The sequence below is a fragment of the Bacillus sp. SH7-1 genome (genome assembly GCF_008042405.1).
Lineage (GTDB): Bacteria > Bacillota > Bacilli > Bacillales > Bacillaceae_G > Bacillus_A > Bacillus_A thuringiensis_N.
On sequence record NZ_QNUD01000042.1, the window covers coordinates 1 to 57,671 of the forward strand.

The window sequence follows — 57,671 nt, forward strand, 5'->3', positions numbered from 1 at the left end:
CGTGTATAAAAAAGTAAAACGAAAGAACTCACTTTAGTAGACACCAAAATAATGAAAACATTATAAGCGGTCGTAACCCTAAAAATTATCCAGGGTTACGACCGCTTAATTTTTTGTTCAATGGCTTAACTATCCTCATCTGGAAACAACGTATTATTAAATCATTTTCTATTTTTAAAACTTTATCCATTCTAATATGTAATTCTTTTCTACCCCCTTATCATTTTCAACATAAAAAATTCATTCGTCTCGATTTTCTTTCCCAATATTGCAGCTTATACAACAATCATGTAGCATTATCGTATCGAAGTAATGGTCCATCATCTTAAACCTTTCGACTAATTAGCAGGAGGTAAAGTGATTGAAATGAATAAACAAGAACAATTAAATGTTATAAAAAGAGATTTTATTGATTCACAAAAAGTGTTATTGGCAATTGGTGATGAAACACGGCAAGCTATTTTGCTTGTTCTCATGGAAACGGAATGTCAAACCGGATTACGTGTAGGAGAAATTACGAAACAAACACATCTTTCTCGTCCAGCAGTATCACATCACCTTAGAATTTTACGAGAAGCCGGTATTATTTTAATGCGAAAAGAAGGGACAAAAAACTTTTATTATATTGATATACGTACAAAATTAAGTATATTAAAAAATCTTGTATTAGATATTGAAAAGCTATTGCACAACTTTTATTGAAATTTGGAGGTATAAGAAATGAAAGCTATGATAATTGATAAGTACGGAAAAGTCCCAATGCGTATGGCCGAGGTACCTACTCCTGAAATAAATGAGTATGAAGTGCTCGCAGAAATTCATGCAGCTAGTATTAACCCAATTGATTTTAAAATACGTGATGGAAAAGTTAAAATGTTACTGAAATATGAAATGCCTCTAATCCTTGGGAATGACTTTTCCGGTGTCATCACGAAGGTTGGATCAAAAGTAACTCGTTTTAAAGTCGGTGATGAAATATATGCTCGTCCAAGAAAAAATAAGATTGGTACTTTCGCGGAGTATATAGCCATTCATGAAGATGATATAGCTTTAAAACCGAAAAATTTAAGTTTTGAGGAAGCGGCGTCGATTCCACTCGTTGGCTTAACATCCTATCAAGCTTTACATGACATCATGCAATTACAAAAAGGTCAAAAGATTTTAATTCACGCTGGATCTGGTGGTGTTGGTACTTTCGCTATTCAGTTAGCAAAAATAATGGGTGCCACTGTTACAACGACTGCAAGTGAAGCTGGTGCAAATTTAGTAAAATCTCTTGGTGCAGATGAAATTATTAATTACAAAACAGAAAAATTCGAAGAAATACTAAAAGATTATGATGCAGTATTTGATACAATCGGCGGTACAACACTTGAAAAATCATTCAACATTATAAAAAGCGGTGGCAACATTGTTTCTGTTTCAGGTATGCCGAATGCTCGATTCGGTAAAGAATTCGGTTCAGGATTTTTCAAAACACTCTTATTTTCATTCGCAAGCAAAAAACTTACTGAACTTGAAAAAAAGCATAATGCGCAATATTCATTTTTATTTATGAAGCCAAGCGGGGATCAACTACGCATCATTGCAAACTATATTGAAGCCGGAAAAATCAAACCGGTAATCGATCGCGTTTTCCCTTTTGAAGATGCTCAAAAAGCAATGGAATATTCAGAGGCTGGAAGAGCAAAAGGGAAAATAATTGTAAAAATCAAATAATAATAAAACCTCCATTTTCTTAAAATGGAGGTTTTAAATTTGCTGTTAAATAGACATAGTGCAGTGAAGTCCTTACAATAGATTGCAAGGGGAAATAATAAATTATACTTTTAGTTAACTTTACAAAGAATACATACGTACAAATACATAATAAAAAATAAGCAAGGAGGAGATAAAATGACTAAAAATAATGAAGTAGGTTGGAATTTAGACAATAGTTATGCTACTTTACCACATTCATTTTATACAGAAATCCCCCCTACTCCCGTAAGTTCACCGGAGTTAGTTAAATTAAACCATTCATTAGCAATATCTCTTGGCTTTAATCCGGAAGAACTGAAGAAAGAAACCGAAATTGCGATTTTCGCTGGTAATGCACTCCCAGAAGGAGCTCATCCATTAGCTCAAGCATATGCTGGTCATCAATTCGGACATTTTAATATGTTAGGCGACGGTCGTGCTCTTTTAATTGGCGAACAAATTACACCTTCAGGAAAACTTTTTGACATTCAACTAAAAGGTTCTGGCCCTACTCCGTATTCACGCCGCGGTGATGGTCGTGCTGCACTCGGTCCGATGCTACGCGAATATATTATTAGCGAAGCAATGTATGCACTTGATATTCCGACTACTCGCAGTTTAGCAGTTGTCACAACTGGTGAACCAACCTATCGTGAAACAAAGTTACCTGGAGCAATTTTAACTAGAGTCGCTAGCAGTCATATACGTGTTGGCACATTTCAATATGCTGCAGCTCGCGGTTCTATCGAGGATCTTCAATCACTAGCTGACTATACAATAAAAAGGCATTATCCAGAAATTGAAGCTCATGAAAATCGATATACTGCATTGCTACAAGAAGTCATAAAGAAACAAGCGAGCCTCATCGCTAAATGGCAACTTGTTGGATTTATCCACGGTGTAATGAACACTGACAATATAACAATTAGTGGAGAAACGATTGATTACGGCCCTTGTGCATTTATGGACAATTACGACCAAGGAACCGTATTTAGCTCCATTGATACACAAGGTCGCTACGCATATGGAAATCAGCCATATATGGCCGCATGGGATCTCGCGCGACTAGCTGAATCTTTAATACCAATTCTGCATGAAGATGAAGAAGAAGCATTAAAGATTGCTCAAGATGAAATTTCAAAATTTAGCGTACAGTATGAAAACCAGTGGTTCCTTGGAATGAAAAAGAAATTAGGACTATTTAGCAACGAAGAACAAGATCATTTACTTATTGAGCAACTTTTAAAAATGATGGAGAAATATAAAGCAGATTACACAAATACATTCCGTTCATTAACTCTTAATACCCTCGAAAATACAGCTCTATTTAAAAGTCCTGAATTTAAAGAATGGTATAAACTGTGGCAATCTCGATTAGAAAAACAAGAAGAATCGAAAAAAAATGCCTACGAAATGATGAAAAATAATAACCCATCAATCATCCCTAGGAACCACCGTGTAGAAGAAGCATTAGAAGCAGCTGTTACAAATGGAGATTATAGCGTAATGGAGAAGCTTCTTGAGGCTTTATCAAACCCTTATGCATATTCCGCAGATCAAGAAGATTACTGTGCTCCGCCCGCGCCTACGAACCGTCCTTATCGTACTTTTTGTGGGACTTGATTATGTAATACTTTTAGAAAGGTGTATTCTTATAATTAAGTGCACCTTTCAGAATAACCCTATTACTGTTTCCGGCACTAACTTACATGCTAAAACTAAAGAAATAGTAAATCTCCTAGATTAAATATACGTGTCTCATGGAATTACACAAAATAAAAATAGTTTGCCACATCCTAATTTACGGTGTAGCAAACTGTTTTTATTTTTTATATTATATGCTTATTTTTCAACCACCAGTATGTCCTTCAGAGTACTTAATAACATCTACAGGCTTTACATTCTCTTTTGAAACCACAAAACCACCGAACGTGAAGGTTACAGCTGTTATGATTCCTAATAAACTAATAGTTACCTTTTTCATTTTAGTCCCTCCCTCTCTATAGCTTTTTTTCTTGATTGAGAACTTGAATAGAAATATTCACTTGCTTTAAGTGTATTTCCTTCTTCATAGTATTTTAAGGCTAAAGATTCTTCATATTTTTCTATATTCTCATATAGTTCTTCTCGATTGAAGTATTCAATTCCTTTTAAAACAATATTTTCAAACTCATTCGCAGCTAAATTGTCATTCATAGACTTTAAGATCATTAGGCGATGATAAAATTCTTCATTTTTCAACCCACCACAAATTGTTAATGCTTTTTCAATAAGTGTATTTGCAGTTTCTTTATTTTTCAATTTAAAATGTTCTCTTGCTTCAATGAATAGAGCTTTATAATTATTTGGAGATTTTTCATTTACTTCACTAATATATCGAATAGCTAGTTCAGATAAATTTTGACTGCCGTATAAAAATGCTAAATTGTGACGGCTATAGAGGCTAGCGTGTTCTTCCCCTAGTCTTTTAAATACATCTAATGCCGAGATTAAGTATTCTTCCGCTAACTCATACTCTTTTAAGTGGATACACGTTAATCCATAAAGATTGTCACAATACCCTATATTTAATTCAAAATCACGATGTTTAGCATAGATTTCTTTAGCCATCGAAACTTGTTTTAATGCCAAGACATATTGCTGTTTATGACAACTGAAAGTAGACAGTTTGAAATAGAATTCTGCGTGTTCTAATTCATCTGGAAGTTGAAGCAATTTCTTTTCCGCTTCTTCATATAGTTCTTTAGCCGAAATATAGTTTCCAGTTATAGTGGAATGCATCGCTTTAAAAAAATAATAATAATATGATAATAAACTATCAGATGGTTTACCTAGTGCTTCTATTTTATTAAAACTATCTTTACTAATACTTAAGCTATCTATTAGATACTGGTATCTAAACTCTAATAGAGCGTAATATAACTGTACATTTGGATCATTATCAATACCTTGGATTTGCTTATCAATTTCTTTTTTCAAATTTCTTGATTCTGTTATATTTCTTTTGCGAATTTCATGATATAAATCGCTTAACATGTGTATAATTCTTTCATTTCCTTTTATTTGAACGTTCATACCATAGCCCCCTTTGTTTACTTAGTTTCATTCTCATATTACCATAATTAACTTTCTTTTCTGACTTTATAATATTGAGAAACTTTCAAAGGAACACATACCAATAAGATTATTATTAAATGGGGAACTCTATCTTTGAACTCAAGTTATGATACCAAAAGGAGAAAAGTAAGTTTTTACCACCACTTATATTTTACTTTTATCCTTTTATCTCCTTAACTTCACTGACTTTATGAACGCTAATAAGCACTTTGTAGAATAAATCCTTTCATTCGTTCATCTTCACATTAATTATTATAAAACGCATCTCTCATCAACTCCACAATCCCCCTACTCCCCTCACTACCAACTTTCTCAAGTTTCTCCACAACTAATTTTCTTCTTTCCACAGAATGATTTTGACTTAACTTCGCTTTTCCTTCTATTTTATTTATCTTTATTTTGAATCCAACTATTCCCTTACTTAATCCTCCCATATAATTCGGATCTACATCATTAAGTGAGTAAGTGCTCTCTGGATCTTCATATTTATTTACTAAATCTTGAAGAGAATCTACTAATGTCTTCTCATCTTCAACAATTTCTAATTCACCATATACATGCACTGCAACGTAATTCCATGTTGGTACTGCATTGTTTGTTTCATACCATGACGGAGAGATGTAACTATGTTGTCCTTGAAAGATAGCTAGTACTTGTTGAGTCCCAATATCTTTCCACTGTTCATTCGGCCGTGCGAAGTGACCATGTAAAGTAAGGGTCTCCCTATTTAATAACAACGGTAAATGCGTCGCATATGGTTCCCCGTTATGTTGAGAAAATAACGTTGCAAAGCCATTTTGTTCAATTATTTCGTACTTCATCTCTTCATCTTGTATTGCAAAGTATTTTGGTATGTACATAAGCTCCCTCTTTTCCGATCTTTTATTTCTCATTATATTTAAGTATCGTAGCATTCAACAGGGCCAGTTTGTATTTCTTTTACAATGGCAGCTTTCTATCCAAAAAGAACAGGCGGCATATACTCCATGCCGCCTTAGTTCATTTTCCACAATATATTTGTAATAAATGCCGTCTTACCTTCACTATAGCTCGTTCTACTTTTTGTCTCTCTGGCTAACTCTTCCTTTAAATGTCCATATTCAACAGCAACATCTTCATGTTCACGAAGATAATCCCGAAACGCTATATGTCTTCTTAGCTCTTCACTTTCTTTATCACACACATACAAATAATGTTCCATCCAATCTGTACTTTCTCCATCCCACGGAACGAAAGCGTCCTTTCTGCCAAACGCCTCTCTCCCTTTGTAACTCCATTCTGCCTGATGATAGTATCCTATCGCTTCAAGCTTTGTTACTACTTCAGGAAAAATTCCGTAATCTTCTATTACTATATCAATATCTAATACTGGTTTTGCTGCAAGTCCTTTAATAGATGTACTGCCAACATGTTCAATGGATAAAATACTGTCTTCCATTACATCGTTAATGAGAGTTTGTAGTTTATTAAATTCACTTTCCCATTTGGTGTTATATTCTTCGATAGTAATTCTCTGTTTCAATATATCCCTCTTCCCAATACAATTTACAACCTTTGAATATGAGTATCCTTAAAATCCGTCTCATATTTCAATCCATATCCAAACATTCGATCCATTCCGATATGTGCCGTCCATATTAGGCCTATCATAATAACGGTATCCATCTTAAAATAAACACCTACTATATCCATTTTAGCACCAAGATGATTATTTATCCCATAAGCTAACATTGATAAATCCGGTGCTAATAGGAATATCCAAAATATAATCCAACTAAATTCATATAATGAATACATATAAATCGCGGCTAAGAATACAACTAAGCCTTCAAAATGTACAATACGTTTTTGCATTCTTTATCATTCCTATTTTTCTATATTTACCGATACATTTTCATCCCTGAAAGTATTCTTTGCATTTTTTGACCAGATGGTTGCTAAAATCGGCCCTGCAATATTATGCCATATTGCTGCTAATACACTTGGAAGTGCCGCAGCTGGTCCAAAATGTGCGGTTGCTAGTGCAACACCTAAACCTGAATTTTGCATTCCTACTTCTATTGAAATAGCTCTTCTTGTCCCTTCATCTAGTCCAAGTACGAACGCTGTTATATATCCGAGTAAAAAACCGAACGCATTATGGAGCATAACCGCAATAAAGATAAGAAGGCCTGAAGAAGTAATGCTACTTACATTTGCGGAAACAACCGCTGAAACTATAATAATAATTGCTAATACTGATATTAAAGGAATAACAGTCATTCCCTTCGTAACAGTTTTAGGGAAAAACTTCTTCACCACTAATCCTAAAATAATAGGTAGGATAATGACTTGTACGATAGAAAGAAACATAGACATAGCATTCACTGGCATCCATTGTCCTGCAAGTAATAATAAAATAAGAGGTGTAGCAATGGGTGCTAGTAACGTTGATAATGACGTCATTGCAATAGACAACGCTAAGTTCCCTTTTGCTAAATAAACCATAACATTTGATGCAGTGCCACCCGGTACTGAACCGAGTAACACTAGTCCAGCTGCTAATTCAGCTGGCAGATTCATAACGTAGGCTAGTACGTATGCGACAAGTGGCATAATAATAAACTGAGCACATACACCAATAATAACTGGCAATGGTTTTGTAGCAATGATTTTGAAATCAACAGCCTTTAATGTTAATCCCATCCCAAACATGACAACCCCAAGTAAAATCGTTATGTAACTAGTTAATCCGAGAAATGGAGCAGGAATAAAATATGCAATAGCTGCAATACAAATAACCCAAAATGCAAAATACTTTCCAGCTATATTACTTATCGCTTCTAGTACTTTCACCCGATCAGCTCCTATCCTTTAATTGAAACACTTTATTCGGATTCAAAATATTTTGCGGATCAAGAGCTTTCTTTATTTTTTCCATTACGATTAATGCTGCCCCGTGTTCTTCTTCTTGATACTTCCTTTTTCCAATTCCGACGCCATGTTCTCCCGTACACGTTCCACCTCGTTTAAGAGCATATAAAACGATACTTTCATTTATTTCATCCGCCTTTTTTACTTCTTCTTTATCGTTTGGATTAACCATTAAGAGCACATGGAAATTTCCGTCTCCTACATGACCAAGAATGCCACCAACAAGACCATTCTTTTCTAATGTCTCTTTCGCATGTTGGATTGCACCAGCTAATTCTGAAATTGGTACACATACATCTGTACTCATAAGCTTTTTACCAGGATAGCTATGAACGTAAGAATATGCTAGATTATGCCGTGCATCCCATAATTTATTTCTCGCCGCAGTTTCCGTTTCAAAAGCAACTTCTTTACATTTATGATCAAAAACAATTTCCTTCGTAAATTCAATATCTTGCTTTAGCCCAGCTTCATTACCGTGAAACTCTAAAAACAGTGTAGGCTCTTCTCTGTAACTTGTTTCATTATAATGGTTTACTTGTTTCATAGATAATTCATCTACAAGTTCAATTCTCGCAATTGGAATACCCGCTTGTAGTATGTTAATAACAGCTTCTACTGCATCATTTATAGTTGGAAACGACGCTCTTGCAGCCATAACATGCTCTGGTATGCCGTATACTTTTAATGTTAACTCTGTAAAGCATCCAAGCGTACCTTCTGATCCTACGAAAACACCATTTAAATGATAACCTGATGATGACTTCGCTGCTAAATTCCCAGTATGTATCACTTCTCCATCAGCAAGAACGACTTCTAAATCACGAACTTGATCACGCATAACACCATACTTCACGGCTGTCGTTCCACTCGCATTTGTAGCAGCCATTCCACCTAACGTTGCATCTGCACCTGGGTCTACACTAAAAAACAATCCATACTTTTTCAATTCTTTATTAAGCTGAGAGCGAGTCACTCCCGGCTGTACTCTCACAAGGAAATCTTTCTCTCTTATTTCCAGTATTTTATTCATAAGCGAAAAGTCCATTGTAATTCCTTTTTCATATGGAATTACATGTCCCTCTAAACTAGAACCTACCCCAAAAGGAACGACAGGTTTTCCATGCTCACTCGCTACTTTCATTATCCTACTAACCTCTTCGGTCGTTTTCGGAAAAACAACTACATCAGGTAAACTACTAGCATGATAAGATTCATCTTTACTATGTAACTCTCTTACTGTCGTATTCACGGCTACTCGATCGCTGGGAAGTACACCCTTTAATTCATTTACTAAACGCTCTACTGTTATCTCCATCGTACATTCTCCTACTTTCTATAAATTAGAATTACAAAATATGTTAAGTGTTTTATACATAATAATCCGAAAAATTAAATAATTCAAGTTTTACATATATGAAATTCGTTTCCTACTATCCAATAAACAAAAAGAACTTGCAACAATTATTGCAAGTTCTTTTCTATAAAACTATATTTTAAACGACTTCTTTATTAACAACATAAACCAAATTAAAGTAACTGCCATCAACGAATGAGAAAAACCAACAATATAAGTTAACTCTTTAAAATCCGCTCCATTTAACTGAAGAAGCCCTCTTGCTGCCAATGAACCTAACATTAATATTAATGCGATATTATGTACAACAAACCACTTATTAAAACTTTTCGCTTCATGAAACGCGAATACTTTTGCTAATCCTAAAGCAATTAAAAAGAAGAAAAAGCCAAGTACAAGTGTATGGGTATGCAAAAGATTTAACAAAGTAGATCCTACAATCCCCTTATACTTTCCATATTCCCTAGCGAAAATCCCTGATAATAAACCGATAATCAAATACGTAAACGATGCATTATATAATTTCTTCATTATGTACCTCCTTGAGTAGAATGTGTAGTGTGTCATATTTAGTAATAATGATAGTTATATAGTAAAAACTCCTAGTCACCTAGGAGTCATTGTATAAGCATCTCACTCTTTACAATCAATTTTAATTATAGAATATCCCTTTATACAAAACAAACGAACTTTATGTGAACAATCCGGACTATTTTAAAATATGTTGCGATTTTGTATTACACAATCCATACTAATTATTATAAATGTTAAAGGTGGTGCAATAGCTTGATAGTTCTTGAAACTGAACGCCTCGTTCTTCGCTGGTTTGATATAAAAGATGCTCCATTTATTCTTAAATTAGTAAACGATCCTGCATGGATTCAGTATATCGGTGATAAAAGGATTAAAAACTTAGAAGATGCAAAAAAATACATCTTAAACGGACCCATCGATATGTATAATAAAATGGGCTTTGGCCTTTACTTAGTAGAACGAAAAGAAGATTTCACTTCACTTGGTATGTGCGGTCTTATTAAAAGAGATTCATTAGAAGATGTTGATATTGGCTTTGCCTTTTTAGAAGAATTTCGTTCAAAAGGATATGGCTACGAGTCAGCCTCTGCTGTAATCGAATACGGAGTACAAAAACTAGGACTGAAACGAATTGTAGCAATTACTACTATTGATAACATCAATTCAGGAAAGCTTTTAGAAAAAGTAGGATTACAGTTCGAAAAGATCATTTCGGACTCAGGAGAAGATTTAAAATTATTTGGGTATAACGCATATTAAATTGACAGCGTTCTCTTTTAACCTAATCAAAAAATATTTCTTCAATATATGATTAAAATACTCATCTGTTTTTAACGATATAACAACGCTAACATTTAAATCACAACCCTAATTTTCAGTACTGTATTTATTCTTAAAAACCCTCTATCTTGTTCTTAAATTTGTCAAAACTCTTATGTAGTTACACGAAAAGTTTATGCTAATATGTTACTAAGAAACTATGCATTCCCTTAACCCTGTATCCGGCTCTGTATTTATTACAGGGCCTTTGTTTATTTAATTGACTTATCACGTGCTTATACACATTAATAGTCATTTCAAATGTAATAAACAATAAATAATAAAATAATTTTAAAATGAAATGTCCAAAAAAGCCTAATCTTTCTACAATACATTGAGAAATTAGGCTTTTTAATAGGAAAATTAAAATTCATAAACAATGAATAATTTACATGTTAGGCTTATCTGTTAAAGCAGAAATAATCCTGTTCACTAAGTCTTCTGGCATCCATTCATGATTTGTATCATTCGTTTCAGTTGGTCCTAAAGAATCAATGAACTTTTTAAACTTTGGAAATAAAACAATAGAAGTGATCCAATGTATCGTATGATTTATGGAGAAAAAATGAAAAACTCCTTGTTTTTCACCCTCCTGTAATATTGCTTTTAACTGTTCAAAACTACCTATAAAATACGGTTTAATCTTTTCTAATCTTGCACTTTCCTTAATAATCTCCTCATATGCCAATGTACCAATTTCAGGATTTTCTTTTATATGTGTAGTAAAAACTGTTAAATATTCTCTTAGAGCATTAATAGGATTAAATTGATTCTTCTCAAGAAAATTAGGTAACTCATTTGCAAGCCCATATTTCTTAAACACTTCATAATATAGGTTTTCTTTCCCATTAAAATAGTAAGAAGCCATAGCAACATTGACTTTCGCTTCTTTTGCAATTTCTTGTATGCTCGTATCTTCGTAGCCACGCTCTCCAAATTTTTTCTTAGCAGCCTTCAAAATATTTTCCATCGTCTGCTCTCGAGACTTCCCCATTTTACACACCTCAAATAATATATATTTCACTTCAAAAATCCAATACGGACTTTGAATAGAGTATCTTTTTAATGAAATTTAATTATATATTTAAAGTGGTAACTTAACAACCGATGAAGTCTTGATTACTTTAAACTATTCGCGACACAACGTACATCTCCTAAATCTCTCCTGTCCTATGTCATCATACAAAGAATTCATTTAAAAATGAAATAAAAATAAACACCATACTTAAAACAATATCCCGTTGTGTAGCATGAATAGCTTTTAAATACTTCACACTCTTTTCTAATTGAGTATAAGAATGAACAAACAATAATAAGGACCTGAGTTTATCTGTTTTTACAGATAAACTCTAGCCCTTTCATTACATTATAAAGATTTAACATAAACCTTTATACTCATATCTTGATGAAATAATTATCCATCAATTGTATTTCGTTTGCTGATTAGATTTGTTTAATCTCAATATAAGGTCCTTTGATGTTTAATTTGTTAATGTCATTTGAGATATTACCTACAGTTGTTTTTTCATTAAACGTGTAGACCTTTTCACCATTTACAAAGATACCCCAATTTTTATCTTCGTAACTGATACCATAACCAGCATTGCTAGATGTCGCTGTGAGTTGATTTCCATTCATTGAAAAAGATAATTTCCCTTTTCCTTTGTTAAGTTGGTTATTCACATTTTTGATACTACTTATTTGTTCTTCAAGGGCTTTTTGGTTATCAAGAGTAACTTGATGGTTTTTCCAGTCTAATTTATAGTTGTTTGTAAAGAACTCATTATATGTGTCTTTATTATTTGTTCCCCACCATTTCGAACTTACCCATTCGATATTGTACTGATCTGATATTCTACGATTTGTTATTTTTAAATCAGATGTAGATTCTGTTTTATCTGCAGTAATAACTGCTACTACATTAGGAGAAAAACCATATCCTGTTAAAGCTGGTACTGTATCTTTTGAAACAAAATTATTCGTTCCTTCATTATAGCTACGTGATTTCATAAATAGTTGATTACCATAGAAAGTATTAAATGAATCACGATTATAAATTCCCCACTCCGGATAATTAAATGATTGGAATCCTACTTTCCAATTTAATTTTTTATCTGTGTGAGTCTCTAATACCGTTTTATAGTCTACTTGATCGTAAGATACACTTTCTTTCCAAGCAAAGCTACCTGTAATACTCGCATCGGCATTTGGCCCTTTATCATTTACCCCAACTTTCACACTTCCGCCAAGTGTATACCCTACTTCAGAAGTAACCTTTGCTGAAGTCATTGTATTCACTGGGGCAGCTTTATGAAATTGAGCGCTATCACCACTTGTTATTTCTGCTTCCGTATGATACGCCGATGGCCATTTTAAACCTGCGTTATAGTATCCGCCATTAATTGTATATTTCGCATCTATATTACTACCATCAGTGGTAACAATTGCAATCTTTTTATCTGCGTAAGGATCCTCAATAAAAGAAACCTTTATTGAATTTTTAATATTCTGCTTCATGTCATAAGTAGTTTTAAAACTATTATAGACTTTTCCACCATTTTGAAGATTTTCTACAGTTCCTTTAGAATCTGCAAATGCAGATGTTGCTTGTAAACCAAGTGATCCAGACATAATAACCGACGCTACCGCAACACTTTTAGCTATTCCATTTGCTTTTTTCATACAGACAGCCACTCCTTTTTAAACATGTAAAAGATATAAACGTATTATTTTTAGCTCTCAATACCAGAGATATATTCATAACGTTACAATGTAGGAATGTATTAATCTTTATGACAATAACTATCAACACTTGTTTTGCTAATTTCTATCTCTTTTTACTGATAACTATTATCAATATTATTAAAACACAGAATAACGATTTAAACAATAATTTTAAATACATATTTAAAATTCTTGTTTAAAAAAAGTGCAAAAAAATTATAGAATTCTTTATTTCGAGAATTACTATATATTCATTTACCTATTGCAACCTATATTCAGATACATTATTCCCTTTCCATTCATAATAATCTAAAATCCCCTCATAAATGGCTTCTGCTGCAATCTGTCTTCCGTTTTCTGTAGATAACTTACTGTAATCAATACCATTATCTATAAAAGCAAGTTCCGTTAACACAGCTGGCATGTCATTTTCTCTTATAACATGAAGATCTCCATGTTTAACACCTCTATCACGTGTTTGAAGTGCGTCTACTAATCGTTCTTGAATTTTTTCAGCTAAAACACGACTTTCTTCCACATGAGGATTTGTTTTTTCAAATTTAGAAGATTTATAGTAATATGTTTCTGTCCCTTTTGCATTACCGTTAAAAGCATTTGCATGAATGCTTATAAAGATATCACCCTGATTTTGCTTAGCAAACTTAACACGTTCCTGTAAAGAGCTTTTTTGATCATGTCCAGGTCTAGCATCAGATTCACGAGTTAGTAAAACTGTAAATGGAGTATGTTTTTCAAGCAATTGTTGAAGACGTAAAGAAGTATCTAGTACAATCTTACTTTCAGGTAATCCCTTTGTGTTTTTTCCAGGATCTTCGCCGCCATGTCCGGGATCAATAATAATTGCTTTATTTTCTAAAGGATTACTTTGACTATATTGAAGCATATCTGTTTTTGCGGTTAGTTGTGCAGCTTCAGCGCGTGTTATGAATCTATTTGGTTGCCAACCATTATCGGTACCAACTGAAATTTTCAAATCAATCAAGATATTTGCGAACTTTTCACCCCAATGTCCCTTTAAATCTTCAAATTTACTTTGTCCATTGTTAATGCTTTTATTTTGTAGTTTATATGCATTCACTAGCATAGTAGCCATAGCAGCACGAGTAACTTTTCCAGAAGGATTAAATATTCCATTTCCTTCACCTTTAATTATTCCTGCCTTTTCAGCCGCGGCAATATAAGGAGTTCCCCAGTGGTTTTGTGAATCTTTAAAAGATGGTTTTGCATTTAAATCAATGTGTATACCAAGAGCCTTTGTCATAATGGTTGCCGCAGAAGCTCTATCTAATGTGTCATTTGAACCAAAAGTTCCATCTGGATAACCATTCAATACTTGCTTATCAACTAAATAAGTAACGGATTTGTCAGCCCATGCAGGAACATCTGGGAATTTATGAGTATCTGCAAAAATACTAGAAGAATAAGATAGCAGACTTCCAGCAAGAATTCCTGTAGCAATTAATTTGTTCTTCAAAATTTAGCACCTCTAAAAATTTATTACAAGTTAGTAAATATATCATTTATAGTTAATCTTTACATAATACTCCTTAGAATAAAGCATAGATTAAGTTGGCATTAACACTATATTACAAATGAATAATTTAAAATCGAACTATTATTCCGAAAAGAATCTTCAGACATACACTTATAGATTGAAACTATTCAATATATTCACCAACATTGTGTAACTAGTATAGTTACTTATATATATGAGTGTCAATTAAAATAACCTTACAGTTTTGTAAGGTAACAAACTTAATAATATATTAAGTAATTATTAAACAATGTAAATCATTATCTTTTATTTTAAGCACACTCCTTCTAAATTATCATTGATGCCTATTTCCAGCCTTAATGCACATCTTAAAAAGAGCACTTTTGAAAAGTACTCTTTTTACTTTGCACGCCACTGATTCTATTAGAAAACTTTTTACGAATTATGAAGCTACAAACCTAGAATTCCTACAATCTGACGAGCCTTAGCATTATCAATATAATAATGCATCTCTAATCCACGTCTTTCTGCACGGAGCACGGTTCCCCTTAATTTTGATAGATGCTGTGAAACAGTGGATTGCGGGAGCCTTAATATTTCTGTCAACTGTGTAACATTACACAGTTGATGATGCATTAATTCATTTACAATTTTTAATCGAACGGGATGTGCCATTACCTTTAATACATCTACATCTTCCTCTCGGATTTTAGCTAGATCACTATTAGATATTAATGTTGTCATTTCGCATTCCCCTTTATTATTAATTTCTATTTTCCAATTATCCTTATAAGTAGTACTTATAGCTATTTATCATTTGTCCTGTTGAGAAAATATATTCTCGTTCTTAAACAAAAAAAGACATCAATCCTATAAACAGTTTTTACTGTTTATAGGATTGATGCCCTCTAATTTTTAGCCAAACTATATTTTGTTTTAAAAGGATTATTTTATAACTTTGAATGAGACTTAACATTCTTCGTTGCATAAAAAGTAATACTTTTCTCCCTTACTTAAAGTACAAATTAAAATCTCGATTCCCCTTACACATATTGTAAAATCCAAAAGAAATGTTTCTTCATTTTATCTTATACAGACAGATATATTATGTATTTCTCAACAGCAATAAACGTAGCTAAATCCCCTATAATAGTATCTCTAGCTGGTAACTGTCATACCTTTTTAAAATATCACTGTCTTTAATAACAGATCCTTTTAACTTTCCTCAATTAAAATATGCTTTTTATTTCATTTTCTGTTTAACCTCAATGATATGTAAACCTCTTTTAATCTATTAATCTCCTACTAAACTTCCCCATGTAGAGATAAAGGAGACTTCTCGTTCAAATAATAAATTATGCAACATTGCATTTGATAATCACTTTCATTGTAACTATAATGATTACAGGGTAACTTTTAATCCAAATATTCTATGTGGAGGTTTTATTATGTTTAAAAAAATCATTGTATCTTCTATGGCGCTTACTATGTTTGGTGGGGCTGCAACTATGCTAGAAACACCTACCGCTCAAGCGGCTTCTTATAACTCAACATCATCTTCTTACTTTGATGTCACTCCTGAAGAAGCGGCTACTTTTTATCAATCTCAGGACTATAAAAAATTAAAAGCCTTTATGGATGACTTTGAAGCTAGAAATCCTTATGTTCCTGGTGGAGGCTACGCTCAAGGTAGTGTTCGTATGCAAAAATTCAATGATGCTCTTAGAGATGCTAAATTAACAAATGTATACCAAGAATTTATTAGAATTTCGTACTACAATCATTATCCAGAACCAAAATAATCTAAACAAATAAAATGCTTATTACTTTAACTTAGCCTAATTTTAAATGTATAGCCTAAAACTAGAAAAACCACTTATATAAGTGGTTTTTCTAGTTTCTTATGTAATTTAACTGAATTTCAAGTCACCTTCACTTTAAGATTTCTCAAAATCGACATCCTCATTTTTACTTTTATGTGTAATTCTCATTTCAATATAGTTTCTTTCCAGTAAGTAAAGACTAAATTAACTTATAAAAAAGGCGTTTTAAATTTAATTCATAGATCTTACTGCAACTTGGAATTGTCCCTTAGAACCATCATCATTTGAAACGTAAATACTATACGTTCCAATTGGTAATGGAGATAAAGCATTCCGTACATTTGTAACATTAATTTGTTGTTCTCCAGGTTTTATATAACCACCAACAATTAGCTCCATATTTGGACCTTTGACACTATATCCCATTGTATGTTGACCATTATTTTTCATAAAGAAGCTTAAATTTTCACTCCCATTATATAAAAAAGAAGTTATAGCCTCTCCACTATAATCCATTGTTTGAGTTAATAATATGTCTGTAGGAATATGTTCAACTATATGAATTTTATCATTCAATTTGTTTACTTCTTCAGCATAAGTATTATTTCCTAACACACCAAGTGTTAATGCTGAAATGACTCCACAACTAAACACTAGTTTATTTAACTTCATTTTAAGTTCCCCCTTGATGTTTGTATTCCATTACCATCATACATTCTTTTTTAAGTACGTTTTTATGTAATAATTCATATCTTTAAACCTATATATCTTAAATTTATACCTTAATGGTTATTAAGAAACTGACATAGATAAGGCTACAGTATTATGCTTCATAACAAAGAACATGTAAATTTCAAAGCCTTTTTCCCACAAGAATTCATACAATTAAGTACCAAGACACTCAAATAAATAGTGTTTCCATTTCAGATAAAATATACTAATAAAAAGTTTTAAAATTTTCACTTTGTAATTTGATATATTCCATGTTAATATAACGAAGGCTACAAAACAGAAGTCACCACATATATCATCTTCACAGAATATTCACAATTAAAAAATCATTTTTATCAGTAACCCAATCCAAATTTCACCTATACAAAAATCAAGTTCTAGTTTCATATATAAATATCTAAGTAGATTTTTTTATCTATTATTTCTTCTAACTTCCTTATCAATTTTAATACGAATAATATAATAGTGCTTTTTCAAGTACTCTTCCTATTTTAGATAGAAAGTCTACTGATACTAAACATCTAGGTTTAACTCATACATAATCCTATATACAAACTATCGGAGATGCAAAACTATGGGAATTTCTACTCTTTTATTAAATACCTTTATAATAATAATTTGTATCCTTAGCTACCATGTATTTTGGTTAGAATTTAAAGAAAAAATAACATGTAATCATGTATTGATTTCTATCCTTTCCTCCGTTGCTATTATTTTTTGCATGACGTTTCCTTTTCATTTACATGCTGGATTTATTTATGATTTACGTTTTATTCCTATCATATTAGTTTTTCTATACGGAAATACAAAAAATATTGTTTTTATAGGAATTTTATATCTTTCTTATCGATTTTACTTAGGCGGAAATGGCGTTCTTCCATCATTTATTATCTTTACTATTATTTCTGTTATAACAATATTCTTTCGTTACGTATTACCTAAGTATGTTAAAGAAAAAAAGCTATTATTAAGCTTGCTTCTTATTTTAGTATGTACAACTTCACTTTCTATCTGCGGTTTTGTAACTCAAATAAATACAGGTGGTAAAATAGACTCTACTCTCATAGAATTTTTATTAAATTATATAATCATTAATATTTTCACAGTATTATTATCAGTTTATTTAATAGAGGGAATGATTGAGAAATATAAAATGAAAGAAAAGCTGCAACGGGCTGAAAAATTTTATATAGCTAGCGAACTAGCCGCGTCCATTGCACACGAAATCCACAATCCACTAACCACAGTACATGGATTCACTCAATTGTTAAATGAAAAACATGCCTCTAAGCTACCTCAGGATCAGTACTTAGAAATCATGTTAATTGAAATGCAGCAAATACAATCTACTATTAATAACTATTTATCTTTAACAAAACCACAGAACACCCTAAAAGAGAGAATAGATATTAATCATATTTTAAATCAAGTGAAAGACACTATTTCACCACTCGCTCTATCATATAAAGTTGAAATAAAACAAAATAGTACAGATTCCTTTTATATAAATGGAGACCCCGAAAAATTCAGAATCTGTCTAAACAACATCATACAAAACGGAATTGAGGCCATGATAAATGGTGGCGTATTACAAATAAATATACAGAGAATAAAAGGTAATATTATAATCGATATTATTGATTCAGGGATTGGAATGTCCTCTCAACAAATAAAACGAATTGCTTTGCCATTCTATTCAACAACAGAAAAAGGGACTGGACTTGGTACTATGATTGCTTATAGCATTATTAAAGAATTAAACGGAGATATAGAAATAGAGAGTGAACTAGGTAAAGGGACACGCTTTTCTATTAGTATCCCCTGCTAATATGACGGAATGATTTAAATGATAAAATTTCCCCTACTTAACTTATTAAATAAATAAAAAAAATCCTGCTACTTGACTCATTAGTCATCTTGATTTGGCGAATGAATTAAAAGTAATAAAGGACCAGAATTTATCTATTTTTACGGATAAACTCTGGTCCTTTATTAAATCAAGCATACTTAAATTTTATTACTTTGCTCACAACTCTATGAAATAATAATTCATAGAGTTTGCCTCATTTACTGATTAGATCTGCTTAGCTTCAATATAAGCTCTCTTGATACTTGATTTCTTAATAGCATTAAATACATTCCCTACAGTTATTTTTCAATTTAAAGTATAAACTTTTTTGATATGCATAACGATACTCCAGTGTTTATTTTTGTAACTGATATCGTTACCTTCATTATTAAATATAAGCTTAAATTGATTTCCATTCATTGAAAGATAATTTCCCTTTTACTATTTCACTTCTACCGTATAATTCCCTGTTCCCCCGCCATACTGATACACATGTAAATAATACTTTCCTGGATACGTGTAATAACTTCCTACTAACTTATTCCCCTCTTGCTGTGCATACGTAACATAATTATTTAAATCTGCTTCCGAATAAAGAACCCAATTTACTCCGATATTATTTTCCTTCGTTACATTAATTTGCAGGTTTTTCGCTGTTTCCACATTTATTTCAAAGAAATCACTCGTATCACCATTTCCCAAACTAGCACGTAAAACTTGATTGAATTGCAGTTTATTTGCTGTCTGGAATGAATTATTCGGTTCTTTTTCTATACTATTATCTTCTTTCTTTTGAACCGTTACATTCGTTGTAACAGTATTCGCTAACCCTTTGTCATCTGTTACTGTTAATTTCGCTGTATACGTTCCTTCTTTTGTATACACGTGAGTCGGATTTTGTTCATTACTTACCGTACCATCGCCAAACTCCCATTTATAAGAAACAATTTTCCCATCTTCATCTTTTGATCCATCGCTTTTAAACGAAATTGCTTCATTTACATTTCCGCTATAAGGACCATTTATAACCGCAACTGGCGTTTTATTCACAGCGCCTTCTTCAGTATTAATACCATGGAATACAACATCATATTCAAATTGTCCGGATGCATTCACACGGTAATTTACGAAGTAAGCTGTTACTGTTTTATAGCCTGTCCATTCTTTTGCACTTAAACGTTTTAACGTATCATTCACGTTTTGTGTAATTGTTTTCCAGTCTTCATATTCCCCTTTTGCAGTAGTACCTGTATACGTTCCTTGCAGTGTAAATGTATTAAAGAACTGTGATTTATTTTTCTTAACTGAAACATTACTTAATTTTGCTTCTGCTGTAATTTCTGCCGCAATATCTGAAACTGGTTTTGGCGCGTGAGTTGCTAAATAATCATTTGATACTAATGGAACATTATATTTCTCACGGTTATCGACTAACATTTGCATATAGTCTTGATACTCTTTATTTAAATCCGCATCTTTACTTAAAGCAGAGCGGTATGCATCATATGCTGTTACATCATTTTTTCTAATAAGATCATGAATTTTGTCAAACATATCATATCTCTTATTGTACATGTACGATTGTAAAGCGAAGGAATAATTATAGAAATCCCACGTCCCATACTTTGCATTTAACGTTCTCTCTGCCGTATAACGGTCTGCTGGATTTGAAGATATTCCTCCTATAATGCTCTTTCTCGGTACAACATTATCTGTTCTCGTTGCACCTGCAAAAAACTCTGCATTCCCTTCTTCAAACCAAGATAATCTCTCATTCTCATACATCTTACCTTGTCCCCAAAGTCCTGGCACTTCATATCTACCTTGTAAGTAATGCGTGAACTCATGTCGGAACAATTCTTCCAAACTATAAATACTTTCTTCTGGCGTACGTTCATAAGTAAAGAACGTACCTGTTCCTTCTATATAAAGACCGCCGTTATTCGTTTCATATCCGTACAATTGACGGTTAAATTGATATTCAGCTGGGCTATTATAAATAACCATCGTTAATACATCATCAGGATTTCCTTTTTCTAAAGGTTGATCACTTTCCACCGTACGATGGAATTGAGCCTTCACTTCTTTTGCCGCCCAATATAGACGTTTTACTTTTTCTTCTGTCACCTTATCTCCAGCTTTTAAAACAATTGCCCCATCGTCAAATGTATACGTTTTTGGTAAATATTTTTTCTTACCATCTTCTCGTATTTGATCTAAATTAACAACGTTCCCATTTGCATCTTTCCCGCCATAATTCGTCGCAATTTGCTCAGCCGCTACGAAATATTGCTCCCCTAAATACGGATAGATTTTCATTGCATCTGTTACAACTTGCAACCCTTTCGTTCCTGTACTATGGAACGTACCAAGTCTACCTGTATAATAAATACCATTATTAATTAACCAGCCATTCTTCGCTGTCACCGTTCCAATTAAAGCAAAACGACTTAATTCATTAATATAGCTATCAATTTTTTGATACCATACTGTATCTTTCGGTGCTTTTCTCGTATCGTACAAATACGATTGAATATCGTAATCAACACCTTGCATAATATCGTAAATCGCATTTCCAGCTGAACGATTATCTACCAATGTAGAAAAATTATCATTATATTGTTTAAAAATCTTTGCAGCTGATGTGATCGTTTCCACATCACTCGAAGCATTTCCTATTAATTTCCCGTATGATGATACAACTCTATTTTGTTCTAATGTACCGAGTTTAAAATTCGGATTACTTGCGATCATTTTCAATGCAGGTAAGCATTTATCGTGATAGCTCCGCTCATTTAGTTTACTTAATTCTGTATTATAAAATCCTAAATAAAAACCAGATCGTAACACCTCTACTAAAGTCTCAATCCCTTTTGAATCATCTTGTGTATAAGCTTGTCCTTGCTGCTTCAATTTATCAATAATTGCCTGCATCCTACTATCATTTTGATAGAATGCAAGACTATCCTTATTAAACTGAAATAGTCCCGTAATTTGCTCCCAATCGATTGTTACAAGTAAATCCACTAACTGCTGATTGCTCAATTGATTTAATTCAGCAATTGTATACGTTTTCGCTACAGCTAATTGCTTACTTTCCTTTTTCACTTCAGGCGGTCTTTGTGACAAATCAGCAAATTGTAGCCTTTTCTCAAAAGACTTATTTTCCAACACTTTTGATGAATGAGCTAATTCTTGCACTGGTAATTGTACACCAACCGACTCCATTTTGAGCACATTCCGATATGAAACTTGCTCTCCCTTTGTACTTTCTGCCAATGTACTTCCTTGAAAACTTCCTAACATTAAACTAGCAAAACTTACCCCTACTAACACTTTTTTTGAATAACCTTTCATGCTCTCCCCTACCTTACATTTTTTAGTGTCCCACACCATTATTTTACTATTTTTACTTTTTATACTGTATTGAGAAAAAATAAGGTAACGTTCACACATGTATCCATACAATGGAAAATTAACACTTGACTTTACGTGCGTTTTATATCAAAAAAGGATAGATTATAGCGAAATTCCCGCTACATCTATCCTCGTTTTCAACACTATGATTTTACCTTTATAAATGTAACTTCCGGTAATGTTTGCATATGCTGAATAAATTCATTCTTTTCTTCTGACGATATGTTTTTCAGTTGCATCCCTACCTTATAAACTGTTTCTATCCCTTGCTGTGAAGCTTCCACTTCATATGAAAGTATTGGAATGCCTTTCATATGAAGTGTTTCTAATATTTGTTGTACTGCTTCACGTTTATTTATACACATTTGCACCGTTATATTTTGTGGAAATAAAAATTGCACCTTAAAAATACGACTTACAATCTCTAAACCAATTAAAACGAGAATCGTCGCTCCAATTCCTACTACATACATACCAGCACCAATTGCTAATCCAATTCCTGCTGTGGCCCATAAACCAGCTGCTGTCGTTAATCCTTTCACCGCCTGCTTTTGAATAATAATTGTCCCTGCACCTAAAAAACCTACACCACTAACAACTTGTGCTGCAATACGGCTTGGATCAAGTGCCATATGTTCTTCATTCATAATATCTGAAAAAGCATATTTCGAAACGACCATTATTAATGCACTCCCTACCGCTACTAGGAAATGCGTCTTTAATCCCGCCTCTTTTGATCGAATTTCCCTTTCAATACCGATTATTGCCCCTAACAAACCCGCAACACCAATTCGTATAATGAAATCAAAATTTGCACTCACGAGTCCTTCCCCCTTTCATTCATTGTAGATAGATAAAACAAAAATTATCACATACATCCATTTATCGATATGAAGGGATACTACTAAAATACACTTAATACCTCGGCTATTTTATGTTAATATTTTAAATATTAACATAAAATGAATAACTTCTAATTTTAAACCTCTACTAATTTTCTTAAAAAACAAAGGTGGATTACATGAAATGAGGTTGAGAAAGTTTAGAAAACGCTTTCATTTTATTTCGTATTTTTTTACAAATACTATATAAATAAAGGAGCTTGCCAACAATGAACGTCTCTTTACTTACACCTACTACCGATTTACAAGAAGAATACTTAGATTTTTATAACGAATGGAAAGATAGCGGTGAATCAATGATTCCTTGGGTTATCTCAAAAGAGCCTTCTAACTTCGCTGCTATGGTACAAGAACTACACGATGCGCATAACGGAATAAACCTTCCCGAATCTTGGGTACCAGACTCTACATATTGGCTCGTTACAGATGAAAATAAAATTGTAGGAGCTGTAAATATACGTCATAGTTTAACCGAACATTTATTTAACGCTGGAGGCCATATCGGTTATGGCATTCGCCCTTCTGAAAGAAGAAAAGGTTATGCTACGAAGTTATTAGAATTATCGCTAGAAAAAACGAGGGAATTAAACATCAAGAAAGTACTTGTCGTTTGCGATGAAGTAAATACTGCTTCTGAAAAAACAATTTTACATAACGGCGGGGTTCGTGATGATGATTTCACTGAGGAAGATGGGAATGTAGTAAGAAGATTTTGGATTGAGCTATGAAGAAATCCTCCAATGAAAATAATCTTGTTATAGAGAAGTATAGTAGAAGTAATGAGATACAAGTAAAACAACTTATTGATTTATATAAGGAAGAATCGTACTCATTTCACTTATTACGAAATAATAAAACAAAATGTGCGTATGTTGCCTACTATAAAAAAGATGTAGTAGGCATCTTTTTTACCTGGGGCAGTAACTTCCATCCATACTGCACATACTTTCGAATATATACGCATCCTTTCTATTCAGAGCTACACATTGAAGAATTTTTATTAAACGCAATTCCAAAACTAGAAAACTTCAAACTACCATTACAAACCTCTATATGGGAAACGTCAGCTCATTTTAAAAATTATTATGAGCAAAATAATTTTATGGAAATCCGAAGAACATATATGCCGATATTAGACGTACGAAAAATAGTTTCTATCGATATAGTCCCTAATTCAAATTATCATTTACAAACTTTATCGAACATCGTATCCAATAATAATTCACTAGAAAAACTAGCCTACTTAGTAAAAAAAAATCATGAGCAAACACACTTAGCAAATCCCGTTGCCTCATTCCCGCTACAAACTTGGCAAGAGATGATTTTAGCTGATGACGTACTACTAGATGGGAGCTTTCTCATTATAGATGGAGAGCATCAAATTGTGGCATACTCCTTCCTCCATACATCAGAAAAGGATAATACGGTAGAACTAGGATGGTGCGGAACTCACACGATAGATGATTTATCCTTACTGAAACTGCTCGTTTTTGAACAATTTATGTATGCAAATAAACACGGCTATTCTTTCATTCAAGGTGAATTCGATTCAACTAGTATATATGCAATGGAAATATTAAAATCCTTTCCTTTTAACCCTTGTCCTACTTGGATTACGTATCAAAAAGAAGCTAGAAAGTGATAAAACACTTTCTAGCTTCTTTTATACTGCTTCTATTTCAAATTGGACTGTAATACCACTTGGGTCTACTACTGTAAACCCATTTATAGTTTCATTTATTTCATGCTGTTTTTCTATTAATCTTTCCTTCACTTCATCTAACGCTTCTTTATGCGGCAATACTATCGTATACACTTTTAATCCAGTTGCATGTGCCGGTGGGAACGGATTATTTACTCCGTTCCACGTATTTGCACCTATATGGTGATGATATCCTCCTGCAGAAATGAATAAGCAGTCATCTTCGCGTTGTTGCACTTCAAAACCTATTGTATCTACATAAAATTCATGTGACTCCTCTACATCAGCTATTCGTAAATGCACGTGTCCAACGACCGTATTAGCAGGTAATCCATCAAACTCATAATCAACAAGCGTTGCTAGGTCTTTTAAATCAAGCGGGGTACTTCCTCCTGGCCCTTCTCCCCATTGATCGCGCGGACGATCCGCATAAATTTCAATACCATTTCCCTCTAAGTCTTGTAAATAAAACGCTTCGCTATACGTATGATCGCTTGCGCTATTAAACCTCGAAATTGGTAAAATTTCATTTGAATATGTATAACGTCCCTCTTGCTCAGCCGGACTATCAATTACATTCTTATTACGAATCACACCAAATAATGCCGAAGCAAATGCCTCACGAGTCGGAACTAAAAAGGCTATATGATATATACCAGTCGTACGCGGCTCTTGCAGTACCCCGTCCTCTAACTTTTCAAGAACAAGTAATGTATTCTTTCCACCTTTTCCAGATAAATATGCTTTATTCCCCTCTTGCTTAATTACTTCTAAGCCTACAACATTCTCATAAAAGGCAATTTGACGTTCTAAATCTTTCACTTTAAATTCCACATGACCAATACGTGTTTTTGAATGAATTTGTACCATAAATAACTTCCTCTCCAGCTCTCTTTTATTTTTATATAAGTTGATGGACAATAGCCACATTCAACGAACATAACTTAATTTTGTTTTTTCGTAGCATCAACTTTCAGCCATTTTTTTGATATTTCGCTTAATGTCCCATCTTGTTCTAATTCTTTTAACGCTTTATTTATATCTTCTAACTTTTCACTATTTTTTGCAAATGGAAATGCAATCTCTCCCCATTTAAGTGGACCAAATCCTACTTTCACATTATCTAAGTCCGCTTTTTTAATTGTTGTTTCTACTTGCACTTTATCATTATAGTAAGCATCTACACGGCCAAGTCCTACTTCATTCAATTCCGCTGTTGGATCCTCTGAGAACGTTTTAATTGTAAAAGCATTATTTTTATTTAAAGCTTTTAATTCTTGTTCCCCAGCTGTACCAAGCCCCACACCTACAGTCTTTCCTTTTAGATCTTCTAACGATTTAATTGTATTATTATCTTTCTTCACCGCGAAAACAGATCCTGAATATACATATGGAACTGAAAAGTCATATTTCTTTTTTCTTTCCGGAGAGACCGATAATTCATTTGCAATCGTATCAATACGACCTGAGTCTAATAAACCGAATAATCCTTCAAAATCAGAAACGTTCCATTCAACTTTATACCCAGCTTTTTTAGCAGCCGCTTCAATAATTTCAGCATCAAAACCTCTTACTTTCTCACCCTCTTTAAAAATAAATGGACTACGACCTGCAGACGTCCCGACTTTCACTACTTTTTCATCTGTTTTTTTGCTCGCTGTATCTGAACCACAAGCAGATAAAAGCCCAACCGATACTGTTAATGCCAATGTTAGTAATAATGATGAGTTCCTCATAATTTTTCCTCCTAAATAACGAAATGATTGCCTTCTTCTGAAGCATTCAATTGTCGTAAAAACTTTTTCGTACGCTCATTTTGTGGATTGCGAAAAATTTCTTCTGCCGTTCCCTGCTCTACAATAATGCCATCAGCCATAAATATAATACGGTCCGCTACTTCTTTTGCGAAATTCATTTCATGTGTGACAATAACCATTGTTATATGCTGCCTTGCCAAATCCTTAATGACTTGCAATACCTCGTTCACTAATTCTGGATCAAGTGCAGAAGTCGGTTCATCAAACAATAATACAGCGGGATTTAAAGCCATTGCCCTAGCAATACCTATTCTTTGTTGTTGCCCACCTGATAACATCGTTGGGTAGAAATTTTCTTTTTCAGCTAAACCTACTTGTTTTAATATTTCTCTTGCTATTCTTTTTGCTTCTTCTTCACTTTTTTTCTGTACAACTGTTAATGGCGTTGTAATATTTTGCAATGCTGTTTTATTTTTAAATAAATTATAGTTTTGAAAAACCATTGCTGTTTTTTGGCGTAATTTTATTATTTCCTTTTTATAAAGCTTCTTCGCATGAATCTCTAAATCTTCAATTCTAATACTTCCATCCTCTGGTTGTTCTAATAAATTTAAACATCTTAATAGTGTCGATTTACCTGAACCAGAAGGTCCAATAATGACTACCACTTCTCCTTTATTTACAGTAAGTGAGATTCCTTTTAGTACTTCATTTCTTTCGTAAGATTTATACAAATTACTTATCTCAATCACACATATCACCTCATCCCTGTTACAAATACGGTGCATCGAGTTTCTTTTCTAACTTTTTCTGTCCCCAGCTAATTACAATTGTAATAATCCAATATACAATCGCTACCGCTAAGTAACTTTCCATATAACGATACGATTGTGCCGCTAACATTTTCGCCTGCGCTAAAATTTCAGCCACCCCAACTGCAAAAGATAAAGAAGATTCTTTTAACAATCCGACAAAATTATTTCCAAGTGACGGTACTGCAACACGAATAGCTTGTGGAAAGATAATCTGTCGCATCGCTTGCGCTTTTGTCATTCCAACTGATAAACAAGCATCCATTTGTCCTGATTCCACAGCATTTAATGAGCCTCTAATAATCTCTGACAAATAAGCAGCATTATTTAAACTGAGACCAATTAAAGTTGCTTGCATCGCTGTAAGTACTGTAAAGGTTGGAAATATTTGCGGCAATCCGAAATACAACACAAACAATTGAACTAATAAAGGTGTTCCTCTAAAGAAAGATATATATACTCTTGCAATAGAATATAAAAATTTTGTTTTGTTTTTCGTTATGATTGCCAAGCAAATCCCTATAACAAAAGAAATAATCATTGAAACTACAGTAATTCCTAAAGTTATGTATACATACTTAAATAATTGCGGAAAACTTTCTAAAAAATACGTTACATCAAACTTCACTCTATCCCCCCTCTCTAAATAAAAAACTCTTCTTACACATATAAGAAGAGTTGAATGTTAATCCATTTCCCCTCATCTTCCAAACGCTTCATACGTTTGCTGGAATTAGCACAGTACTTGTGTAGCCTGTTGCTGAGATTTCATCGGGCCAGTCCCTCCATCTCTCTTGATAAGAAAACCAATAAATTTTTCCATTTATTTCGTTGTTATTATGAAGAATACAGTTAATTATATATAATGTCAATAGGAAAACTAAGAATTAAATTCAATACTTTTCCAAATATCTTGGTCCTTACATTCACCGAGTCTTGAAGCGTATCATTAATACTCAATAAACTGCACAGAAAAAGCCATGCTTTCTATTGTTAATAGAAAGCATGGCTTTTTTATAGATTATTATTCTTATCGCATTTTATGTACTTCAGCAACTAACTTTCCGCCCTGGATGCCCATATAAAGTTTCACAGGTGCATCATTTGTGTTTTCAAACACTAAATCTAAGTATGGATACGCAATTGTAGCATCTCTTCCTTGTGGAACATAGCCTACTGTTTTAGAATGTGTCGTTCTCTCTACCATTTTTAAACCAGCTTGATCTGCTGCATTGTATAAAGTTGATGATGTTTGACAAACACCACCACCGTATCCATCTACTAATTTACCATCTACAATTTCTTTTCCTAATTGATATCCTTTATCTGGCGTTGTATCACCAATTAATGCATTGAAAGAGAAACGGTCTCCTTTTGCTAATACAACTCCATTTATGCTCGCTGCTGACAAACGAATATTCTCAATACGGCCACCTGTTGAGCCACCTAAATTCGTTTCATATCTACCAATTACCGTACCACTTCCTTGCGCATCACTTATTGTTGCAGTAGGCTTTTTCTCAACAATAGGTAATTGATATGAAGAATCCCACATACCAACGTTTAATAATTTATCTACTAACTCTTTTTCCATCAATTCATAAGCAGGTTTTCCTTCTTGCCAACTCCCATCAGATGCTAAACGTGAAGGAACCATCTTTTTGTCAACGCTTTTCCCAACCTCGCTAGCAACCTTTGTTACCGATTTTTTAAATTTTACTTCGTCTTCAAAATAACCTAGACTCGATAAATCTAGCTTTTTCACTTCCGTACCTGTACGACCATCTACTAAACTAATAGAATCCTGTACTTCTGCTTTAGCCTCTACCGTGTGGCCACCAATATCACTTACTAATGCAACATCACTTACTTTTGTACCACAGCCACTCACTACAGCTACACATAACACCCCAACTAATATACCCTTTACTTTACGGAACAATATACTCTCCCCTTTTTCCCAATATTACTTTTATGTATTATTTCATTTTTATGTATGTTTTGTTACAATCATTTTACAATATATTTATAAATTGTTACAAGTTATTTTTTACTCTATATAAATTACCCTTTTCTTTTCCGAATGTCTATACATATTTGCATAAAAGTTTGAGTTTGATAGAATTGTAACCTTTATGTAACCCCATTCTTTTATCCAGTATATACCATAAAACAAAAGAAATACAAATGTAAAAACTCCATATTCTTATTTATAAAGAAACTTCTCTTGAACATAAATAGGTATTTGCCGTGCCATCGCTCCGCTTTTGCACATACATTATGGTGAATTTAACCTATTTTAAAGAAATGGAGGATGTTTTTATGTACCCCTACAATCCATACGATCCATATAACCAAAATGGTTATCAGCCTCAATATGATTTACAAGCACAATACCAACAATATATAGATCCAGCAGAACAAGTTAATCTATATGATCAAAATCGACAATTCCAACTTCCAATCTCTTTTCCTGGTACTGGAAACCGTCAACTAGAAAGACGAGTAAATGAGCTTGAGCAAAGAGTACGTCAATTAGAAAACACGGTTGAGCGTCATACACGTAGATTAAACCGCTTAAACCAACGTTTACGTACAATAGAAAACAGGCTAAACATTCCATTTTCAGCATTAGAAGACGGATTTTAATTTCGAAAATAAAAAATATATGAAGGAAGGGGCTCCCCCTTCCTTATATAAATTGACGAAAGTTTTTTCCATCTCTATACTGGTAAGAGTTAACGAAATGAAACAAGGTGATAAATATGGATTTTGAAATAAATTATCTTTCCTTTTATGTTGTACAAGTAGAAGGAAAAGGTGAAGCTGTTGATAAACGCTACAAACATTTTCAAACATTAGACGCTGAAGAGTATGAAGATAGCTCCTTAAAAGAATTTTTGAATGGAGAATTATTAAAAATTTCAAAGCGAAAAGTAGAACGTCATGCGAAAACAGAACAAGCTCCGACAAAAATCGGTCGCTTCATTGTAGAAGAAGGGCACGAACTTGATTCAAACCCTCATTACAACCTATTTAATCGCATTCGCTTTGCAGATACGAAGGAAAACTTCAAAGATATGAGCGAACCTCTCGTTTATACATATCTTGACACAAGTGCTGTACGCGGTGGTGTATTTTTAATTGCGCAAGCAAAACTACGCAAATACTTTGATGATCCATTCGTTTTCGTTATGAAATGTGACTTCGAGCCGAAAGTCGCTTCCATTTCCGATGAATCTACACTGATTCGTAACGTTGAAATGGCCATCACAACAAAAAATATGAAATCTATCCAATATCCGTACATGCCCGAAGAAGGTATGGTCGAAGTGGGCGAGCTAAAGATTCACCAAGCATCACACGCCCGTTACTTTGAAGACTTCTTAAAATTCGTCGAATACGAACGCTCTATGCCTGAAATTATGAAAACACAAGTAATGGACATGGTATATGACCAAATTGAAGATGTATTTGAAGAAGGTACGGAAGAACGTGAACAATTCGACCAAGCGATGGAAGTATGGGCTGCCAGTCCAAAACGTGAAATTATGGAACAATTTTCAACCGAAGAAGTAATGGAAGCTACCGCTCAAATCGTCGAGCATGCTCCTGAAGTGGAATTAAAGCTAAAAGCAGATCATATCTCTGTGAAGGCCCTGCTTGCTGATTTCGGGGATCAAATACATATCGCAAAGGTAAATGATCGGTACGTATTAATGATTGAAGCCGATACACTTACGTTTGAGAAAGGCTTCTCTCCGATTGAGTTTCTGAAGCCAGATGAATTGCAAGATGTGATTGAGCGGATTGAGAATAAGCAGCAGTATTCTTATGATCCGAACGGGATTGAATAAATCCTTCCATATAGCTGTTTTTACTGGGCGCTTTTAATAAGCGCTCTTTTATTTGGGACATAGTTTTCATTTATAGAAAAACCGATTCTTAGTAGAATCGGTTTTTCTGCTTTATAACAAAATATGATTATGTTTAAAAATTATTTTTAATCTAATATGACATTTGTTACAGAATCAAGTAGATTCCTGCCTTGTTGTACAAGCTTATTTCCATTAAAGATCTTTGCTTCAATATTTCTAGTTGACCAAGTCCTTCTAAAGTTTTTGGTGCGCTTCCTTTTAATCACTATGTATATTCTTAAAATGAAACTTTTACTTTATTATCTCAAATTTATTGTACTCATAAAAAGATAGTTGAAAACGATATACCGGATGCTCTCTCACCCAATCATAGGCTTCTTCTAAAATTTCCATTTTGTTTTGTAGGTCTTTAAGTTCACTACATTCGTCCTTTTTCTGTTTGCACAGGGGACAGAACCCGTTCACTATTTCGGCACTCGTCGCTCTAATAGTTCTATTTTCTAAATCAACTACTATTTGAAGAATAAGAGAATGCTCTTCCTTTGTAGTCACCGTCATTTCAGCAATCCCGGCCTCATTCCAAAAAACACCGTTTAATTCCATCTGTACGGTGACATCTTTAATATCCAAGTCTATCACTATCACACCTCCCTTGTACAAACTCTTATTTTACTCTTTATACGAACTTGAACAACAAATAAAAAAGTTAAACTTTCAGGTTTATAGCTTAAATGAAAGAGTTCGTCAATTAGAAAATACAGTTGAGCGACACACCCACCGGCTGAACCATTTAAATTAACGTTTACGTACTGTAGAAAACCGATTAAATATTCCATTTTCAGAAGATGAATATTAACTCGTAATTCGAACAATATAAACAATGCTATTACCACTATATTTCAAACTGGAAATTCAGTTTATCTTTCTCAAAAAACAAATAATATGTACCTTCGTACTAAAAACTATAAACTATTCCATTAACAACACAAGACAAGCTGTGAATTTTCCAACTAAACTTCAGTGACTTAATCCTGAAGTCTAGTTGTACATATGAATAAAATAGATTACACTGCTAACTTTCTTCTACTACTTTCTCCATCTCAGCCAAATACCTAATCTGTCTTTCCGCTTTTCTAACCGCCGTACGAAAATGCTTTTTCAGAAGTTCTACTGTAGATTCACTTATATAGTATCTTTCCGTTATACTTTCCCACGTGTCACTACTTTCAAATGTACTCCAAACGAAAGGACGCTCTGTATTTTTTCTCATTTCTTTAAATACCCATTTCCGCATCTTTTTTTTCGCTTTTTCTGTTAGTTTGCCGTTTTCTACAAGTTCAAGCTCACCATGTCTTTTATATCTTTTAGTAATATCTCTCTCGCTATATGCTTTAAGAAGTATGTTCGCTGTATTCTCAGCATCCGCTAAAGCTCGGTGTTGCTTCCCTTCCCACGTTAAACCAAGCTGTTCTACCGCAAATTGTAAACTTGGTGTATGTTCAAACAATTCTTCATACGCTTGAAAAACAAATTTTTGTAAATCCATTTTTCTTTCTTTGTCCATACATGGGCAATCTACACCATGTAACGTACAATCATGAGATAGAAATCGATAATCTTCTTTCCCCCATGTAACAAATATAGAATCTTCTCCGATAAACTGAATAAATTTCTCTATAATTTGCGGGAATTTCTCGACAGCAATTAAATCTTTCTTTGTAATTCCCGTTAATTTTGTCGTATGACGAGTAAGACGTGCTCCCGGTTTTACTAACTCCGAAAATTCTCCAATTACCTTCATTGTACTTGCTTCTATTTTTATAGCTCCGATATCAACTATCTCTGACGGATCTTCTGATTTATACGGCCTGAAATTTCTCTCTATATCAAACACAATAAAATGTGTAGCGTTTTCCAATTTATTTACCTCTTTCTAAATTCCTTTTCACACACATACTTTATTTTCAGTATTTATTTAATCATACACTTTATGCATGTAATACTTCGTCTAAAAAACGAAAATTCAATTTCATTATTAGATGTACATAGGAGGTTATTCAATAAAAATACAAAAAAAAAGAAGGGCAAGCCCTTCTTTTTTCCACAATTACTTCTTGTTAACGTTTGTAGCTTGAGGTCCACGGTTACCTTGTTCTACTTCGAAAGTAACTTCTTGACCTTCTTCTAAAGTTTTGAAACCTTCGCCTTGGATAGCTGAGAAATGAACGAATACGTCTTCTCCGCCTTCAACTTCGATGAATCCGAAACCTTTTTCTGAGTTAAACCATTTTACTTTACCGTTTTGCATTTAAAAAATCCTCCTACAATGTACCTATATGTACATATTCATTTTCAACCACTTTACAAAAATAAGTCAGACATTAAAAAAACTGCAACTCTGAGGAGATTTAACATTGCTATCCTCCTCGGAAGTTACAGCTCATTTAAATCTCTATATTATTAAAAGTAAAATGGTTTAAATATAATATATCATATCAATATAATAAAAGCAAAGTTTTTTTTGCTATACAACTTTTTTCTTCCACTGCATCGCTTTTGATTCACCTGATCCAGCTACAACATAGCCTTCTTTTTCGTTAACGATGCGCCAGCCATGCCCTTTAACTGAGTCGCATACTGTAACAATTCCTTCTTCTAAAAGCACACGACAAACAGTACTAATCCCCGCCTTATTTTGCGTTGACGTTGTATATAGCACATGTTGATCTACACTTAAGTCTAAATAGCTACTTGCTTTCTGCTCGCTTTGACATGTGTGCCAATATGTTTTTTCATTCTCAATACTTTCATCTATTTTACAAAAAGAGATATTCCCGCTAATCCCTTTGCATGATCCACTGGCTGCTACTAAATAAGAGTTGTGTAAAGTCAACGCTGAGATCATCTGATTCATCACGATTTTAATCCTCTTTAATTTACGTGTCTCCAAATTAAAGAGCCAAACACCACCATATTTAGCATGTATTTTCGTACCGATAAATAAGTAATGTTTATATAAAAACAACGATCGAATAGATGGTGCCCCGCCACCATATTCAAGAAATGGATGAATAGTTTCCCATGTCGAACCAAAATCATTAGAATGATACAACGTTTTATCTCCATGGGCAATGACAGTTCCTAGTACATTACTACATACATTCCAACTCGTTGCTTTTGTTGGAAAACGTTGAACCGTCCACGTCTCTCCACCATTCATACTACGAATAAAAATTCCTTCGTCACCTACACCATACACTACATTATCTTCGCTATGTAAATCCCTAATTCGTTTTTGAAAACCATTTAAAATTTGCTTCCATTCTCCGTCTTGTTCAATAAATAAACCATTATATGTAGTAGCTAACATAAGCTTTCCATCTCTTAACTTTGTAATAGCGGTCGCACTTAACATTGTCTCCACGTTGACACTCCCATTCTTAGAACTTCTCAGCAAATGCAATTGCAAAATTACTGCATTTTTCAACATCCTCTTCATCTTCTGGAGCTAGTTCGATTTTCAATCCTTCTTGTACAAGCTCTGCACCGCGTTCTACAAGGCGTTCTTCAAATATCGTTACCGCTTCACAAAACAGTTCATACGCCGTATCACCTGACCCGAATACCGCTACTTTCTTCCCTGATAAATCTATATTTTCTAAGTCATCATGAAAATCTTCCGCTTCAAATGGTAATTCACCATCGCCCCACGTATAAGATCCTAAAATGATTCCATCATAAGCTAATAATTCTTCAGCATCCATGCCTTCCATTTCTTGCAGTACTACTTCATGATCAAAGGCATCTAAACTAACTTTAATTAAATCAGCAATACTCTCTGTATTTCCTGACATACTTGCATAAGCTATTAAAATTTTCGCCACTTCGGCATCCCCCTCTTACAATAAATGATTCTCATTCTCATTATATTAATAATGAGAATCAATTTCAATTGTATTTTATTATTATTTCTGTTTACATCACAAAAAAGCACAGATGACTATACAATCATCTGTGCTTTTTTATTACTTTTTAAAAATACCAAATGGCTTTCCAACTGGTAAAACAACTTTTCCGAAGTGTGTATTTAACACTGCTGCTGCTGAACCATAGAAAGATAATAATGAAATAAGAAGTTCAGAATATGCTGCTAAATTATGCATTGCGTGTGGCATAACACCTAAAGTACTCAATGAAAGACCGATAAATAGGAAATCAATAAGGACGAAAATCATAAATAATACTTTATGTGTTTCCATTGCACCAATTGTCATAAAGATTGTGAAAATCAAATATCCGATAAAGGCTACACCAAGCTGTTTTGAATCTGCAGCTTGTGCTAATTTCTCGCCAAATACTCCAAGTTGAATTAACCAAGTCATTCCAACACCTAACCAAAATAGGCCGTACGCACCGAATGCTGTTGTACCGAATGTATTGTTATGCTTTGCATCGTGAATGCAAGCAAAGATTTGTGCAAATCCTCCTAAAAAGATCGCCCAAGGTAATACAAGTGAAACACCATCTGTTAAGCCTAACTTTTGAGATGATGCTACAAGTGTTACCATCGCTAATCCAAATAGACCAATTCCAGATGGATCTGCTGTTGTCATTTTCACATGATGTGTAGTAGTTTGATTGCTCATATAAACCTCCTGATTATAAACATACTCGAATACAATACTTAAATCAGAAGACTATGTCAATGGTTTTTTTTGTATGTTGTCAGACCTTATATTTTATAATGTTCTAATATACTTCCGACCACTTCACACGGTTTTATATTCACTTTTTCCAACTCTTGTATTGGTAACCACAACGGAATATAACTCCCTCTATCTTTCAGTTCGAACTCTTCAGCTTTACCACTTCCAAAAACTCCATCTATAATATGGGCATTAAAATAGTACTCCGTACCTTTAAACTCCACCTTTGCAATTAGATGTTCTATTTTTATATGTACCCCTAATTCTTCATAAATTTCTCGCTTTGTTGCTTCTTCAGGTGTTTCTCCTTCTTCAATTCCCCCGCCTGGAAAAACATAATATGTTTCATCTTCTCGAATACGTTTTATAAGAGCAATTTCCCCTTCCTGCACAATGATCGCCACGCCACGATTTCTTATCATTGTATTACCTCAATACCAATCGCAACCGTTCCCCACTTTTTTTCTTGTTCTTTCGTATATATTTTGTATGTACTTTCTAACATTTCCTCTAAACTATCATTTTCACAATCCAATAATTTTTTATCAATTTGTTCGTACATTGCTGTAAAGCTTTCGTATCGTTTTATTTCTGTTACCTTTACAGTCATCGTTGCTGCTGTCGTAAGGTTTGTAAATACAATATGATCGCCTTGTTTTATGAGTTGACGTTTTTTATCGTATAAACGTACTTCATATACTTTTTTTCCAGATTGAATTGATTGAAAAGGTTTATTATATAAACCCATTTCGTATCTCATACAGCCCACTCCTTTTTGTTCATTTCACCTATTAACACAGCTCACCTTGCTACACCTTGCATATAATATTCCATACGTATCGCTTAATTGAGAAAGGAGGCTGAAGAATCATGTTATATTTAAATCAAAAACCAGAATATAGTAAGTATGATATCGGTGATTATACTTATAGTAAAGTAGGGCCAACCATTTTTTCTTGGAACGATGAAACGAAATTAAAAATAGGTAAGTTTTGTTCATTAGGAGAAGAAGTCGTTTTCATACTTGGCGGTGAGCATCGTGCAGACTGGATAACGACTTACCCATTTAATGCACTTTTTGATGAAGGAGCACATATTACTGGTCACCCTACTTCAAAAGGTGATATCGTAGTCGGCAATGATGTATGGATAGGTTATCAATCCTGCATTTTATCTGGTGTTACAATTGGTAACGGGGCCATTATTGGCGCAAAGAGTGTTGTTACAAAGGACGTACCACCATATGCAATTGTGGCTGGTAATCCTGCAAAATTTATTCGATATCGTTTCCCGCAAGAAACAATTGACAAACTTGAGAATCTCGCATGGTGGGACTGGGACATTTCTGTTATAAAAGGAGCTATTCCATTACTACTTTCCGACAAAATCGACGAATTTTTCACCTCGCCCGAAAAAGAATCTACATGATTAATGCAGAAAGAGCATCCTTCTCTTACAGGATGCTCTTTCTGCATTTATTTTTTCTTTATTTGCAAATGATCACACGGAGAACATTGAAAAGGAATTTTCCCTAAGCAATTAATATTAGTTTCGCAAATTTGTTCAATCGTTGGAACAAATGGAATTACAACTATGTTACTTTCTACTATTTGTGTAACAGGTGGCAACACTGTGCCTACTTGATGTTCAAAACGAATACTCGCTTGATTTATATAATTTCCTGAACCATTTGGCGCGCTCTGTACTGCTACTTGGAACGAAACTGTCCTTGCTTCACCAGGATTTAAACTTCCGATAAGAAACCCTACTGCCGGGCTTACATTCGGCACTGGCGTATTATCAACCGTTACACTTCCAGGAACAAATCGAACACTACTATCTAACATATCTTGAAAACGAATATTTTGCATTACAGTATCACCTGTATTTGTAATGACTGTCGTAAACGTAATGACATCTCCAATCGTTGCTGCCTGTAAATCTGCCGTTTTTACGACTGTCGTTGAGACATTTTGAGATATAAATGGGATAACAACTGTATTGCTATCACCTTCAACTACTACTGGTGGCTCATTCGGATTTACAGTCGCGAGCCCACTTGCTGTAGCAGTATTTGTAACTAAATTATTTATTTGTCCTCCTGTTATGACAACTTGAAAATTAATAATTGCTGCATCGTTTGGCTGAAAATCACCTAACGGAATACCAGTATTCGGATTAGCAAATGGAAGAGGTACATCATTTACCGTTACCGTGCCATTTATAAATAACGTATTTGGATCAATGATATCTGTTAAAACAATATTCGTTACAGGAACTGTACTATCATTTATAACGGCAATTCCGTAAGTGACAACATCTCCTACCATTGCCACTTCAAAGTTTGCTCCTTTTGCAACAAATAGGATTGCAGTATTTACCGTTACAATAACTGTATTGCTCGTGTCCATCACTGTAACTGGCGGCTCTCCTGGTACTAAAACATATTCTGCTAACGCTCCAGCAACGTTTACTACTGTTCCACCATCCGGAAAACTTGTAATCGTAGCTTTATATGTTACAATTGCCGTCTCACCAACTGGAATATCTGGTATCGTTAATCCAATTTGCGGATTTAACCCCGGTTGCGGAACCCCATTTATCGTTACACTATTTGGGACGAAATCAGCTTCCTGAGATAGCACATCGATAAATTGAACATTCATTGCATCAGCAGTACCAGTATTTAATATACGAACCGTATACGTTACCGTTTCTCCTACGCCAACAATTGAATGGTCTACTTCTTTTAGCATATCTAAGCTGCCTCTATTTACCGGCGTAACCGTCGTATTACTTGAATTTGTAATTGTAGACGGAGGTTCTCCTGGAATCAATTCGAAATCACCTGTTACTCTCGCTGTATTCATAATGCTACTAGAAGGCGGAACTGCGATTACATTTACTTCAAATGTAATGAATACACTATCCCCTACTGCAAGATCAGGCAATGCAAAGCCTACAAATGGATCTAAACCTACTTGCGGAATCCCATTTATTTGTACACTTCCAGGAACGAATTCTAAACTAGGTGATGGAACATCGATAAACTGAACATTCGTTGCTGTTACCGTTCCCGTATTTGTAACTTGCACACTATACGTTAACGTATCTCCTAATCGTGTCGCTTCTTTATTTATAGATTTTATAATGCTGAATCGTCCTCTATTCACTCTAGTTATCGTCGTATTACTCGGTTCAGTTACTACAACCGGTGGTTCTCCTGGTACTAATACAAAGCTTCCTGTTATATTTGCAACGTTCGTAATCGTTCCTGATGACGGGATGGTTGTAACTGTGGCTTGAAACGTTACTATAACCGTTTCACCAACTGGTATATCTCCAACTCCAAATCCAGTAATCGGATTTAAGTTTGGTTGCAGGGCTCCATTTATCGTTACACTATTTGGTACAAATGACGCCCCTGCTGAAATGGTATCAACAAACTGAACATCATTAGCTGTTACTGTTCCTGTATTCGTTATTTGAACCGTATACGTTAATATATCTCCAACGAGAGTAGCAACCCTATTTACTTGTTTCATAACATTAAATTGCCCTCTATTTACAGTTGTAAGTGTTGTATTGCTCGGTTGGTTTACTATAACTGGCGGTTCTCCTGGTACTAATACAAAACTTCCTGTTACATTTGCCGTATTGGCAATTGTTCCGTTTGATGGCACACTAACAACGGTTACTTGGAAGGTGACTTCTACACTTCCACCTGGATTTATATCTGGAAGCGGGAATCCATTATTCGGATTGAATCCAGGTTGTAACACACCACCTATCGTTACACTGTTCGGCACGAATGCTATAGAGGAAGGTAATACATCACTATATTGAACATTCGTTGCTGGCACTGTTCCTGTATTTTGAACTACTGTTGTATATGTGATTGTATCGCCTACTGCAACAACCGGCTGACTTACTGATTTTAAAACATTCAAACCAGGCTCATTGATTTCTGTTAATGTCGTATTACTTGTCGTCGTCTCCGTAATCGGTGGTTCTGTTTCACTTACAGCAAATGTAGCTGTAACGTCTACAAAGTTAACAATCGTACCACCTTCTGGTATGCTTGTAACCACTTCCTGATATGTGACAAGTACAAAATCATCTACAGGTATATCTGGAACTGTAAAACCAATGAAAGGATCTAATCCTGGTGCAGGTACCCCGTTGATGCTCACACTTCCTGGTACAAATGCTACACCAGCAGAAGTCGTATCGATAAATTGAACATTGGTCGCTGGTACTGTTCCGAAATTAAAAATCAATACATCATACGTTAATATTTCTCCTACAGTCGCTACTTCTTTATCTACTAGTTTTAACGGAAAAATAAACGCTATATTAATTGTCGTAACGACTAAATTCGTTAATATCGTTTCCGTAATCGGTGGTTCCTGCGGATTTGGTTGTGAAGTAAATGTAACGTCTGCATCATTTAATATAACTTCATTATCTGGAATTTCTGTAATCGTCACTTGGAATGTGACCTCAATACTTCCACCAGCGATTAATAATGGCGTAACTGTAAATCCTATTTCTGGATTTAAACCAAGTTGCTGCACTCCACCTATCGTTACACTATTGTCAACAAACGTCGTTCCTTCTGGTATGACATCTTGGAAGAATACATCTGTAACAGGGATAATTCCTACGTTTGAAATGAGCACGGTATACGTTAATACATCTCCAACAGCCCCAGTTGCAACATCAACTGTTTTTGTTGCTGTTACTTCACCAGGAGGAGGTAACGGTATTGTAACTACCGTTGTATTACTTGAGTTCGTTGTTGTTACAGGTGGTTGTAAAGGATTTAATAAGAAAGTGGCTGTAGCAGATGCTGTATTTAATACTGCTCCACGTGTAGACGGTGCAACTACCGTAACTTGGAATGTTACTGTCAATGATGTTCCAGCTGCAATATTAGGAAGCGGGAAACCAACATTTGGGTCAAATCCAGGTTGTGGCGTTCCATTTATCGTTACACTGTTTGCTACAAATGTTGTTTCTGGAGCAATTGGATCAATGAAAGAGACATTCGTTGCTGTTACTGTACCGTTATTTCGAATGACAACAGAATACGTGTAAGTTTCTCCAAGTGCTGCTTGTTGTACAGATGAAGATTTTTGTATATTTAACTGTGCTGTGTTTACTTGCGTCACTACAAAATTACTATTTGTAACAGTCGTTATTGGAGGGTTTGCTGGATTTATAAGAAAACTTGCAGTAACGTTCGATTGGTTTCTAACATTTCCACCGCTCGGAACACTCGTCACTGTAACTTGAAACGTAATCGTGGCCGTTTGTCCGACCGGAATATTTGGTACTGAGAAACCTGCCATAGGATCCGCGCCTTGCTGAACGACTCCGTTGATCGTTACACTATTTGCTACAAACGCAGTACCGGACGGAATTGGATCTTGAAAAATAATATTCGTTGCAGGAACAGTTCCTGTATTTTGTATAAGAATCGTATACGTTAACGTATCCCCTACTCCTGCTTGTGGTGTATTTACACTCTTCATTATATTAAGTGATCCTACATTCACTCGCGTCACAACAATATTACTAATCGTTACAATTGTAATTGGTGGCTGGAGAGGACTTACTTGGAAATCAGCAGTTACATTCGCATTATTCGGAAGAACTCTATTTGGTGGTACACTCGTGATTGTCACTTGGAAAGTAACTGTTACCATCCCTCCTACTGGAATATTAGCAAGTGGAAATCCAGTTGTCGGGTTCAAACCTGGTTGAGGTGTCCCGTTTATCGTTACACTATTCGCTACAAAAGTGGTTCCAGCTGGAATCGGATCAAGGAATGATACATTTGTCGCTACTACCGTTCCACTATTTTGTATAGCAACTGTATATGTTAGTGTATCTCCTACACCTGCTTCAGTAGCGCTTACACTCTTTATTACATTTAACCCTGAGGAATTCACAACTGTCATAACAGTATTACTTGGAACCGTCACAGTAATTGGTGGCTCTGTTGGATTTACAAGAAAATCTCCAGTTACATTCGCGTTATTTACAACATTATTCCCTGGTGGAATTTCATCAATTAATACTTCAAACGTAACAATAACACTTGCGCCAGTAGGCAAATTATTTAATGGGAATCCAAGTTCTGGATTCGCCCCTTCTTGTAAAACACCATTAACAACTACACTATTTTCAATAAATAATGTCCCTTGTGGAATTGAATCTTGGAAAAATACATTTGTAGCTGGTACACTACCTGCATTTATAACTTCGATTGTATATACTAAAACATCTCCTACCGTTGCAACATCCGTATTCACTGCTTTCACAACTTCAAAGTTCCCTGATTGTACTGTCGTATTCACAACGTTACTCGGAACATTGATTGTAACTGGTGGTTCATTCGGATTCACTTGAAAGCTTGCTGTTACATTTGCTTGATTTAAAATATCTTCATTTTCTGGATTCTGTACAATTACTACGTCAAATGTGACTACAACCGTTTGAGCCGCAGGAATATTCGGAAGAGAGAATCCTGTATTCGGATTTAGTCCAATTTGCTGTACTCCATTAATTGTTACAGAATTTGCAACAAATGAAACAGCAGAAGAAATAGGGTCTTGGAAAAATACATTTGTTAACGGAACGTTTCCTGTATTTTGGACGGCAATTGTGTATGTTAAAGTATCCCCTACCGCCGCTTGCGTTGTATTTACTTCTTTTATTATATTTAAACCGCCTGTATTAACTTGTGTCACAACTGTATTCGTTTGTCTATTAATTGTTATCGGTGGCTGATTCGGTTTAACGACGAAATTAGCAGATACATTTCCGCGATTCGCAATCGTACCTCCCGATGGTGTAGATGTAACTCGTACTTGAAATGTAACAGTCCTACTTCCGCCAGGAGATATATTCGCTACTGTAAACCCAGTCGCTGGATTTGCCCCAGGTTGTGAAACCCCATCCACAGTCACACTATTTGCGATAAATGTCGTTCCAATTGGGATTGGATCTTGAAAAATAACGTTCGTTGCAAGTACATTTCCTGTATTTTGAATTGTTACCGTGTACGTAAGAACGTCGTTAACCGTTGCAAAAGCTTTATCCACTGTTTTTCTCGTTGTTATATCAGCTATATTAATTGTAGTAACTACAGTATTACTTGTCGCTTGCCCTGAAACTGGTTGTTGGCCAGGCACTGGAGTAAAGTTAAATGTTGCACTCGCACGGTTCGGAATTGGATTGACAAGAGGATTAGATGTTACTCGAACTTGAAAGCGCACTACAGTCGTTTGCGAAGCATTAATACTTCCTAGATTAATACTACTTGCTGGATTCGCTCCTGGACGTGCTACTCCATTTACCGTAACGCTGTTTGCGACAAATGTTGTTCCTGCAGGAATACTATCAACAAAAATTACATTGTTTGCAGCAACATTCCCATTATTTGTGACATTAACTGTGTACGTTAATACATCATTAAGTGTCGCAGTCTGTAAATCTACAGATTTTTGCATACTTATAGTTGCTTGATTCACTGTCGTTTGTATTGTATTTGAAGAAGATGTACTTGTAATAGGAGAACTACCAACAAAAGGACGGAATTGATATGACACCATTGCACGATTTGGAATAGGGTTTGGGTTCGGAAACGATGTTATTCGTACTTGAAATGTAACAACTCTTTGCGTGTTATTTGGGATTGTTCCTAAATTAATTCCATTAGCAGGGTTTGCATTCGGCTGTGTTACTCCCCCTACCGTTACACTACCTGCAACAAATGTCGTTCCGTTCGGAATACTATCACGTAATACAACGTTTTCTGCACTTCCTGTTCCTGTATTCGGAACCGTAATCGTATAAGTGAGAGTATCCCCTACTCCTGCGACTGTTCTATTAACCGATTTAACTGGATTAATAATTGGACCTGTCGCATCAATTTGAACACCAAAACCAGCTGCAGCGTATCCATCTCCATTTGTAACGAAGCGAACAGTTGCTGACGTTTGATTGTTTACTAAAGATGAGGAGGCATCTACATTCGTAATATCCCACCCCTGTCTTCGGACGGCCAAAGCTACCCCTAACGGCTGATTTAAATCTCCGAATGTACCGCTCGTATCTAAATTTCCACTGTCATTACAAATTTGAGACTGGAAGAAATTATTTGCAGGGTTTCTCGGTCCGAATAATGCAACTGTAGTATTCGCATTCGGCCCAAAGCGAAGTTGATCTCCAGAAATGTTAGAATCACCTTCTTGAGCAGTTACGAGCACTCTTCCTGTAACAGCTCCTGTTGCCGGCGTAGCAAATCCTGAAATAGTAGCATCAACTGGTGGTGATGAAGCATCAATAATTTCTTGGCCTGCATATACTGACAAATTTCGAAGTGGTAAACTTGCATTTTGATACACAACCTCAAGCGTCCATCCAGCTGAACGACTGATTGTCGGGTCGGCTGAAGTTCTTGCAGCAGGCACAGCACCCGTTGTATATGTGCCTGCCCCACCTGCACTAACAAGATTCGTTACATTGGCAGAGCGAGCATAATAAAACTGATTTCCTACTGAACCTTGCTGCGCGGTAGCAGGATCTGGCGTAACAGAAAACGTCCCTGCTGGCGTTGTAAATGTAATGTTATCATTTAAAAATGGTAAAACATCTTCCGTATCAGTCCGGAAAGTACCAGCCCAAACTAACTCTGCATATAACACACTGCTTCCTGCTGGAAGATTTAAAATTGCACTTGAAGAATTCAATTGCCATTCATCTGTTGTCCCTGCTGGGAATCCTGGTACTTGCAGCGCTGTATTTACCGTTGTAAAAACAGCGAGTGTACCAAAAATATTACCTGGTGCAGGTGATGTAGGGCTAAGTCCCAGCGTATTCCCAGTGAACGTGACGGCACCAGGTACTGTTGTCGTAAAACGATTTATAAAAGGCACACAATCATCTCATTTCAATTATAGTAAAAAGTGCTCTATACTATAAAATGTAGACAAACTATACAATGTACGTTGTCCAACAAAATTCCGCACATATGAGAGGAGTTTATAAAACTATGCGCTACGTTATCATAACAGGAACTTCACAAGGTTTAGGTGAGGCTATTGCCACACAATTGTTAGAAAAAAATACAACTGTTATCTCTATTTCTAGAAGAGAAAATAAAGAACTTACGAAACTCGCAGAACAATATAATAGCAATTGTGTTTTCTACTCCTTAGATCTTCAAGATGTACATAATTTAGAAACGAACTTTAACGAAATCATTTCATCTATTCAAGAAGACAGTGTATCCTCTATTCATTTAATTAATAATGCGGGTACAGTTGCTCCTATGAAGCCAATTGAAAAAGCAGAAAGTGAACAATTCATTACGAACGTTCACATTAATTTACTTGCCCCTATGATTCTTACATCTACTTTCATGAAACATACGAAAGAATGGAAAGTAGATAAACGTGTTATAAACATTTCATCTGGTGCAGGAAAAAATCCATACTTCGGATGGGGCGCTTATTGTACAACGAAAGCTGGCGTAAATATGTTTACACAGTGCGTAGCAACCGAAGAAGCAGCAAAAGAATATCCAGTAAAAATCGTCGCTTTTGCACCTGGTGTTGTTGATACAAATATGCAATCACAAATTCGTGAAACAAATAAAGAAGATTTCATAAATTTGGACCGCTTCATTGCATTAAAAGAAGCAGGAAAACTATTATCACCTGAATATGTTGCGAAAGCTATTCGTAACTTACTAGAAACTGAAGACTTCCCTCAAGGCGAGGTTATTAGAATTGATGAATAACAAAAAGGCGTGCTATTTTAGCACGCCTTTTTGTTCTACTTCTCTAAAAATATAAGCACAGACTCCGCAATTTGCTCATAACCAATTTCTTGATAAATTTTATTCGATGTCGGATTCGCTAAATCAGTATATAACGTAGTCGTCTTGTACCCTTCATCTAACATACGTTGACTAAGTGCCGCTACACAATTAGATGCGTATCCTTTTTTCCTTGCTTCTTTTGGCGTATATACAAAATTAACTGTTATATTATTTTTAGTTGGTCTCGTTTTTGCTGCTACAGAAACAAGTTTTCCATCTACTTCTAGACCAAATAAACGATGATTAGTGATTAATGTATGTGCCGTTTGTTTTGCTTCCTCTTTCGTAGTAGGAAGATTCACATCTTCGCAAAATCGATATATCCACTCTTCTATTAATGTTAGTTCATCACTACGTACTTCTCGAAAAAAACTACCCTCGCTCGGTTTCTTCTTCACTTCTTTCAACTCATATACTCCTTGTTCCATTACAACACTCGTTTTCTTATTTTCTAACACCGCAATCTCTTCCGCTAATTGTTGTACAACTTTCTTATTACCGATCAATCCAGGAATATCCGGATATACTTTCGTTAACTCTTTTGCAAGCTCCTTGATAGCTATTCCTGAAATTTCAGAAGTTGCAACAATGATTTGTTTCTTCTCTTCCGTTTGCAGAAATACAATCGTAATTTCTTCTCCTTGTTTCGCTATACCCATAAATATCGGTTGTTGGACCATTTGTAATACACCTAATATGAGATTATTTTCCTGTTCATTCTTTTCTAAAAATGGTGTAACCACTTCTTTAAAATTAAGAATCTCTTCATATACATGTAATTGAATCATCGACAATCTCTTCTCTCTATTTATAGTTTCATTAAGTATTGGCGATTAATTCATTAAATCCCTCTTTCACGATTCAATAATATTCGAAGCTAACGTATTCAAAGCATTTTCAACTTGTAAAATTCTCTGTTTTTCCTTTTTAAATACCTCTTCTTCTTTTCGAAATGACTCTTTTCGATTTTTAATCATACGCTCCATCTCTTTTTTACTCGGTCCACCGTACACCTTTCTTTTTTGTATAAAAGCTTCTGGAGATATAATTTCTTCCCACTCTTTTTCTAATAAATGTATTTTAAATTTTTCTTGTAAGTATATATTTACATCTTTGAAATGTAATTCATGAAGCTCCTTTTGTTGCTCCAATGACATATTTGCAATAACACTTGCTGCCTGATGCGCATGCCGAAATGGAATGTCATAGTTTTTTGTTAAAACATCTGCGAAATCAGTTATCGTAATTGCATGTTTATAAGAACGACTTTTCAGCGTTTCTTCTTCCACTTTCATTGTTCGAATGACTGCATTCAAAATGCAAAATACACGAATAGCCTTTTCAATTCCTTTATATAAATACGGCTGCAAGTCATCTTCCGTATCGACAATATCGCCAAATGGTGTATTATGAATCATTTGAAATACTGTAAATGCTTCACCTAAAGCACTACTCGTAATTGCACGGGCGTGTTCAATGGAAACTGGATTTCGCTTTTGCGGCATAATACTACTAATCTGTACATATGGCTTTGCAACAGTAATACCATCATATTCTTTCGTCGCTAATAGTAAAAAATCATGAATCCATCTACTCGTATTCGTCATAATTACCATAAGTAATGAGCTAACTTCTAATAAATAATCCGCTCCAGCAACAGCATCATATGAGTTCTCGATTACATTAGTAAATCCAAGTAAATTGGCAACTCGCTCTCGGTTAATTGGGAAACTTGTTGTAGAAAGCGCAGCAGCTCCCATTGGGGATTGATTTAAAAGTTTGTACGTTCTTTTCATTCGTTCTAAATCTCTTTGCATCGTATCATAAATTGCTAACACATAATGACCAAATGTTGTTGGCTGTGCTGGTTGTGTATGTGTATAAGCTGGCATAATTGTTTCCTTATGATCAGCAGCAAGTTGCAATATACTCTCTTGCAATAACAAATGATGTTCCATTAATCGTAATACATACCGTCTTAAACTCATGCGATACATCGTTACACCCATATCATTTCTACTTCTACCAATATGCATATTACTTACAAAATCGCTTTTTGCTTCTTGAGAAATTAAATGTTCCACTAAAAAAAAGAGATCTTCATGCTGCTCTGTATAGAGCAATTGCTCTTTTGGAATTCCTTCTACCTTTTTTAATGCGTGTAATATAACTTTAGCTTCTTCCTTTTTCATTAAATTTTCTTCCATCAGCATCACAATATGTGCTTTGTGCACTTGAAACATATCTTTCAATAAGTAATTTCGTTGAAAATGAAATACATGTTGTAATACACAATCCACATATGTTTTCCCAGGGAAATCAGCGCCTTCACTCTTTATAAACTCTTCTTTACTTTGTTTCATCACCTTTTCCCCTTTCACCTAAGTATTACTACCCATCATACCCAGAGATGGCGAAAAAGTGCTTGGGCATAAAAATAAACTCGGCGCTTCAAGCACCGAGTTTACTTAATAAAAGTCGCATCATACTTATCACTTTGCAACACTTGGAAATGTAAGTTTGCTAAATGTTTCCGTATTTCTGCACTGTCGTCCTCATTTAAATCATTTGCTAAGAACACTATTTCTGTACAGTTCCCACGTTTATCCATTGCATAAACTGCTTTTGTAACTGTCCATGGCGTATAGCCATTTTTTTGCCCTGCATGTCTAAATGTTTTACGATATTTCTTAGCACTCATATCTGTCTCAACGATATTCGCCCATACTTTTTCTTCTGCTTCTGTCAGGCCACCTTTATGATTTGCCTTTTGAAGCAGTACCATATAATCATTTGCAGAAGCAGCTGGTAATCGATCTGACCAAATTTTATCGTAACGTTCCTCTAAATAAAGAGGAATTTCCTTCTGTAATAATGGTCCCTTCTTTTTTAAACGTTCATGAATAAGCATCGCATATTCACGATATTGCTCTTGAGACATTTCTTTTAATTTTTTCTCTATTTTATATTTCGGAACATGTAGTTCTTTATGCAAATATCCAGGGATGTATAAAGATGAAACGATCGGAAATAGCGGCTGATGTGCTGGAAGCGATAAACTTTTTAAATTTCGATTAATGTTATCTAATCCTAACACTTCCATTAAATATTCAGCATTTGCATTCGAACTAAACTTAACCATTCCTTTTGCCACTTCTTCTAAAGAAACCGCTCCTTCAGTTATCTTGCCCGTTTTCTCCAAATACCGTTGCCACCTATCTTGCGCACCACCATCTGTATTCGGTACGTAATACCGATTCACATCATTAATGGAAACGAAACTAGACGAATCAATTTTCCCTTCTGTAACTTGTTTCGTATATTCAAGCGCCACAATTAGTTTCATCGTACTAGCAACCGGCAATACAACATTTGGATTTACAGAATAAACAATTTTATCATTTCTCTTGACTAGGAGCGCACTATTTTTTTCATCTTTATGTTCCTCAATAAAGGATGCGATATACTGTGCATCATCATTATTTGAACTCCATACTTTTTTCACTAAAAAGTTACCCGATATTAGCAAAACGAAAATACCCACAATTACTGCGCATACTATAGTTTTTTTCAAGTAAAATTCCTCTCCTATTGTGTAGCTCTTCTCTATCTATCTCTTACAAACAAAATAATGGAGATGATTATTTTAGTAATCATCTCCATTATTTTAACTTGTATTCTCCCATTATGTCTACGTCATAATTTTCACGAAGTCTTCGAGAAATTTTTTATAATGTAATGACCAACCAATTCGTACCCAATTCTTTAAAGCTTTTGAGTCAGGTTGAGGACGGAAATCAGCAATACTTTCTCCCTTTGCAATTCCAACTGTATCTACATCAACACGACGATATACATAATCTAACAGGGAGGGATTTGCCGCGACCATCATTGTAACGACGTCATGTACTGGGCTACCTGTTATTTTCGGATTTAACTTTTTATAAGCTTTATAATAATACGTAAATATGGGCTCAATTAACTTATTAAAACTCGTTTTAGAGTGTTTCGTAATATATTTTACCATCTCCGGCGTAATAATAGCTTCAGATGTAACGTTAAGTGGTACTAATGTCACATTCTTAGCATTTTGCATCACTAATTGTGACGCAATAGGATCACCATGAAAATTTGCCTCTGCTACCGGTGTTACATTACCAGGCATTAAGAACGCGCCGCCCATTATATAATATTCTTTCACATACTTCATCATCGGCTTTTCTAAAATAAATGCTGTCGCTAGTGTCGTTGACCTACCAGCATCCACAATGATTAATTCTCCTTTATACTTTTCAATAATATCAAAAAAAGCACAAAAAGGTTTTATATTTGGCGAAAAAGTTTTTGGTGGTTTAATCGGTCCTAAACCGTCTGCCCCATGAATTTCCGGATAATACGTTGTAACATCTCCCGATAAGGGGATTTTCGCACCATTAATAACAGGTATATCTTCCCGCCCTGCCATTTGCAATAAATATGCGGCATTACTTGTCGCCTTTTCTTGTGTTACATTTCCATATCCCGTTACTACACCAACAATATCAATATCAGGATGCAACAATCCATACATAATTGCTAAAGAGTCATCAATTCCTGGGTCTCCTAAAAATAACACTTTTTTCATCGACCTCAACTCCATCCCCTCAGTTGTTATTAATTTATGAATAATCGTGGATATACAGAATAAAAAAGAACAAATTCATACGAAAAAACGCAGTCTTATAAGGACTACGTTTTTTCAGCTAACCTATACTGTTTTTTTTACAGCACTCATACTTCCAATAACATAAGCGATAAACGCAAAACAAATTGGGAAGACAACTGTATGTATACCAAACGGATTTGGATAGAAAAGATGAATACACATATATGAACCTACTCCAACGAAAATGGAAGCAAGCGCTCCTGTAGCATTTCCTTTCCTCCAATATAATCCTAATACGATCGGCCAAATGAATGCTGCTTCTAATCCACCGAAAGAAAATAAATTTAACCATATTAAAAAATCTGGTGGTTTAATTGCTGCTGCATAAACGAGCAGCCCTATGATACCAGTAATCCACAAACTTCCTTTTCTGATTGTACTGTCCGCTGCATCTTTATTTATGTAATTTACGTATATGTCTTTAATAATTGATGAACTTACAAGTAACAATAGCGAGTTTACTGTAGACATAATCGCTGCCATTGGTGCAGCCAAGAAAACTCCCGCTAACCAAGGTGGCAACACTTCCATCGCGAGTAGCGGCATTACTTTATCTGGTACCGTTATACCTGGCAGTACAACTCTTGCAAATACACCCGTTAAATGCATACCAATCATAATTGTACCTACAACAATCGTTCCAATTATAAGCGCTTGATGCATTGCTTTTGAATTTTTATAAGACATGGCACGCACACTAATTTGTGGTAAACCGACAACGCCAATTCCAATTAAAATCCAAAACGATGTCACATATGATTTAGTTAAACTACCATCTGCTCCGAATGGTGTAATTAAATTCGGATTGATTTGAACAAGTTCATGCATAATCTTTTCAATTCCACCACCGGCAATGACAGTAGCAATTAAAATGATTGTCGTTCCAACCAACATGATAATACCTAGTAGTGTATCTGATAGCGCAACTGCACGAAATCCACCAATTAATACGTACACAAGTACAGAGAAAGTAAATAAAAATAGTGCTGTTGTATAAGATAAACCCGTTAGCGACTCAATTAATCGTCCACCGCCGACCCACTGAGCTACTGTTGCTGAAAATAAAAAGATAATAATACATAACGCAGAAAGGATCACGACTGCTTTATTATTGTATCTTCCCTTTAAATAATCGATAAGAGTAATGGCTTCCATCTTCCTAGCGATAATTGCAAACTTTTTACCGATAACCGTTAAAACGATATACCCTGTTACAACTTGAATCGCAGATAGCAGTACCCATCCAAGACCCATATTGTAAGCAATACCAGGACCACCAATAAAGCTACTAGCACTACCATATGTAGCAATCATTGTCATCGCTAATAATAAACCGCCAAGCTCACGCCCACCAAGAAAATATTCTTGCAAAAATTTATTATGAGCAGTTGCTTGCACGCGTCTTGAAGCATATACACCAATTAAAAATACAACGATAAACGAAATTATCATTGGAATGATTACATACCAATTCATCTATTATTCCTCACTTTTTTCTTCCTCATCGAGTGAAATATCTTGAAATACAAAACGAACAACTAAACTAAGTAAAATAACCATAACGATAAATCCAACGATACAGCTATAAAAAAACCATGCTGGAAAACCGAATACATATGTATATTCACTTGGATTTTTACTACCAAGCCCATAAGCAAATCCATACCATATTATAAAATTGATAATAGCAAGTCCAAGTCCAATTAACGCTTCTCTATGGGCGATTCGAAAGCGTGGATCATCATGATAATTCTTCATTTTCTCCCTCCTCTCACGATGTATTATTGTACCATTGTTTTTCTAGTTTTTCCTACTAGAAAGCAAAAACAAGCAGGATTTTTTATAATCATATAGAAGATTCTCTTACATTACATATTTTTTACAATTGTAACACAAATGAAATTTGAATTTTCAGTAATTGTTAATTATGATTTTAATTAGAGGCTTTCCATCTAGTTCCTACATCCTTGATTTCGGAATAAACGCCGTCTCGTACTGCGTTTACATTATATTTTCAAGGGGGTTATACAATGAGTCAACTAGCTGTAAATCTTCATGAAAAGGTAGAAAAGTTTCTTCAAGGCACGAAAAAGTTATATGTGAATGGATCTTTCATTGAAAGCGCTTCTGGAAAAACATTTAAAACGCCTAACCCTGCAACTGGCGAAACGCTTGCCATCGTTTCTGAAGCTGGTCGCGAAGATATTCATAAAGCTGTAGTCGCAGCTCGCATGGCTTTTGACGAAGGTCCTTGGTCTCGCATGAGCACTGCTGAGCGCAGCCGTCTTATGTACAAATTAGCTGATTTAATGGAAGAACATAAAGAAGAGCTTGCACAGCTCGAAACGTTAGATAACGGAAAGCCAATTCGTGAAACAATGGCAGCAGACATACCACTCGCAATTGAACATATGCGCTATTATGCCGGCTGGGCTACGAAAATCGTTGGTCAAACAATTCCTGTTTCTGGTGATTACTTTAACTATACACGCCATGAAGCTGTTGGTGTCGTTGGTCAAATTATCCCTTGGAACTTCCCACTTCTTATGGCAATGTGGAAAATGGGAGCAGCGCTTGCTACAGGATGTACAATCGTTTTAAAACCTGCAGAGCAAACTCCACTATCCGCTCTATACTTAGCTGAATTAATTGAAGAAGCTGGATTCCCGAAAGGTGTTATTAATATCGTACCTGGATTCGGTGAATCAGCTGGACAAGCTCTCGTTAATCATCCACTCGTTGATAAAATTGCGTTTACTGGTTCTACTCCAGTCGGTAAACAAATTATGCGACAAGCATCTGAAACATTGAAACGTGTTACTTTAGAGCTTGGTGGTAAATCACCAAACATTATTTTACCAGACGCCGACTTATCTCGTGCAATTCCTGGTGCACTGTCTGGTGTTATGTTTAACCAAGGACAAGTATGCTCTGCTGGATCACGCTTATTTGTTCCAAAGAAAATGTATGATAATGTCATGGCTGATCTCGTCCTCTATTCTAAAAAACTAAATCAAGGTGTTGGTCTTAACCCTGAAACAACAATCGGTCCTCTCGTTTCTGAAGAACAACAAAAACGTGTAATGGGCTATATCGAAAAAGGAATTGAAGAAGGCGCTGAAGTACTTTGCGGAGGAAGTAATCCATTCGATCAAGGTTACTTCGTTTCTCCTACAGTATTCGCTGATGTAAATGATGAAATGACAATCGCAAAAGAAGAAATTTTCGGTCCAGTTATTTCTGCAATACCGTTTAACGATATTGACGAAGTAATTGAACGTGCAAATAAATCACAATTCGGCTTGGCAGCTGGTGTGTGGACAGAAAATGTTAAAACAGCACACTATGTTGCCAGTAAAGTACGTGCAGGTACAGTTTGGGTTAACTGTTATAACGTCTTTGATGCAGCATCTCCATTTGGAGGATTTAAACAATCTGGCCTCGGCCGTGAAATGGGATCTTACGCATTAAATAACTATACAGAAGTGAAGAGCGTTTGGCTTAACTTAAATTAACGAAAGAACCTGACCTACCTGGTCAGGTTCTTTTCGTTATGTATTTCTTTAAACTTGCAGTCCTCCGCTCACATTTAATACTTCTCCTGTAATATAGGATGCGTATTCTGATGCTAAAAAGGCTGCTGCGTTTGCAATATCTTCCGGTGTTCCAATTCTACCAACTGGAATCGCGCCAACCATCTTTTCTTTCACTTTATCTGGTATCGTTTTTGTCATATCTGTATCCATAAACCCGGGACAAATCGCATTACAAGTAATACCGAAACTCCCAACTTCTTTCGCTGCTGTTTTCGTTAAACCTACAACTCCTGCCTTTGTAGCCGCATAATTTGCCTGACCTATGTTTCCTTCTCTACTGATTGAAGATATATTAATAATGCGTCCATATCCTTGTTGTCTCATGTAAAGAAGTGCTGGTTGCATACAATAAAAAACACCAGTTAAGTTCACTTGTAATACTTGTTCCCAAGCAGACTTCTCCATTTTATGTAACATTGCATCTCTTGTAATCCCAGCGTTATTTACCAATATATGTAATGTTCCGAATTTTTGAACCGCATATTCAATTAACGACTTCGCTTCATTTTGATTACTCACATCACATCGATATAAGCTCACTTCATATCCTTCATCCGATAACTCACGTGTCGTTTTTTGTAACTTCTCTTCATTTACATCGCTAATTAATACTTTAGCCCCTAGTTTTGCATAAACTCTTGCAATCTCTTTTCCAATTCCCTGTGCAGCTCCTGTTACAACAGCTGTTTTCCCATTTAAAAACTCCATCCCTATCCCTCATTTCTATTACTTATACTGTATATTTCGGCTTTTTCCTTTCCAATTCCTCTTTGTATAAAAAAGTCTATTTGTGTCAAACTAACTTTGCAACGTCGCATAAATTGCAAGGAGATTGTGTCGAATGAACAAAAAGAATTTCAAACAAAGCAAAGCAACTGATGGCATTGATGTTGAGTTCTCTCGCGAACTCGCTGACCACAATGACTTAGAAGCAAACGCACGTGCAAATGCCGCTGATGCACGTCAAAAACGCCAGTCAACAGAAAAATAAGGAAAGCATGGCCTTATTCTTTTCAACAGGGACCTACTACCCAACAAAATAAACCGAGAGATATCTCTCGGTTTATTTTTTATATTTTTTTATATAATGTGCAAAAGTAAGTAGCGGATATATATATGCATAGCTATGATAACGAATATAAAACCCACCCGGTAAACCTGTTCCGGTAGGGTATTTTTCATTCACATAAGAATTCGCAAGCAAATATGAAATACCTTTTCGAATAGCTGGCGTTTCTGTGTCATTATAAGAAATGAGAGCATCTAACGCCCATGCTGTTTGGGATGGTGTACTGAATGGCAAAGTAATATACCTTTTCTCCACACTACTGTGGCAAGACTCCCCCCACCCACCATCTTCATGCTGTATATGTTCAAGCCATAAAGCTGCTCGTTTCAATGAAGGATTGCTAGATGGAATTCCTAGTGACCGTAAACCAGTCATAACAGCCCACGTACCATATATATAACAAATACCCCATTTCCCAAACCACGATCCATTTTCCTCTTGTACATTCATTAACCAATTTACCGCACTTTGTTTTTCAGACAATTCATTTTGCGCATATGTCCCAAAAAACTCTAACACTCTCCCTGTAATATCTGGTGTAGAAGGATCTGTTATCATATCGCTTGCGTTCTCGATTGGTAAATTTGCTAATATATTGCTCGTCACACCTTTTTCAAACGCTCCCCAGCCACCATCATTATTTTGTAATCCTTTAATCCAATTGATTCCTTTCTGCCAAGCGTTATCTACATTTTCGTTTCCTCTACTTCGTGCTAATGCCCTTAGCACAGCTGTTGTATCATCAACATCTGGAATCGTCGTATTCACATCCGAAAAACCCCAACCGCCTGGAGTAAGCGCCGGAGCATGTACGCTCCAATCAGCTTTTTTTGTATGCTGTTTTTTTAATAAATACGCTGATGCATGTTGAATCATCTTATTATCTTTCGGAACGTGGACCTCTTGTAACGCATAGCTGAGTAAAGCGGTATCCCATACAGTTGAAGGAGAGTTTTGCAAATGATTCCCTCTTTCCATCTTCCATATATAAGATGTTATCCCGGTTATCGCCTTTCGAATCATTGGTGATTGAAGAGAATGTCCTAACGCGAGTAAAGCATAAATCATATAAAAAGAGGCAGTTGCGTAACTAAATAAAGTTCCATTTTCATCAATACGCTCTTTCATAAAACGTTCGACTTCCTCATATCCTTTATGATGTAACGAGAGTGGATACGAGATAATTTGTTTTACATCACTTAATAACGTTTGAAACAACGGAGACCGATTCTCCCGAAACCATTCCCCGCCCCCGCCCGCAATGTGATTTAAATTTGGCAATAACTTTTTCCCTACTCGAAACCTTTTATTTAAACACAGCATCATCGGAATTAAATGGATACGCGCTGAGCTACTCAATTCAAATATACTGAGGGGGGAATCATTCTGTAGAAACATGATTGGCGTTGGTAAATGAAAGAGTGAAGGATATTCATATTCTCCATGAATTGCTAATAAAAACTTCGTCATAAAATGAGCACGCGCCACGCCTCCGCGCTCCTTAATAAAATTTTCCGCTCGCTTCATATTCGCATCTTCTTTTGTATATTTTTTCGATGCAAGTAAGGCGGCATAAGATTGAATTGTAGCAGATAAATTACCACCCACTTCATCTTCATACAATTTCCATGTTCCTTCATTTGTTTGAAGTGATACTAATCTTTTTACAAACGGTTCTATCTCTTTATCTCTACCTAATAACTTTAATAAAAAAATCATATGACAATCTGTTAGTGGCGCTCCTTCAAAACAAAACCGCCACGTACCATCTTGTCGTTGCATTGTTTGAAGTGCAGTTGTTCTTCTCGCTATTTCTTCATGCACTTTTTCATATAATAACAAGTTGCTCACCCACCCTTTCGAAATCCGTATAACGATATTCAAAAAAGCAGCTGAATATGTATAAAAACAAAGAAAAGCAGAACATATAAAATGTTCTGCTCATAAACAATATCCTACTCCGACAATAATCCCTAATAAAGCACCGACTACTACTTCATACGGTGTATGCCCGACAAGTTCATTTAACTTCTTATATTCTGTTTGTCTACCGTGAAAAAACTCATTCAATATTTTCGCCTGTTTACTTACTGCAAGCCTTACTCCTG

Annotated in this window: 52 protein-coding genes, 1 pseudogene and 1 riboswitch (1 of these 54 running past the window's edge); of the genes and pseudogenes, 15 read left to right on the forward strand and 38 right to left on the reverse strand. The window is 35.0% G+C overall.

Features of this window, described 5'->3' with window-relative positions; all coding sequences use genetic code 11:
• Positions 1 to 357 precede the first annotated feature (357 nt).
• The 3 genes from DN390_RS26210 to DN390_RS26220 all read left to right on the forward strand — a co-directional run bounded on the left by DN390_RS26210 (position 358) and on the right by DN390_RS26220 (position 3,363).
• On the forward strand, positions 358 to 702 hold the full coding sequence (locus DN390_RS26210) for an ArsR/SmtB family transcription factor (RefSeq protein ID WP_147808860.1): 345 nt from the start codon (positions 358 to 360) through the stop codon (positions 700 to 702).
• A gap of 18 nt (positions 703 to 720) precedes the next feature.
• Positions 721 to 1,719: an NADP-dependent oxidoreductase gene (locus DN390_RS26215; protein WP_147808861.1), complete on the forward strand. Its 999-nt coding sequence runs from the start codon at positions 721 to 723 to the stop codon at positions 1,717 to 1,719.
• Between the two features lie 177 nt (positions 1,720 to 1,896).
• Complete coding sequence (locus DN390_RS26220; protein WP_147808862.1) at positions 1,897 to 3,363, forward strand: protein adenylyltransferase SelO; 1,467 nt, start codon at positions 1,897 to 1,899, stop codon at positions 3,361 to 3,363.
• Between the two features lie 226 nt (positions 3,364 to 3,589).
• On the opposite strand, the gene DN390_RS31405 is transcribed toward DN390_RS26220, so the two are convergent.
• The 8 genes from DN390_RS31405 to DN390_RS26255 all read right to left on the reverse strand — a co-directional run bounded on the left by DN390_RS31405 (position 3,590) and on the right by DN390_RS26255 (position 9,658).
• A complete protein-coding gene (locus DN390_RS31405; RefSeq protein ID WP_255444199.1) occupies positions 3,590 to 3,724 on the reverse strand; it encodes a hypothetical protein in 135 nt (44 codons plus the stop codon).
• The gene (locus DN390_RS26225; protein ID WP_147808863.1) at positions 3,721 to 4,815 is read right to left on the reverse strand and encodes a tetratricopeptide repeat protein; all 1,095 of its coding nucleotides are present in this window, start codon (positions 4,813 to 4,815) and stop codon (positions 3,721 to 3,723) included. Before DN390_RS26225 ends, DN390_RS31405 begins: the two co-directional genes overlap by 4 nt.
• A gap of 287 nt (positions 4,816 to 5,102) precedes the next feature.
• Positions 5,103 to 5,717 (reverse strand): FMN-binding negative transcriptional regulator, encoded by a 615-nt coding sequence (locus tag DN390_RS26230; RefSeq protein ID WP_147808864.1) that lies wholly within the window; start codon positions 5,715 to 5,717, stop codon positions 5,103 to 5,105.
• Positions 5,718 to 5,851: 134 nt separating this feature from the next.
• Positions 5,852 to 6,379 (reverse strand): GrpB family protein, encoded by a 528-nt coding sequence (locus DN390_RS26235; protein WP_147808865.1) that lies wholly within the window; start codon positions 6,377 to 6,379, stop codon positions 5,852 to 5,854.
• Positions 6,380 to 6,402: 23 nt separating this feature from the next.
• Positions 6,403 to 6,711, reverse strand: a complete 309-nt coding sequence (locus DN390_RS26240) for a DUF4260 domain-containing protein (protein WP_147808866.1) — start codon at positions 6,709 to 6,711, stop codon at positions 6,403 to 6,405.
• Positions 6,712 to 6,723: 12 nt separating this feature from the next.
• Positions 6,724 to 7,692, reverse strand: coding sequence for a bile acid:sodium symporter family protein (locus tag DN390_RS26245; RefSeq protein WP_147808867.1), 969 nt, complete (start codon positions 7,690 to 7,692; stop codon positions 6,724 to 6,726).
• A 4-nt stretch (positions 7,693 to 7,696) separates the two neighbouring features.
• Entirely contained in the window at positions 7,697 to 9,088 is a 1,392-nt protein-coding gene (locus tag DN390_RS26250) for an FAD-binding oxidoreductase (RefSeq protein ID WP_147808868.1), read from the reverse strand.
• A gap of 171 nt (positions 9,089 to 9,259) precedes the next feature.
• Positions 9,260 to 9,658, reverse strand: a complete 399-nt coding sequence (locus DN390_RS26255) for a DUF2871 family protein (RefSeq protein WP_147808869.1) — start codon at positions 9,656 to 9,658, stop codon at positions 9,260 to 9,262.
• Positions 9,659 to 9,913: 255 nt separating this feature from the next.
• Between DN390_RS26255 and DN390_RS26260 the strand changes: the two genes are divergently transcribed.
• On the forward strand, positions 9,914 to 10,420 hold the full coding sequence (locus DN390_RS26260; RefSeq protein WP_147808870.1) for a GNAT family N-acetyltransferase: 507 nt from the start codon (positions 9,914 to 9,916) through the stop codon (positions 10,418 to 10,420).
• Positions 10,421 to 10,868: 448 nt separating this feature from the next.
• On the opposite strand, the gene hlyIIR is transcribed toward DN390_RS26260, so the two are convergent.
• The 4 genes from hlyIIR to DN390_RS26280 all read right to left on the reverse strand — a co-directional run bounded on the left by hlyIIR (position 10,869) and on the right by DN390_RS26280 (position 15,464).
• Positions 10,869 to 11,474: a hemolysin II regulator HlyIIR gene (gene hlyIIR / locus DN390_RS26265; RefSeq protein WP_147808871.1), complete on the reverse strand. Its 606-nt coding sequence runs from the start codon at positions 11,472 to 11,474 to the stop codon at positions 10,869 to 10,871.
• A gap of 449 nt (positions 11,475 to 11,923) precedes the next feature.
• Positions 11,924 to 13,162 carry a hemolysin II HlyII gene (gene hlyII / locus DN390_RS26270; RefSeq protein ID WP_147808872.1) on the reverse strand — a complete coding sequence of 413 codons (1,239 nt, stop codon included), beginning with the start codon at positions 13,160 to 13,162 and terminating at the stop codon, positions 11,924 to 11,926.
• Positions 13,163 to 13,463: 301 nt separating this feature from the next.
• On the reverse strand, positions 13,464 to 14,699 hold the full coding sequence (locus tag DN390_RS26275) for an N-acetylmuramoyl-L-alanine amidase (protein ID WP_147808873.1): 1,236 nt from the start codon (positions 14,697 to 14,699) through the stop codon (positions 13,464 to 13,466).
• Positions 14,700 to 15,170: 471 nt separating this feature from the next.
• Positions 15,171 to 15,464 (reverse strand): ArsR/SmtB family transcription factor, encoded by a 294-nt coding sequence (locus tag DN390_RS26280; RefSeq protein WP_147808874.1) that lies wholly within the window; start codon positions 15,462 to 15,464, stop codon positions 15,171 to 15,173.
• A 704-nt stretch (positions 15,465 to 16,168) separates the two neighbouring features.
• Here DN390_RS26280 and DN390_RS26285 point away from each other — a divergent pair.
• Positions 16,169 to 16,522, forward strand: coding sequence for a hypothetical protein (locus DN390_RS26285; protein WP_000473489.1), 354 nt, complete (start codon positions 16,169 to 16,171; stop codon positions 16,520 to 16,522).
• A 252-nt stretch (positions 16,523 to 16,774) separates the two neighbouring features.
• Here DN390_RS26285 and DN390_RS26290 read toward each other — a convergent pair whose 3' ends face one another.
• Positions 16,775 to 17,215 carry a hypothetical protein gene (locus DN390_RS26290; RefSeq protein WP_147808875.1) on the reverse strand — a complete coding sequence of 147 codons (441 nt, stop codon included), beginning with the start codon at positions 17,213 to 17,215 and terminating at the stop codon, positions 16,775 to 16,777.
• A 634-nt stretch (positions 17,216 to 17,849) separates the two neighbouring features.
• Here DN390_RS26290 and DN390_RS26295 point away from each other — a divergent pair.
• Positions 17,850 to 19,103, forward strand: a complete 1,254-nt coding sequence (locus tag DN390_RS26295; protein WP_147808876.1) for an ATP-binding protein — start codon at positions 17,850 to 17,852, stop codon at positions 19,101 to 19,103.
• 462 nt (positions 19,104 to 19,565) lie between these two features.
• Here DN390_RS26295 and colA read toward each other — a convergent pair whose 3' ends face one another.
• The gene (gene colA / locus DN390_RS26300) at positions 19,566 to 22,481 is read right to left on the reverse strand and encodes a collagenase ColA (protein ID WP_147808877.1); all 2,916 of its coding nucleotides are present in this window, start codon (positions 22,479 to 22,481) and stop codon (positions 19,566 to 19,568) included.
• A gap of 203 nt (positions 22,482 to 22,684) precedes the next feature.
• Positions 22,685 to 23,362, reverse strand: a complete 678-nt coding sequence (locus DN390_RS26305) for an MgtC/SapB family protein (RefSeq protein ID WP_147808878.1) — start codon at positions 23,360 to 23,362, stop codon at positions 22,685 to 22,687.
• 290 nt (positions 23,363 to 23,652) lie between these two features.
• Between DN390_RS26305 and DN390_RS26310 the strand changes: the two genes are divergently transcribed.
• Positions 23,653 to 24,171, forward strand: coding sequence for a GNAT family N-acetyltransferase (locus DN390_RS26310; protein WP_147808879.1), 519 nt, complete (start codon positions 23,653 to 23,655; stop codon positions 24,169 to 24,171).
• Entirely contained in the window at positions 24,168 to 25,085 is a 918-nt protein-coding gene (locus tag DN390_RS26315; protein ID WP_147808880.1) for a GNAT family acetyltransferase, read from the forward strand. The genes DN390_RS26310 and DN390_RS26315 overlap by 4 nt, the downstream gene beginning before the upstream one ends.
• Positions 25,086 to 25,106: 21 nt before the next feature.
• Here DN390_RS26315 and DN390_RS26320 read toward each other — a convergent pair whose 3' ends face one another.
• The 5 genes from DN390_RS26320 to DN390_RS26340 all read right to left on the reverse strand — a co-directional run bounded on the left by DN390_RS26320 (position 25,107) and on the right by DN390_RS26340 (position 29,656).
• Complete coding sequence (locus DN390_RS26320; RefSeq protein WP_147808881.1) at positions 25,107 to 26,015, reverse strand: VOC family protein; 909 nt, start codon at positions 26,013 to 26,015, stop codon at positions 25,107 to 25,109.
• Positions 26,016 to 26,089: 74 nt separating this feature from the next.
• Entirely contained in the window at positions 26,090 to 26,881 is a 792-nt protein-coding gene (locus DN390_RS26325; RefSeq protein ID WP_147808882.1) for an amino acid ABC transporter substrate-binding protein, read from the reverse strand.
• 11 nt (positions 26,882 to 26,892) lie between these two features.
• The gene (locus DN390_RS26330) at positions 26,893 to 27,654 is read right to left on the reverse strand and encodes an amino acid ABC transporter ATP-binding protein (RefSeq protein WP_179955784.1); all 762 of its coding nucleotides are present in this window, start codon (positions 27,652 to 27,654) and stop codon (positions 26,893 to 26,895) included.
• 19 nt (positions 27,655 to 27,673) lie between these two features.
• The gene (locus DN390_RS26335) at positions 27,674 to 28,342 is read right to left on the reverse strand and encodes an amino acid ABC transporter permease (RefSeq protein ID WP_147808884.1); all 669 of its coding nucleotides are present in this window, start codon (positions 28,340 to 28,342) and stop codon (positions 27,674 to 27,676) included.
• Between the two features lie 69 nt (positions 28,343 to 28,411).
• Positions 28,412 to 28,518, reverse strand: a riboswitch (SAM riboswitch).
• 226 nt (positions 28,519 to 28,744) lie between these two features.
• Positions 28,745 to 29,656: a VanW family protein gene (locus tag DN390_RS26340; RefSeq protein ID WP_147808885.1), complete on the reverse strand. Its 912-nt coding sequence runs from the start codon at positions 29,654 to 29,656 to the stop codon at positions 28,745 to 28,747.
• A gap of 338 nt (positions 29,657 to 29,994) precedes the next feature.
• On the opposite strand from DN390_RS26340, the gene DN390_RS26345 reads away from it, so the two are divergent.
• Together DN390_RS26345 and DN390_RS26350 are read left to right on the forward strand one after the other, a co-directional pair.
• Positions 29,995 to 30,363: a hypothetical protein gene (locus DN390_RS26345; RefSeq protein WP_147808919.1), complete on the forward strand. Its 369-nt coding sequence runs from the start codon at positions 29,995 to 29,997 to the stop codon at positions 30,361 to 30,363.
• 116 nt (positions 30,364 to 30,479) lie between these two features.
• Positions 30,480 to 31,571 carry a DUF3900 domain-containing protein gene (locus DN390_RS26350; protein ID WP_147808886.1) on the forward strand — a complete coding sequence of 364 codons (1,092 nt, stop codon included), beginning with the start codon at positions 30,480 to 30,482 and terminating at the stop codon, positions 31,569 to 31,571.
• 312 nt (positions 31,572 to 31,883) lie between these two features.
• Here the strand turns inward: DN390_RS26350 and DN390_RS26355 are convergent, their stop codons facing one another.
• Complete coding sequence (locus DN390_RS26355) at positions 31,884 to 32,231, reverse strand: hypothetical protein (RefSeq protein WP_141541872.1); 348 nt, start codon at positions 32,229 to 32,231, stop codon at positions 31,884 to 31,886.
• 88 nt (positions 32,232 to 32,319) lie between these two features.
• Between DN390_RS26355 and DN390_RS31710 the strand changes: the two are divergent.
• Positions 32,320 to 32,388, forward strand: a pseudogene (locus DN390_RS31710) (hypothetical protein); the annotation flags it as partial.
• Positions 32,389 to 32,664: 276 nt separating this feature from the next.
• Here the strand turns inward: DN390_RS31710 and DN390_RS26360 are convergent.
• The 7 genes from DN390_RS26360 to DN390_RS26390 form a co-directional block, all read right to left on the reverse strand.
• Positions 32,665 to 33,510 carry an exonuclease gene (locus DN390_RS26360; RefSeq protein ID WP_147808887.1) on the reverse strand — a complete coding sequence of 282 codons (846 nt, stop codon included), beginning with the start codon at positions 33,508 to 33,510 and terminating at the stop codon, positions 32,665 to 32,667.
• A gap of 189 nt (positions 33,511 to 33,699) precedes the next feature.
• Entirely contained in the window at positions 33,700 to 33,900 is a 201-nt protein-coding gene (gene cspB, locus DN390_RS26365; RefSeq protein WP_001179150.1) for a cold shock-like protein CspB, read from the reverse strand.
• Between the two features lie 216 nt (positions 33,901 to 34,116).
• Entirely contained in the window at positions 34,117 to 35,016 is a 900-nt protein-coding gene (locus tag DN390_RS26370; RefSeq protein WP_147808888.1) for a WD40/YVTN/BNR-like repeat-containing protein, read from the reverse strand.
• A gap of 16 nt (positions 35,017 to 35,032) precedes the next feature.
• Positions 35,033 to 35,476: a flavodoxin gene (locus DN390_RS26375; RefSeq protein WP_001062756.1), complete on the reverse strand. Its 444-nt coding sequence runs from the start codon at positions 35,474 to 35,476 to the stop codon at positions 35,033 to 35,035.
• A gap of 141 nt (positions 35,477 to 35,617) precedes the next feature.
• A complete protein-coding gene (locus DN390_RS26380) occupies positions 35,618 to 36,238 on the reverse strand; it encodes an acetate uptake transporter (RefSeq protein ID WP_000070938.1) in 621 nt (206 codons plus the stop codon).
• 86 nt (positions 36,239 to 36,324) lie between these two features.
• Positions 36,325 to 36,720, reverse strand: coding sequence for an NUDIX hydrolase (locus tag DN390_RS26385; RefSeq protein WP_147808889.1), 396 nt, complete (start codon positions 36,718 to 36,720; stop codon positions 36,325 to 36,327).
• Positions 36,717 to 37,058, reverse strand: a complete 342-nt coding sequence (locus DN390_RS26390) for an ASCH domain-containing protein (RefSeq protein ID WP_097951643.1) — start codon at positions 37,056 to 37,058, stop codon at positions 36,717 to 36,719. Before DN390_RS26390 ends, DN390_RS26385 begins: the two co-directional genes overlap by 4 nt.
• Before the next feature lie 110 nt (positions 37,059 to 37,168).
• Between DN390_RS26390 and DN390_RS26395 the strand changes: the two genes are divergently transcribed.
• Positions 37,169 to 37,726 (forward strand): CatB-related O-acetyltransferase, encoded by a 558-nt coding sequence (locus tag DN390_RS26395; protein ID WP_147808890.1) that lies wholly within the window; start codon positions 37,169 to 37,171, stop codon positions 37,724 to 37,726.
• 47 nt (positions 37,727 to 37,773) lie between these two features.
• Here DN390_RS26395 and DN390_RS26400 read toward each other — a convergent pair whose 3' ends face one another.
• A complete protein-coding gene (locus DN390_RS26400) occupies positions 37,774 to 45,246 on the reverse strand; it encodes a DUF7507 domain-containing protein (RefSeq protein WP_147808891.1) in 7,473 nt (2,490 codons plus the stop codon).
• 116 nt (positions 45,247 to 45,362) lie between these two features.
• Here DN390_RS26400 and DN390_RS26405 point away from each other — a divergent pair, with 116 nt between their 5' ends.
• Positions 45,363 to 46,112 (forward strand): (S)-benzoin forming benzil reductase, encoded by a 750-nt coding sequence (locus tag DN390_RS26405; protein WP_147808892.1) that lies wholly within the window; start codon positions 45,363 to 45,365, stop codon positions 46,110 to 46,112.
• Positions 46,113 to 46,147: 35 nt separating this feature from the next.
• On the opposite strand, the gene DN390_RS26410 is transcribed toward DN390_RS26405, so the two are convergent.
• The 6 genes from DN390_RS26410 to DN390_RS26435 all read right to left on the reverse strand — a co-directional run bounded on the left by DN390_RS26410 (position 46,148) and on the right by DN390_RS26435 (position 52,656).
• A complete protein-coding gene (locus DN390_RS26410; RefSeq protein ID WP_147808893.1) occupies positions 46,148 to 46,981 on the reverse strand; it encodes a GNAT family N-acetyltransferase in 834 nt (277 codons plus the stop codon).
• A gap of 66 nt (positions 46,982 to 47,047) precedes the next feature.
• On the reverse strand, positions 47,048 to 48,556 hold the full coding sequence (argH, locus tag DN390_RS26415; RefSeq protein WP_147808894.1) for an argininosuccinate lyase: 1,509 nt from the start codon (positions 48,554 to 48,556) through the stop codon (positions 47,048 to 47,050).
• 101 nt (positions 48,557 to 48,657) lie between these two features.
• Positions 48,658 to 49,767, reverse strand: a complete 1,110-nt coding sequence (locus DN390_RS26420) for a serine hydrolase (RefSeq protein ID WP_147808895.1) — start codon at positions 49,765 to 49,767, stop codon at positions 48,658 to 48,660.
• A gap of 117 nt (positions 49,768 to 49,884) precedes the next feature.
• Positions 49,885 to 50,817: a nucleoside hydrolase gene (locus DN390_RS26425; protein WP_147808896.1), complete on the reverse strand. Its 933-nt coding sequence runs from the start codon at positions 50,815 to 50,817 to the stop codon at positions 49,885 to 49,887.
• A gap of 123 nt (positions 50,818 to 50,940) precedes the next feature.
• Positions 50,941 to 52,374 (reverse strand): sodium/pantothenate symporter, encoded by a 1,434-nt coding sequence (gene panF, locus DN390_RS26430; RefSeq protein ID WP_147808897.1) that lies wholly within the window; start codon positions 52,372 to 52,374, stop codon positions 50,941 to 50,943.
• Positions 52,375 to 52,377: 3 nt separating this feature from the next.
• Positions 52,378 to 52,656: a YhdT family protein gene (locus DN390_RS26435; protein ID WP_000800722.1), complete on the reverse strand. Its 279-nt coding sequence runs from the start codon at positions 52,654 to 52,656 to the stop codon at positions 52,378 to 52,380.
• Between the two features lie 272 nt (positions 52,657 to 52,928).
• Between DN390_RS26435 and dhaS the strand changes: the two genes are divergently transcribed.
• Positions 52,929 to 54,413 carry an aldehyde dehydrogenase DhaS gene (dhaS, locus tag DN390_RS26440; protein WP_147808898.1) on the forward strand — a complete coding sequence of 495 codons (1,485 nt, stop codon included), beginning with the start codon at positions 52,929 to 52,931 and terminating at the stop codon, positions 54,411 to 54,413.
• A gap of 48 nt (positions 54,414 to 54,461) precedes the next feature.
• Here dhaS and fabG read toward each other — a convergent pair whose 3' ends face one another.
• Positions 54,462 to 55,202, reverse strand: coding sequence for a 3-oxoacyl-ACP reductase FabG (gene fabG / locus DN390_RS26445; RefSeq protein ID WP_016086869.1), 741 nt, complete (start codon positions 55,200 to 55,202; stop codon positions 54,462 to 54,464).
• 133 nt (positions 55,203 to 55,335) lie between these two features.
• Between fabG and DN390_RS26450 the strand changes: the two genes are divergently transcribed.
• Positions 55,336 to 55,485, forward strand: a complete 150-nt coding sequence (locus tag DN390_RS26450; RefSeq protein WP_001035815.1) for a YfhD family protein — start codon at positions 55,336 to 55,338, stop codon at positions 55,483 to 55,485.
• A gap of 72 nt (positions 55,486 to 55,557) precedes the next feature.
• Here DN390_RS26450 and DN390_RS26455 read toward each other — a convergent pair whose 3' ends face one another.
• A complete protein-coding gene (locus tag DN390_RS26455; RefSeq protein ID WP_147808899.1) occupies positions 55,558 to 57,405 on the reverse strand; it encodes a terpene cyclase/mutase family protein in 1,848 nt (615 codons plus the stop codon).
• A 99-nt stretch (positions 57,406 to 57,504) separates the two neighbouring features.
• Positions 57,505 to 57,671, reverse strand: partial view of a divergent PAP2 family protein gene (locus DN390_RS26460; protein WP_000447815.1) — the final stretch only. 259 nt of this gene lie beyond the right edge of the window; 167 of the gene's 426 nt are visible here — the last part of the coding sequence; the start codon falls outside the window, past its right edge; its stop codon occupies positions 57,505 to 57,507.

Bases quoted from the DNA above. Each gene is read 5' to 3' on its own strand.
- DN390_RS26215 (WP_147808861.1), top strand. From the start codon at position 721: ATGAAAGCTATGATAATTGATAAGTACGGAAAAGTCCCAATGCGTATG.
- DN390_RS26220 (WP_147808862.1), top strand. From the start codon at position 1,897: ATGACTAAAAATAATGAAGTAGGTTGGAATTTAGACAATAGTTATGCT.
- DN390_RS31405 (WP_255444199.1), bottom strand. From the start codon at position 3,724: ATGAAAAAGGTAACTATTAGTTTATTAGGAATCATAACAGCTGTAACC.
- DN390_RS26225 (WP_147808863.1), bottom strand. From the start codon at position 4,815: ATGAACGTTCAAATAAAAGGAAATGAAAGAATTATACACATGTTAAGC.
- DN390_RS26230 (WP_147808864.1), bottom strand. From the start codon at position 5,717: ATGTACATACCAAAATACTTTGCAATACAAGATGAAGAGATGAAGTAC.
- DN390_RS26240 (WP_147808866.1), bottom strand. From the start codon at position 6,711: ATGCAAAAACGTATTGTACATTTTGAAGGCTTAGTTGTATTCTTAGCC.
- DN390_RS26250 (WP_147808868.1), bottom strand. From the start codon at position 9,088: ATGGAGATAACAGTAGAGCGTTTAGTAAATGAATTAAAGGGTGTACTT.
- DN390_RS26255 (WP_147808869.1), bottom strand. From the start codon at position 9,658: ATGAAGAAATTATATAATGCATCGTTTACGTATTTGATTATCGGTTTA.
- hlyIIR (WP_147808871.1), bottom strand. From the start codon at position 11,474: ATGGGGAAGTCTCGAGAGCAGACGATGGAAAATATTTTGAAGGCTGCT.
- hlyII (WP_147808872.1), bottom strand. From the start codon at position 13,162: ATGAAAAAAGCAAATGGAATAGCTAAAAGTGTTGCGGTAGCGTCGGTT.
- DN390_RS26280 (WP_147808874.1), bottom strand. From the start codon at position 15,464: ATGACAACATTAATATCTAATAGTGATCTAGCTAAAATCCGAGAGGAA.
- DN390_RS26285 (WP_000473489.1), top strand. From the start codon at position 16,169: ATGTTTAAAAAAATCATTGTATCTTCTATGGCGCTTACTATGTTTGGT.
- DN390_RS26290 (WP_147808875.1), bottom strand. From the start codon at position 17,215: ATGAAGTTAAATAAACTAGTGTTTAGTTGTGGAGTCATTTCAGCATTA.
- DN390_RS26295 (WP_147808876.1), top strand. From the start codon at position 17,850: ATGGGAATTTCTACTCTTTTATTAAATACCTTTATAATAATAATTTGT.
- colA (WP_147808877.1), bottom strand. From the start codon at position 22,481: ATGAAAGGTTATTCAAAAAAAGTGTTAGTAGGGGTAAGTTTTGCTAGT.
- DN390_RS26310 (WP_147808879.1), top strand. From the start codon at position 23,653: ATGAACGTCTCTTTACTTACACCTACTACCGATTTACAAGAAGAATAC.
- DN390_RS26315 (WP_147808880.1), top strand. From the start codon at position 24,168: ATGAAGAAATCCTCCAATGAAAATAATCTTGTTATAGAGAAGTATAGT.
- DN390_RS26320 (WP_147808881.1), bottom strand. From the start codon at position 26,015: ATGGTACAAATTCATTCAAAAACACGTATTGGTCATGTGGAATTTAAA.
- DN390_RS26325 (WP_147808882.1), bottom strand. From the start codon at position 26,881: ATGAGGAACTCATCATTATTACTAACATTGGCATTAACAGTATCGGTT.
- DN390_RS26345 (WP_147808919.1), top strand. From the start codon at position 29,995: ATGGTGAATTTAACCTATTTTAAAGAAATGGAGGATGTTTTTATGTAC.
- DN390_RS26350 (WP_147808886.1), top strand. From the start codon at position 30,480: ATGGATTTTGAAATAAATTATCTTTCCTTTTATGTTGTACAAGTAGAA.
- cspB (WP_001179150.1), bottom strand. From the start codon at position 33,900: ATGCAAAACGGTAAAGTAAAATGGTTTAACTCAGAAAAAGGTTTCGGA.
- DN390_RS26380 (WP_000070938.1), bottom strand. From the start codon at position 36,238: ATGAGCAATCAAACTACTACACATCATGTGAAAATGACAACAGCAGAT.
- DN390_RS26385 (WP_147808889.1), bottom strand. From the start codon at position 36,720: ATGATAAGAAATCGTGGCGTGGCGATCATTGTGCAGGAAGGGGAAATT.
- DN390_RS26390 (WP_097951643.1), bottom strand. From the start codon at position 37,058: ATGAGATACGAAATGGGTTTATATAATAAACCTTTTCAATCAATTCAA.
- DN390_RS26395 (WP_147808890.1), top strand. From the start codon at position 37,169: ATGTTATATTTAAATCAAAAACCAGAATATAGTAAGTATGATATCGGT.
- DN390_RS26405 (WP_147808892.1), top strand. From the start codon at position 45,363: ATGCGCTACGTTATCATAACAGGAACTTCACAAGGTTTAGGTGAGGCT.
- DN390_RS26410 (WP_147808893.1), bottom strand. From the start codon at position 46,981: ATGATTCAATTACATGTATATGAAGAGATTCTTAATTTTAAAGAAGTG.
- argH (WP_147808894.1), bottom strand. From the start codon at position 48,556: ATGAAACAAAGTAAAGAAGAGTTTATAAAGAGTGAAGGCGCTGATTTC.
- DN390_RS26425 (WP_147808896.1), bottom strand. From the start codon at position 50,817: ATGAAAAAAGTGTTATTTTTAGGAGACCCAGGAATTGATGACTCTTTA.
- panF (WP_147808897.1), bottom strand. From the start codon at position 52,374: ATGAATTGGTATGTAATCATTCCAATGATAATTTCGTTTATCGTTGTA.
- DN390_RS26435 (WP_000800722.1), bottom strand. From the start codon at position 52,656: ATGAAGAATTATCATGATGATCCACGCTTTCGAATCGCCCATAGAGAA.
- dhaS (WP_147808898.1), top strand. From the start codon at position 52,929: ATGAGTCAACTAGCTGTAAATCTTCATGAAAAGGTAGAAAAGTTTCTT.
- fabG (WP_016086869.1), bottom strand. From the start codon at position 55,202: ATGGAGTTTTTAAATGGGAAAACAGCTGTTGTAACAGGAGCTGCACAG.
- DN390_RS26450 (WP_001035815.1), top strand. From the start codon at position 55,336: ATGAACAAAAAGAATTTCAAACAAAGCAAAGCAACTGATGGCATTGAT.